The following is a 56,003-nucleotide window of genomic DNA, read 5'->3' as shown; positions in this document are numbered from 1 at the left end:
TTTGCCGTGGTTTTGCGTCCTTGGTCGAACTCGTACGGGTTCGGGAGGAGGCCGTGGTTACGGCGGCGGCTTTCCTTCGCCCTGCGCGGCCTGCAGATGGGCGAGGAGTTCGGCCTGGTCGGCCAGCACTCCGGACAGGATCGTGCGGGCCACTCGAAGCAGGTCGGCAACGTGCGGGCTGGCCAGCGAGTAGTAGACGCTCAAGCCCTCCTTGCGGGTCCTGACCAGGTTCGCTCGCCGCAGCACGGCCAGTTGCTGGGAGAGATGGGCGGGCTCGATGCCCACTTCGGGAAGCATCTCCGACACCGCGTGCTCGCGCTCACTCAGCAGCTCCAGGACACGGATACGGGCCGGGTGGCCGAGGGTTTTGAAGAACTCGGCCTTGAGCTGATACAGCGGCGTACTCACCGTGCCGTCACCTCCCCGGTGCAGCAGCACGGCCCCGTCGGCCGGGCCTCGGCGCATCCCATCCACCCATTCGTCAACAACATGCGGCCCATCCTCGCGTGCGCCCCCGGCCGGGCCGAACCCACACTGAGCAGGAGAGCCACAACCCAGCGGTGACGACCTCAGCAATTGCTAAGATTAGCAACTACTGAGGTCGTATGAGAGAGGTTTGCGTGAGGATCACCCCGCTGCGCGGCGCCGGCGTCATCTGGCACAAGTGCCCCGCCTGCCGTCTCGAGTGCCGACCCGCCGCCCTGGCCCCGGGCGGCTCCTGCCCCCGCTGCGGCCACGCCCGGCTGCTGAAGCTGTCCCTGGGTGGCCACCCCGGTCGGCCGGCCGCCCACCGCAACGGCGACTGAACCACGCACGGCGGGTCGGCCAGGGAGGGGCACGATGGGTGACTGGGACATCCAGTGCGGCACCGCAGTCCGCTTCGAATGGGGACCCGCAGGCGCACGTCGTCTCGCCGCCGAGGCCGCATGCCTGGTCGCCGTCGACGTACTCTCGTTCACCACCGCGGTGAGCGTCGCCGTGGAGAAGGGAATTCGTGTCCTGCCCTTCTGGTGGCCGGACGGGCCGGCGACCGAGGTGGAACGGACCGGCGCCGCGCAGGCCGCCGCCGCGTACGCCCGCCAGTCCGGCGCCAGGCTGGCCGCCCACCGCCACACCGTCACCCCCGAGACGCCGTGGTCCCTGTCCCCCGCCCATCTGCGCGCCGCCCCCTTCGTGGCCCGCCTGGTGCTGCCGTCGCCGAACGGCGCGTCCATCGCGGCCGCAGCACCACGCGGCGTGCGGGTGATAGCCGCCTGTCTGCGCAATGTCACCGCGGTCAGCAGCTGGCTCGTCACCCGCGGCTACGGCACCCCCGAGCATCCGATCGCCGTGATCGCCGCGGGCGAGCGGTGGCCGGACGGGAGCCTGCGTCCCGCCCTGGAAGACCTGCTGGGCGCCGGGGCCCTCATCTCCGAGCTCTGCTCCCAGGGTGCGGGCCCGCTCTCCGCGGAGGCCGCCGCCGCGAAGGCAGGCTACGAGGGCACCGCCGACCTTGCCCACGCGGTCGGCACCGGCGCGTCCGGTCGCCGGCTGGCCGCCATGGGATTCGTCGAGGACGTGGCCATCGCCACCGAGGAAGATATCTGCACCGTCGTGCCCGTACGGGACGGCGACGGCGCATTCGCCCGGGGCTGAGCCGGAGAGGTCACTCGCCTGCCTGTTTTCCGGCCGGCCATCCGGTGGTGCGCCACTCGTGTCGCCCCTCCACTTGTTCCGCGCGCTCCGGGCCGTGAACCGCCAGCGCGGCGGCCAGGTCGGTGTGGACCGGGATCGGCGGGCCGTCCCCGGTGGGGACGAGCGACCCGTCGGCTGGAATCGCGGCCAGCTCCAGGTTGCGGCCCGCGTCCTTGAGGCGCCGGGCGGCCTCGGTGATCGCCAGCTGTCCCTCGGCCGACCAGCTGCGCAGCTCGGTCAGGTCGACGACGACCGGGCCGGTGCCGCGCGCCAGCGCCCAGCCGACCGCGCCGGTGAAGCGCCGGACGGCGTCGGGGCCCAGGTATCCGGCGACGGACAGGATGCCGAAGTTGTCCTCGACGGTGTAGCGCCAGTCGATGGTCATGGTGGTGAACTTCCTTGCGCGGGTGGGCAGTCGAGGTCTGCTGTCCGGGGTCAGAGGGGGAGGGTGATCCAGATGCTCTTGCCGCCGCCGTCGGCATCCGCGCGGACCACCGCGGTGCCGCCCAGGGCGAGCGTGAGCTCCATGACGGTCGCCAGACCGCCGGTGCCCGTTCCGGTCCCGGTGCCCGTTCCGGTGACCGATCCGTACAACGGGGGCTGGTACGGGTGGCGGTCGTGGACGGCCAGGGCCAGGCAGTCCTGGCCCGCCGCGTAGATCACCGTCAACTGCGGGGAAACCAGGGCGGCGTGCCGCACGCTGTTGGTGACCAGCTCGGCGAGGATCAGCAGGGCCGGGTCCACCGTGGGGTGACGCAGCCCGATCCCCCACTCGACCAGCGCCTGCTCAGCGGTCTCGCGGGCCATGCGTACGGCGGACGGTTCGGCGGGCAGGGTGAGCACGTGCCGGTAAGGCAGTGCTTCCAGCTGTGTCGACATCACTCACGCCTCCCCGCGGGCGAGACGGAAGCCCGTGACCGTCTTGGGGTGCAGGCGCAGCAGGGTGTCATGCGGGCCGTGTGCCCAGCCGGACAGACTGCGCCGGTAGTGGGCGGCCTCATCGGGGTCCGTGACCACTTCGGCCGCTCCGGAGACGGTGACCGTCCAGCCGGTGCCGGACACGGCGCGGACGTCGTCCACCTGGTACGTCGCCGCCGTCGACACCGCCGCGGCGGGGACCGGGGCACGGACGACCAGGCGGCCGTACTCCCATACGTGCCGAGCCGGCCGGATCACGGTCAGGTCCCGCTGCGCATACACCAGCCGCCCCAGACTGCTGCCTTCCAGCAGCCACAGGGCCTCCGCACCGGAGACCTCGACCATACGTAGGTTTGCGGGAAGAGTGCTCATCGCAGGGCTTCCTCGCTGGGGGTTCGGGGGTTCGGCACGGGAAGGACGGGCAGGACGCCGGAGCACTCCAGGTGGTCACGGGCGGCCCGGATCGCGTCGGGGGTGGAGGCGTACTCGCGGCCCTCGGCGCTCAGCGACTCCAGCGCCCCGACGGAGTCGAGGACCTGGCGCTGCCCGGGTCGTATGCCCGACACCAGGACGACGATGCCGCGGCGGTGCAGCTTCTCCACCGCGTCCTTGAGGACCAGGGCGCCGGTGGCGTCCATGGTGGAGATCCGGGACATGCGCAGGATGACGACGCGGACGTCGGCGACCTCGGTCAGCTCCAGCAGAAAGCGGTGGGCGGCGGCGAAGAACAGCGGGCCGTCGATGCGGTACGCCACGATGTGCTCGGCCAGGAGCGCGTGCTCCTCGGCACTGTGGTCGCCCCGGTCGAGCGGCACCTGATCGAAGCGCGCCTGCTTGGCCACCGCACGCAGGGCGAGGGCGCCGGCCACGACGAGGCCGATGATCACGGCATACACGAGGTCCAGGGCCAGCGTCGCCACGGCGGTCAGGACAAGGATGAGAGCGTCGGAGCGGGTCGCCTTCGCCATGGCCCTCAGTGAGCCGACCTCGACCATGCGGATCGCGGTGGCCAGCAGGACACCGGCGAGCGCGGCCAGCGGGATCCGGGAGACGAGAGGCGCCGCCGCGAAGACGATCACGGCGAGAACGGCTGCGTGGGTGAGGGAGGCGAGGCGGGAGCCCGCGCCCGTGCGGACGTTGACCGCGGTGCGCGCGATGGCGCCGGTCGCGGGCACGCCCCCGAACAGCGGGGCGGCGATGTTGGCCAGTCCTTGCCCGAACAGCTCCCGGTCCGGGTCGTGCTTCTGCCCCACCGTCATGCCGTCCGCGACCGAGGCGGACAACAGGGACTCCAGGGCGGCGAGCGCCGCGACCGCCACGGCGGGAGCGAACAGGGTCCCCACCGAGCCGAGGTCGAGGAAGGACAAGGACGGCACCGGCAGTCCCGCCGGAAGGTCACCGATCGGCTTCGCCGCGTCCAGGTGGGCCAGCTGTGCCACGATCGTCGCCGCGATCACGGCGACGATCGAGAACGGCACGGTCGGCCGCCACCGGGCACCGAGCAGCATGACCGCGGCCACCGCGACGGCGAAGCCGACCGCGGTCCAGTTCGGAGCCTTCGCGAACTCCTCCACCGCCCGCCAGGTCACCACCAGCACCCGGTCGCCCTCCGGCTTGGGCACACCCAGCGCGTTCGGGATCTGCTGCAGGCCTATCACGCAGGCGATCCCGAGGGTGAAGCCTTCGACCACCGGGGCGGGCACGTACTGCATGTACTTCCCGGCCCGCAGCACCGCCAGGCCGACGAGCAGCACGCCCGCCATCAGCCCGACGGTCAGCACTCCGCCCGGCCCGTACTCACCGACGATCGGCACCAGCACGACCGTCATGGCACCGGTCGGGCCGGAGACCTGCAGGTTGGATCCGCCGAACACGGCGGCGAGCGCCCCCGCGACCACGGCGGTCGCCAGGCCCGCCTCGGCGCCCAGCCCGGAGGAGACGCCGAAGCCGAGCGCGAGGGGCAGCGCGACGATCGCCACGGTCAGACCGGCGAGCAGGTCCCGGCGCGGGTCGCGCCGGATCTCCGCGAGGTCGGAGCGGTTCGGCAGCAACACCATGATCCGGGCCCACGCCCGGCCGAATGCCGAGGTCACTGCGCGACGACCTCGGCTTCCCGCAGCTCGGCCAGCAGCTCGCTCCGGCCCGCCAGCATCTCGGTGAGGATCCGCCGCGCGGCCTTCATGAGATCGGCGACATCGCCGCCGGCCAGCTCGTAGACGACCGTCGAGCCCTCGCGCGTCGAGGTGACGATGCCCGAGCGGCGCAGCACGGCCAGCTGCTGCGACAGGCCCGAAGCCTCGACCTCGATCGCGGCCAGCAGGTCCCGTACCGGCATCGGTCCGTCCTGCAGCAGCTCCAGTACTCGTATCCGCACGGGATGCCCCAGCATCCGGAAGAACTCGGCCTTGGCCTGGTACAGCGGAACGGACACGACTCCTCGGCTTCCCTACGAGACCCCACTGCGGGGGCAGACGCGAAACGCTGCGCCCGCGGCTACCTGCGGACACAGCAAAGACAGCATCTAACTAATTGCGAACTTTTGCAATTCCGCATCCTGTGACGCCCCGGGTGAACCTTCCAGGGACCCCCGCTCGGGAGGGTCAGGCCTTCTTGACCACGCTCGACTTGAGCTGCATCGCTCCGAAACCGTCGACCTTGCAGTCGATGTCGTGGCCGTCGACCCCGTCGACCAGCCGGATGTTGCGCACCTTGGTCCCGGCCTTGATCCCGGACGGGCTGCCCTTGACCTTGAGCGCCTTCACCACCACCACGGTGTCGCCGTCCTGGAGCACATTGCCGACGGCGTCCTTGACGACGCGCTCCCCGGCGAGGTCGCCCTCGGCACCGGCCTCGGCGGGAACCCATTCGTGGCCGCACTCGGGGCACACCACCAGGGCGTTCATCTCGTAGGTGTACTCGCACGAGCACTTCGGACAGGGGGGAAGATTCTCGATCATCCCTCCAGCGTATCCGCCCTGGTACCTCGGTCATTCCACTCGGCCGGGGCACGGACCGAGCGCCTACGCTCGGTGCCCGTCATTTCACCACGCGCCGATTGGTCATGGGCACGGCGGCTGATACGAGAGGTTCCCCAGGTGGTTCCTCCACCGCTGCCGGTCAAGGGCGTTGCCGGTCGTGGCACAGATGTGGCGCACGGCCTCGTCGACATCCAGGTCCCACAGGCGTGCCGTGCCGTCGTCGGCGCCCGTTGCCAAAGTGCGGCTTGCGGGGCCGAGGACCGCTGACCGCACGGCGCCGGAGTGGCCGACCAGCGCATCACCCGTGGCGGAGGGGTGCGCAAGGTCGGTGACGTCCCACAGCCTGATCAGGCCGTCCGTGGTGCCGGTGGCGAGTGTGCGTGCGTCGGGGCCGAAGGCGAGCGCGGAGACGGAGCCGGAGGCGTCGATCGACGAGCTGAGCGGCCTTGGACGCGCCGCATCCGAAACGGTCCACAGGCGCAGGGTTCCGTCCCTGGAGGCCACCGCAAGCGTGTGTCCGTGCGGGGCGAAGGCGACCGACTCGCCGGTGAGGGTCCGCGCTGCACGGACCGGACGGGAGGGGTCGTGAGCGTCCCAGAGCCTGACACTCCGCGTGGACCCCGCGAGGGCAAGTGTGTGTCCGTCGGGGCTCAGCGCGAGGGACGGGGGTGTGTCGAAGACGTCTTCCTCGGGCGATTCAGCGGTTCCGAGGAGGCGAGGACGGCCGGGACTGCCCACGTCCCACAACCGGACCCGGCCGCCGCCGTCGTGGGCCTGTCCATCACCCCAGCCCCGTGCGGCACTTCCACTGGACGCTTTGCTTCCGGCGTCGACGATGGGCTCCGCCACGACCTGGGGCTGCTCGTACTCGGCCATCGTGCGGCCGTCGGCGCTGAAGGACAGGGCGGCGATCATGTGCTCGCGCCTGACCGACGTACGGCCCAGCCGGCGGGGACGCGCAGGATCGCTGACGTCCCACAGTCGCGTACCACCGTCCGGCTCCGCCACCGCGAGAAGGCGACCACGGGGCGCGAATACGGCGGCGGTGCCGGGAAGGGCGCCCAGGCGCTTGGGGTTTCCGGTGTCCGCCGTGTCCCACAACCTCACCTGCTCCGGACCGCAGGTGGTGACCAGGCTCCGGCCGTCGGGGCTCATCCCGCTCACCGAAACATCGGAGCAGTCCGTCAGCACGGGCGGCAGGCTCCATACCCGGATGACCCGGTCGTCGGTGACCAGGCTGCGGCTCTCGCGGCCGAAGACGAGGGCAATACCGCCATAGGACGTCTGTCCCAACGGTTCGCCCAGTTGCGTCGGTTCGTCGTCGTTCGCGGTGTTCCACAGTTGGACTCCATTGTCCCCGGCCACGGCGAGCATGCGGCCGTCGGGGCTGAAGGCCACCGCGGCGATTTCGGATCCGTCCGCATTCTCGAGCGGCGGGGAGAGACGTTCCGGGCGTTGGGGGTCCGCGATGTCCCAGAGCCGGACCTGCGTATCGCCGTCGTCCGCGGCCAGGGTCCGCCCGTCCGGGCCGAAGACCACGTCTTGTGTTCCGCCGGAACCGAGGTGCAGGACGCCCAGTGTCCGCAGGTGCGTCGGATCGGCTGTGTTCAACAACCGTGTGATACCGCTCTGACTGCTCGCCGCGGCCAGGAGGTGTCCGTGCGGGCTGAAGGCGGGGAGGTCACCGGGCAGGGAGTGGCCCAGTCGTGCCGGGTGCCTGCGGTCACGCATGTCCCACAGGTAGACCCTCTGTCCGCCCGCCGCGAGCAGGCGTCCGTCGGGGCTCAGCGCAATGGTGTTGCCGATCATGTCGCCGGGCAGGCCGAAAGTGGTGAGGTCGGCCGGGTGGCTCGGGTCGGAGGTGTCCCACAGCCGAATCCTCCCGTCGGTGTCGTCTTCGGCGGCCAGCAGGCTTCCGTCCGCGCTGAGTGCCACCACCGATCCGCGCAGGGCACGGCCCACGCGCCGGGGGTGGGTGACGTCACGGATGTCCCACAGCCGGATGACGCGGTCGGGCCCGGCGAGAGCCAGCAGCCGGCGTGACGCGTCGGCGGCCACCCGGCCGTTGCCGATGTTGTTCGCATCGTCCGAGCTGCGGCTCTGGTCGGGAGTCTCGGAGAACAGCGCCGAATTGGCGGCGCTGAGCAGACTCGTGTACGTGCGTTCCGACCGGCGCATCCGGTACGACGCAATGTCGAGCTGGGCCGCCAGCGAGGCGTTCTGCACCTGTGCCGGCAGATGGATGCCGCGGAGCTGGTCCGCCTCCGCGGCGATCTGCCGGGACATGGCAACCGTGCGCTGGGCGCGGGCTGTGGCACGCTGCTGGAAGGCGACGGTCGCGGCAGTTGCGGCCACGAGGACCAGGGCCGTCAGACCGGCGACCAGAGAACGCAAGCGGCGCGTGGTGCGCGCAGCCGCCCGCTGTTCGCCTGCCCGGGCCTCCAGGCTCGCGGTCAGGAACGCGCCCTCCAGCCCGGTCAGGTCGTCCCGAACGGTGAACGTCTCCTCGGCGGCGGCCAGGCGGGTGCCGCGGTAGAGCGCGCCGGGGTCACGGTCCAGCGCGTCCCAGGCCTGCGTCGCCTCGGTGAGCCGACGGTGCGCGCGCAGCCGTTCGCGGTCGCTGTCGATCCAGCCGCGCAGCCGGGGCCAGGCGGTGATGAGTGCCTCGTGCGCCAGGTCGACGGTGTCGTGGTCCAGGGTGATCAGCCGGGCGCGGGCCAGCCGCTCCAGGACGGTCGCCACGTCGCCGGGGCCGTTCGCGCCGAGCTCGGCGCGGGTGACGGGGCGGCGCGTGTCCTGTGTGCCGTCGCCCGGGGTGACGAGCCGTAGGAGGATGCGGCGGGCCAACCCGGCCTGGCCGGGCGTCAGTCGGGAGAAGACGCTCTCGGCGGTGCGGGCGACCGCACCGTGCAGGCCACCGGCCGCGTCGTACGCCTCCTCGGTCAGTGCCCGGCCCTTGCGGCGGTGCCAGGTCTCCAGCAGAGCGTGCGACATCAGCGGCAGGGCGCCGGGTTCGCCCTCGACCTCGTCGAGGATTCGGGCGGTCAGGGAACGCTCCACGATCAGCCCGCCGACCTGGGCGGGTCTGACCACTGCCGCACGCAGCTCATCGCGGCTCATGGGCCCGACCAGCAGGCTGCCGTCCTGCAGGGCGGCGGTCAGCCCGGGGTGTTCGGCGCAGCGGCCGAGGAAGTCGGCGCGCACGGCGATGACGACACGCAGCCGAGCCGCGGGATCGGTGGCCGTCAGCAGCCGGTCGATGAACTGATCACGCTCCGCAGGATCTGAGCAAAGGGTATAAATCTCTTCAAACTGATCGACGATCAGCCACGTGTCACCGTCACTGTCCTTGGGTGTCAGGCGCGCGGCATGGGTGCGCAGCGGGTGTTCGCCGGGGGTGAGGACGCGCAGCGCGGCGGGCTGCGGACCGGTCGGGCCCGGAGTGCGGAGGCGGGGGATGAGGCCGGCGCGCAGGAGCGAGGACTTACCGCTGCCCGACGGGCCGAACACCGCGGTGAATCGGCGGGACGACGCGAGTTCGAGCAGCCGGCCGGTGGGCTCGTCCCGGCCGAAGAACAACTCGGCGTCGGCGGGTTCGAAGCGGGCCAAGCCCCGGTAGGGCGGCTCGGCATCCTCGTCCTCGGTGCGCGGCTCGGCCGCCGCTTCCTCGGCCGCCTCACGCCACCGCGCCTCCCACTCCCCCGGATCCCCGCCGCAGGCACGGACGTAGGCCAGCATCACCGGCAGTGTCGGCAGCCGCTCCCCCGCAGCCGCCTGCGACAAGGTGCTCGCGCCTTGCCCCGCGCCCTTCGCCATCGTCCGGTAGGTGGGGCTGCCGGCTTCCGCCCGCAACTTGCGTAACTCGGCAGCAAACCGGGCCACCGGCCCGTGGCTCGGATCGAGCGGACTTTCCGGACGCCCCGCCACCGGCAGCGCCCCCTCCCGTTCTCGGCCGCTTCCCCCGTGGACGCGACGCAAGGCCGGACAAGGTACGTAGCCGAGGGGAGGAGGGCAACCCGAGGGTGCTCAGTTTGGCCAAAAAGCCTCTCAACGCCGCCTGTGCGGGCCCAGATTGAGCAGCACCGTGCCGAGATGGGCGGAGGTGAGGGCCGGTCCGGGCAGAGGGGGCGTGGCCGGGCGGGCGCGAAGGCCGTCGAGGAGCAGGGTGAGCGGGCGGACCCAGGCGTCCGGTGCGACCGTGGTGAGCGCGGGAACGGCCCGGCCCAGTGCCGCAAGGGCGAAGAGCAGGTCCTCGGTGGTGAGGTCCCGTCGGATGGTGCCCTGTTCCTGACCGCTGCGGAGCAGCCCGTCGAGGGTTGTGCGGTTGTGGGCGTGGATCGCCTCCAGGGAAGTGACGCCTTCCAGGTTCGTGGTCATGAGGTCGTTGGTGCCGCGGTCTGCCGCCAAGCCCGCGAACACGGTTCGTAGGTACTCCGTCAGTCCCGTCCATGCGTCTTCGGCGGTTCGTGCTCGCTCCCCCGCCGCTGTGGTCTCGGTGAGCGCATCCCGGAAGACCTCATCGACGAGCGCGGCACGGGTCGGGAAGTGGCGATAGAGGGTCGCGTTGCCCACACCCGCCCGCCGGGCGATTTCATCGAGCGGGGCATCCAGGCCCTGTTCGGCGAAGACCTCGCGGGCCTTGTCCGTCAGCAGCTTCCGGTTGCGCAGCGCATCACGGCGTCCTGCCGGCGGACGGTCACCCATCATGTCTCCCTCGTCTCACCCCGCGTACCGGGGAGTGCTCCCCGGTACGGATGCTATCGTCAACCGAGCAACCGGGGACCACTCCCCGTTTTGCCTCCCATGGACGGGACGCTCGCGGCCGTTCACGGGAATGCCGTTCACGGGGAAGGGGGAAACGTGTCCGACACCGCACTCGTGCTCGGCGGCGGCGGACCGGTGGGCGGGGCCTGGCTGACCGGAGTGCTCGCAGGGCTCACCGAGGCTGGGATCGATCTCCGCAGCGCCGACGTCGTGATCGGTACCTCCGCCGGTGCCGTCTTCGGATCTCGACTCCTGGCCGGCGTCCCGGCTGCGGATCTGTACGAGCGCCAACTGTCCGGAGCGGACGCGGTCCAACTGCCGGTGACAGCGCGCCAGACGGCGCGCTTCCTCTGGGCGGCGCTCGGCTCCCGCGATCCCCAGCGGTCGATCGAACGCCTCGCCCGCGCAGCGCTGCGCGCCCGGACCGGCCCGGAGTCGGAGGTCTTCGATACGGTCGGCGCGCTCCTGGGCGACGTACGCGACTGGCCCGAGCGCAAGCTGCGGATCACTGCAATCGACGTGCAGACCGGACAACTTGAGGTCTTCGACTCGCACTCCGGAGTGACACTCCTCGAAGCGGTCGCGGCGAGCTGCGCCGTGCCCGTCGTATGGCCACCCGTTGCCGTAGCCGGCCGACGCTGGATGGATGGCGGCAGTCGTTCGACCGCCAACCTCCAGCTGGCACGCGGGTACCGCCGGGTGTTGGCGGTCGTGCCGATCCCCCAGGCGGTCGGGCCGCATCCGAGCGCCTCGCAGCAGGCCGCGGAACTGTCCGACGACGGGGCGCATGTCATCCTGCTGACCCCGGACCACACAGCGCGCCGTGTCATGGGCCGCAACATGACGGATGACAGGCGTCGGCCGGCCGCCGCCCGCGCGGGCCATACCCAGGCCAGTGCCCTGACCCCCTCGGTGGCGGACATCTGGCAGGGGTGACGTGGGGTCACCGTGTGAATCCGTCCACAGCGGTTGCAGGAGGCGGCGGCGCGAAGGCCCCGGAGCCTTGTCGGTGTGAGGTGGCGGTGTCGGTCATGGCCGTGTGGACCCGGCATGGGTGGCCGTGAGGTGGTCGTCGTGGGCCGTGGAGGACTCGTCGTACCCGGGATTCGGGCGGTGGAGTTCGACGAAGGGGCGGCCGGCGACCGTCCACCGGCCGGTGAGAGTCCAGCCGGAAGCGTCGGCGGCATCCAGCAGGGCTGTCGTGCCGACGCGGGCCCAGGCGAACGGCCGCCCGTGGCGCCCGTGAGCGTCCTCGACGCGGACAGTGAGGCGCTCGTCGACGTCATCGCCGGACGCCTCGACCAGCAGACGGCCACCGGGGCGGACCAGGCCCCGCATGCGGACGAGCAGGGCGACCGGGTCGCCGCCGATCCCCACGTTGCCGTCCATCAGCAGGACGGTGCCCCAGCGGCCCTCTCTCGGCAGGCGGTCGAAGACGGATCGCCGCAGGGCAACTCCGCCGTGACGCCGGGTCCTGGCGATGGCGGCCGGGCTGATGTCCACGCCCAGTGCCGGTACGCCGCGCGCCGCCAGGGCGGCCACCAGGCGTCCCGGTCCGCAGCCGACGTCCAGGACGGGGCCGGTGCAGCGGCGCAGCACGCCGGTGTCTGCAGTGTCGGGGGCGGCGCACCACCGCTCCACGTCCAGCGGGAGCAGTTCTGCCGCCCCGGGCGTGCGGGGCGTCATGCGGCGCAGGTACAGCGGACCGCGGCCGGTGCGCAGGGCATGGGCGTAAGGGTCGTCCGTCCAGGGCTCACCGGGCTCCGCGGGCGCGAGCCGAGCGGCGGGCTGTGCCGGCGCAACGAGGCGTGCCGGCAACGGAATCACGACCTGGGCGAGTGCGGTCAGGGTCGCGGCGTAACGCGAGCCGGGTCGGCAGAGGCCGGCCACTGGGGCGGCGTCGGCTCCGGTGTCGACGTCCCGGAGCAGCGGCAGCGCCTCGGCCTCGTCGAGGCGGGGCAGTACGACGACCACACTAAAGGAGGATGTCTCGATCACCCCACTCACCCTACGAACGCAAAGCAGACATAAGGGGTTTGGTGTTCTTACCGATCGCTGACGTCGCCATTCCTTACGGATCGCTGACGTCGCCACCGGGACCGGGCCTGGGCGAACACCCGCACGGCGACCAAGAGGGTCGTCACTGCGGCCACAACCACCAGCGCGATGAGCCAGTTGCGCGGATAGTCCAAGGGGAGCACCGAGGCGTTGGCCCGCGGCCCCGGGCGCAGCAGCACGGGCAGCGCCACCACCGTCAACGCGCCCGCGGCCAGCAGCGCCCCGCGGACCGGCCCGCGAGCGCCGCCACGGACCAGCACAAGCCCGGCCAGCAGCACCAACGGCGCGATCAATGCGTCGTGCAGAAGGATCGCTCCGCCCAGCCAGACCAGTACGTCCGTCAAGTCACGGACGTCGAGCAGCAGGGACGCGCCGATGCCCATGAACGCCACGCCGAGCGCACCCGCGAGGTAACGCGTCACCTTCATGCCGGCACCTCCAGCCGGCCCACCCACTTGGTCTGCAGCACGCCCGGACGGTTGGGGGCGATGAGCCGCGCCGGGTAGCCGTGGTCGGGGTCGAGTTCTTCTCCGTTCAGGCGCAGGGCGAGCAGGGTCAGCGGGTCGCGGGCGTGCTCGTGCCCCATCTCCGACACCCGGTAGCCGCCGCGCAGTTGCAACGACACCACCCTCACCCGCGCATGCGGCGGCGCGCCCGCCCGCTCCAGCAGGTCCACGATCCGCACGCCCGTCCAGTGCGCCGACTTGCTCCAGCCCTCCACGCAGGCCATCGGCAACTCCACCACGTGCTGGGGCAGAGCACGCAGTTCGTCGAGCGTCAGGGTGTACGGCCGCGGCCCGGCCACCACCAGGCGGTACTCCTCGTCGGCGATCCGGCCGACTCCGGCCGCCGCAGCGGTCCGGTTGACGGGCAGGGCCTGCGGGCCGTGGTCCGGATGGCGGGGCGCGAGCAGGATGAAGTCCTTCAGTGGAGTGAAGGACTGGCCCACCGTGGTCAGCGTGACGGCCCCGACGGCCGCGCCCACCGCGGCCAGCAGCGACCGCCGGTCGGGACCGTCCTGCGCGGGCAGGGCGAGAGTCCCGGGCGACCGTCGGCTCCAGTGCGCCCGGATCTCGGGTGCCTTGACCGCGATGTGCAGGACCAGCGCCCCGACCACCAGCCACGCCACCGCGTAGTGCACCGGCACGAACGAGAACGGCCACGGGTACCACTGGGCCGTGTTCAGCAGCCCGGTGGCCAGTTCGAAGACGGCCCCGGCGACCAGCACCGCGACCGACAGCCGCTCGAGCGCGTGCCGGACCGACCGCAGCGGCGGCCATTCGAACAAGCGCGGATACACGGTCCACAACTTGGCCAGCAGCAGCGGAATCGCCGCGATACCGGAGGCGACATGCAGCCCCTGGGTGACCCGATAGCCCCATGCGGGACGGCTCGGGACGTCGATGGCCGGCCAGCTCGGCGGATGTTGCATGAAGTGGCTGATCAGACCGGTGACGAAGCACACGGCGAACGCCGCACCCAGCCAGCGACCGATCGAGGTCGCCGTGCGGGCATCGTGCAGCCTGCCCTTGAACACCGGTGGAGAGACATGCAGTTTCATGCCCTCCATCCCACTCGCCACGAGGCCGTTTCGGAGCATGTGAGCCCTTACGGAACAGGGACGTCTCCGACCTCCGGTGGTCGCTGTCGGCCCGGGCAGAGGCCGGAGGGCATCGGCGGCCCGTGGGCCTCGTCAGGACGGGAGGGCGCCGAGCTGGCGGAGCTGCGCGAGGACGTCGACGATGCCCCGGATCTCGGTGATCCGCCCGTCGGTGAAGCGGAAGATGAAGATCTCGTTGTAGGTGACGGTCTTTCCGGTGGGCGGCAGGCCCTGGTACTCACCGCGGTGGGTCCCGGTCACCGTGTTCCTGGAGACGACCTTGTCGCCCTCCGTGATCGTCTCCTCGACGGCGACGTGGATGTCGGGGAACGCACGCAGGAGTACCTCCCACACCCGCTTCAGGGCCTCCGCTCCCGTCGCGCCCATCGGTACCGGCGCGTGGAAGAGCACGTCCGGCGCGACGAACTCGTCGATGGCCTTCGCGACCGTTTCCGGGTCGCCGCTGTTCATGGCGGAGTGGAAGCGGTGGAGCGTCGCTGTGTTGAGTGGTGCCCCGGCTGCCGACATGCGGCCTCTCCTCTGCTCTGTGCTGGACGGTGTCTCAGCAGTAGGACGAGGCAGCCGCCGGGAATGTGACACGAAGCGCGGACGAGGACCTGGAGCCGCTGAAATGTGAGATCAGGACCTCATGGAACAACCTAGGAGCCTGTGATTGCAGCCCCGGCATCATGCTGTGACTGCCAACCGTGGATCAGTAGGTCGAACACCGTCTCCACGGCCGCGCGCGGATCGTGTCGGCCCTTGGCCAAGGTCGGGATTTCCAGGACGAACCGCGCGAGTGCCGAGCATGCGAGATCGTCGGCTTCTCGCCCGAGCTCCTCCGCGATGGCGGCGCTGAGCGTGCCCGCGTGCCGCATCCACATACGCTCCGCGTACTCACGGAGCGCGGGCGTCTGATCCACCAGTGCGGTCAGCCTGGCCAGACGCGGATCCGAGGCGATGGGCACCCAGGACTTCAGCACGTGCGCGCGGAGTGCCTCGACCACGTCTTGGCCCGCGCGCCGTTCGCGGACGGCGGCGGCCAACTGCGCATCGACGTCCTCCTCGCGGTCGAAGACCAGCGCTTCCTTGCTCGGGAAGTGCGCGAAGAGGGTCGTAGTCGATACATCGGCCCTATCGGCGATGTCGCGGACGCCCACGCGTTCGAACCCGTGCTCCAGGAAGAGCTCCAGTGCGGCATCGGCAATGGCTTGCCTCGTCGCGGCCTTCTTGCGCTCGCGACGGCCAACGGTCGGGGAGTCGGACATGGCGTCACTGTACCTCACCACTGGAACGAAGCAGAAACTGTAACGGTTGCACTTATGGACTCGCTTCTGCTTTGGTGGAGCCCCACCGACGAATGGAATCCACCGTGAACTCTCCGACCCCCGCAAGCGCACGGATCAGCATCATCGGCGCCGGCCCGGGAGGCCTCACGTGCGCACGCATCCTGCAGCGGCACGGCATTGCGGTGACGGTGTACGACCGCGATCCCGACGCGCACTCCCGCAACCAGGGAGGCTCACTCGACCTGCACGAGGACGACGGCCAGCTGGCACTCCGTGAAGCGGGCCTCCTGGACGAGTTCTTCGCGCTCGCCAGGCTCGAAAGCCAAGAAATGCGCCGCATGGACCCGGCAGGACGTCTCCTTGCCCACCACCTGCCGGACGAGGGCGAAACCGCCGGCCCCGAGATCGACCGTGGACAGCTTCGCGACCTCCTGCTGCGGTCACTCGCTGCGGGGACGGTTCAGTGGGGACGCACTCTCGCATCAGTGAGCGGACCGGCCGACGGGCCGCGAACGCTGACGTTCACCGACGGGACATACCTTGAGACGGATCTCGTGATCGGTGCGGACGGCGCCAACTCCCGCGTCCGCGCTGCCGTGTCGCCTGCGACACCGCGCTACACCGGGGTCAGCTTCCTCGAAGCATGGTTCGACGACATGGAGACCACGCACCCCGAACTTTCCGAACTGGTCGGAAAGGGCAACGCCCACATCGCCGACGGCGCACGCGGCCTTTTCGCACAGCGCAACAGCGGCGGCCACATGCGTGTCTACATCATGCGGCGCGTCCCTGCGGGCTGGACCATGACGAGCGGGCTTCACCCCGAGGACACCGAGGGCATCCGCGCGCGACTGCTGAGCGAGTTCGCGGACTGGTCTCCGCGGATACTCCGGATGATCACCGACAACGACGGCGCGTACGTCGATCGTCCGCTCTTCGCCCTGCCGGTGCCGCACACTTGGGAGCACTCGCCCAGCGTCGCGCTGCTGGGAGACGCCGCCCACCTCATGCCACCGCTCGGCGTCGGCGTCAACCTCGCCATGCTCGACGCCTGCGAACTCGCGCTCGCACTCGCCCACTCCCCCACCATCGACGAAGCTGTGCATCGCTACGAGGAGTCAATGTTCCCGCGCTCGACGGAATTTGCCCAGATGCTCGAAGGCGGCGCTGATTCTCTTCTGTCCGTGCCTGACGCCGATGAACTCGAACGGTTCGGTCAGGCCCAGCGCTGACAAGCCTCCCTCCGCAGGGTGAGACGGTTGCACGGATCTCCTTCCCAGGCCGGCTCGGACGTCCAGTCCTGGGAACGACGTTGCGGGAGCGGCACGTCGGGAGGATGGGCGCATGACCAGCACGCAGTTCCGCTCCGCCGCTTCGTCCCCGCCTCGCTGGGCGGTGCGGTCCGCCCACGTCACCGCACTGCTCGCAGAGCCATCGTCGGGTGCCTCTACCTCCCCTCGGTCGCCTGGGGACCACTGTTGGGCGTCATCACCCTCTCGTACTACCGCCGTTGTCGCACAGCCCAGCCGACCCGGTGGAGCGACGAGCGGGAGCTAGTCTTCGCACAGTGAGTAACTCACGAGGAGCGAAGACATGGTCGGTCGTCCGAGCACGCGTTGACGTCTGAGGCCGTGAGCGGCCTGTCATCGCGTGCTGCCCTTGATGCGCGGCACAGCGAGCCTTCCTTTCCCGCTGCCTGACATGGCCGGTGCACCTCTCGTGCGCCGGTTGGCGGGACTTGTCTCCGGTCATGCGAGGGGTCCCTGTGCCGCCTTCTTCCTCCGACGTATCCGATTCCGGTCGACCTGTTCCGTCAAGCCTGTGGCGGGACGTGGACTTCCGCAGGCTCTGGGTGGGCCAGACGGCCTCCCAACTGGGCGAACATACAAGTCTGGTGGTTCTGCCGCTGTTCGCCGTCGTGACGCTCAACGCCGGTGCCGGCCAGTTGGGCGTCCTGCGTGCGGTGGGGCAGGCGCCGATCCTGCTGCTGTCGCTCTTCGCCGGCGTGTGGGTGGACAGATGGCGGACGCGCACGCTGATGGTGCTGACGGACGCCGGTCGGGCCCTGGCTCTGGGCGCCGCCGCCGTGGCCGGCCTCCTCGGTGCGCTCGGCCTGCCGACGCTGCTTGCGGTTGCCTTCGTCGTCGGGGCTCTGTCCGTGTTCTTCGACGTGGCATACCAGGCGTGTTTGGTACGGCTGGTGCAACGCGATCAGTTGGTGCGGGGCAACAGCGCGCTCGAGGGCAGTCGGTCCGCGGCGCAGATCGGTGGTCCCGCCCTCGGCGGTGCGTTGGTGTCCGCGCTGTCGGCGCCGATCGCTGTCGCCTCCAGCGCGGTGTTCTTCGCGCTGTCGTTCCTGTCGATCCGGCGGATCGGTCGCCGCGAATCCATCCCGGAACGCTCGGAACGTCCTCCTCGCGTGTGGCGGCGGATCCATGAGGGCCTCCGCTTTGTCGCCGGCGACACCTCCCTGCGGGCTGTGTGCCTCGCATCAGCCGCCTTCCAGTTCTTCTTCGCGGCCGTGATGACCGTCTATCTGCTGTTCCTGCCGCGGGACCTGCATCTGTCGGGCACCGCCGTCGGGCTGGCGCTCGCGGCGACGGGGCCGGGCGCGCTCCTGGGCTCGCTGCTGGCCGCCCGCCTACCGAGCCGCTTCGGACATGGCGCTGTGCTCGTGTCCGCGGCTGCTCTCGGCGACGGCGTGTTCCTGTTCGTGCCCGCACTGCACGGCTCCTCCGTAGTGACGGTTCCCGCGCTCCTTGCGGTCAACTTCGTCTTCGGGACCTTCAGTCAGCTGGTGAATGTCACGGTCATGGCCGTCCGGCAGACCGTCACTCCGGACGGCATGCAAGGCCGAGCGGCCGCGACGATCAACTTTGTCGGCATGGGGCTGACCCCGCTCGGCTCACTGCTCGGCGGCTTTCTCGCGGAAGTATGGGGGACGCGCACCAGCCTCCTGGTGACAGCCGCAGGCATGTTGCTGTCACCGGCACTGATGGCCCTGTCCCCACTCACCCGCCTGGGGCGGAAGCTTCCCGGCCCGCCCGAGACTCCCCACCCTGGAGAGGACGTTGCCGCTGCGCGGCTCCGCGACACCCGCGTCTCCACGTCTCGCGGGCGGTGATCAGCCCTGTGATTGACTACCACCGTGTTGCCCGAAACCGTTTTCACCACCCAGGATCTTCCGGCGAGCGACCGCTTCGAGGCTTGGACGGAGCAACTGGGCCGCACCCACGCGCCGATGCAGCTGAGCAGCGAGCGCACCGCGGACTACCGGGGACACCAGCGCGTGATCGGGCTGGGCGACGTGACGCTGTGGCCCGCGACCTTCGACCACCTGGTCTTCCGCCGGACGCCCAGGCTCGTGCGCCGGTCCGACCCGGAGGTGTTCCACCTGTCCCTGCTGCGGCACGGCGACGGCGCGGCAAGCTGGGGCCGGCAGCAGGTGGCGTACCGGATCGACGACTTCCACGTGAACTACTCGTCCCGGTCCTACGAGATATCCACCGGACCCGACCCGGTCACCATCGTCGGGGTCGAGATCCCGCGCGCCGCCCTGGATCTCCCGGCCGACCGGGCGGACCAGGTCGTCGGACGCCGGATATCCGGCCGGGAGGGCATGGGTGCGTTGCTGGCGGGGATGCTCGTACAACTGACCTCGGACACCTCGCCCTACCGGGCAGCCGACGCGGAGCGGCTGGGCATGGTCGTCACCGATCTCGTCACTGCCGTTTTCGCTCATGCCCTCGACGCGGAGCCGGAATTGCCGCCCGAGACTCACGCCCGCACCCTGACCCTGCGCATCAAGTCCTTCATCCGGCGGCATCTGGGCGATCCGGAGCTGACCCCCGCGAACATTGCCGCGGCCCACCACATCTCGCGCAGCTACCTCTATCGGCTCTTCCAGGACGAGGGCCTGACTGTGGCCTCGTACATACGCGACCAGCGGCTGGCCAACGCCCGCCGGGACCTTGCCGACCCCGATCTGCGCACGCTCCCCGTCCACGCCGTGGCCGCCCGTTGGGGCTACTCCCGCCCCGGCGACTTCACCCGGGCCTTCCGTGCCGCACATGGCATGGCACCCAGTGAGCTGCGGCACCAGGCGCTGAACCGAACAGCCGTGGACGGTGTGCACACGGCCGTGGACGCTGTGCGAACGACAACCCTCGACGCACTCGCACATCATTGATCCCGGCCGCTCAACAGGCTCACGTGCCCGATGGCGTGCCAGGGCCACGGGGGTGCCCTGCCACGCCCAGAGCACAACGGCGCCTCGGCCCGTCGGCGTCGGTCCGCCCGTGGACCGACGCCGACGGACAGAGGACGCACCGCGCGAGGCAGGCGCCGAAGCCACCACCAGCGGGCCCCAGGTCCGGGATCACGCCGACTCAGCGATCGCTCTCAGAGGTCCGGCTCGCCATGGCTCACGAAGAAGTGTCCGGAGGCGTGGCTCACGGAGTGTCCCAGCTGCACATCTGTCAGCATGCGCAGAATGAACTCGCCGGCCCCGCGATCGAATCGCTGATCGTCGCCGTCGTGTGACTGCGTGACCACGGTCCACGCGTCGGGATCGGTCGCGCCCGTCCTCCACATGAGGAGTTCGTATTCGGACCAGCCAAAAGGCAGGAGTCCGCCGCGCGCCGGGTCGAATCCGTCGCTCTTCCACGGATTTCGGCCGGCGCCGGAATCGCGGGGCACGGCAAGCTCGAAGTACTCGTCGAAGCTGCCCGCGCCGAACAGATCGACGATTTCCTTGTAGTCCCTGGGCAGCCGGGTGCCAAGGTCGGCCTCGATGGTGGGCCAGTCGATGCGGGGCCGGGGTATCGGTTCCCAGCCCGTGACGATGCGCAGTTTCTCGGCCCAGGACGCGCTCTTTGGGAAACCTGCGGATGCCGGGTCCTCGCGGTGGGCGATCACAGCGACCGTACGGGGCCCTTGCGGGGAAGCCACCATGCCGCACCCGACCCAGCGGTTCCGGTAGCCCCAGCCCCGCATCTCGAACAACTCGCCTGCCCCAAAAGGCTCGACCAGCGGCAGGCCGGTACGTTCGGTCAGCGACGGATCGACGAACGCGCCCGCTGCCAGATTCCGGTGCTGCCCTGCCCACGAACCGATCTCCGCAACAAGTTCATGCAGGTCCGTGCCCTGCGGGGCCTCCATGACGACGGGTTGGTCCCGATCAGGGGGATTCCCCTCGATTCCACGCCAGACGCTGTCGACGAATGCGCTGATTCCCATGGCGCCCAGTCAAGCCCATGCCACTGACATCCCCCCGCGGTGGGAAGCAGGCATCATGGCGGGCACGCGTCTCAACAGCGCTGCGAGGATGAGCAAGGAGACTTCATGCCAGAGATCAGCGGGTTCGCCCCGGGTCTACGAACTCGGTTGGCCGACGCCGTGCGGCAACACCCCGTGGTCTCGATCGCCCTCGCGCTGAAGCTGACGACCGCCGTGGCCCTGGGCGTGGTGTGGCAAACCAAGATCCGCCGCTCTGGTGACCTCGACGACTACCGAGACCTTCTCGTGGACGATCCCGGTGCACCGGACAGAGCCTCGGTCAAGGTGACCTCGCTCGGCACCACCATGATGCTCGTCGACGACGGCACCACCCAGATTCTCATCGACGCGTTCATCACCCCGGCCGCGCTTCTCGACGCCGCGCTCGGGCGACCGGTCAGCACGGACCGCGACGCAGTGGACGCCGCGCTCGACAAGGTGGGGGCGGATCGCGTGCGCGCCATCTTCATCTCTCACTCCCACCATGACCACGCGCTGGACGTCGCCTACATCGCAACCCGTACGGGAGCCACTGTCTACGGCTCACCGTCCACGCTGAACATCGCCAGGGGCGGCAACGTCCCCGAGGACCGCTTGGCACTCCTGGACCCGGAGAATCCAGTCGAGGTGGGCAACTTCACGGTACGCACCATCGTCTCCAAACACTCCCCCAACCCGATGGGCGGTGAGGGTACGACCATTGCCAAGCCTCTGCTGCAGCCTGCGCCCATCAGCGCATACAAGGAGGGCGGAACCTACGACTTCCTCGTGGCGACACCAGGGACGAGCATCCTGTTCAAAGGTTCGGCGAACTGGATCCCCGGCGCGCTCACCGGAGTTCACGCCGATGCACTGTTCCTCGGCATCGGCGGTCTCGGACGCGCCGGACAACGCTTCAGCGAGGGCTTCCTCGACGCAACCATCGGCGCCGTTCAACCCGCCCTTGTCATCCCCACCCACTGGAACGACTTCTTCTGCCCGGCACGCAAGGGCCTTCCGCTGCACCGCAAACTGATCGACAACACCCCCGCCGCATTCGACACCGTGCTCACCCGCGCCAAAGCTGACGGCATCGACGTCCGCCTGCTGGACGCGTTCGGCAGCATCACGGTCCGCTAGCACCGCGATCTCGGAGCATGCGCTGGCTCCTCGCGAGCGGCAACGCGACCTGCGAAGGCTGAAATCGGTCCGGATGACGCCACGACAGGTCACGGTGATGCCAGTGGTGACCATGGCCGGGCTCGGTCTGGTCGACGGGATCCTGGGGCTGCCGCTCGGAGTCGTGACTCACCGCGTGGTGATCCCGATGACCGAACACAGGGCTGGGGCCGACGGGAGTGGCTATCGCCGCGCTGGGGGCGGTGACACCGGCGCGTGCGGCGGTTCGGCAGACCATCGCCCGGGTCCTGCGCCCCGGACGAGGGCGTCCGCCAGGTCCTCAGCGGCCGGGCGAGCGGCCAAGTCCGCGACCAAGGGATGTCGCGGAACGACCCTGCACCGCGGCGGGCAGACGACCGTCGGCCTGCTGAGGCGGCAAGGCCAGGCTGACTGCCCAGTTCGTCAGCGCGTCAAAATCATCCGCGACGCCTCCGGTCAGGGCGCCGACGAGTACACCCACGAGTACTCCCGCGAGCGTCACTGTCTGAGCGACCATGGTCGGGACCGTTACTCCGATGCAACCCTCCCTCTCTCCCCCGTTAACATGTTCGAACTCACGATGATCGCCCTTGCCCGCTGTTCACCGGAAAACCATGCCATCCGGCATGACAAGACCCCTAGTTGCCAACTTCTAACAAACCGGCCAAAAAGTTGATATCGATAGCATCCCGGGTGTTTTCGCAAATAAAGAGCAGAGTTCCGTTCGCCGCGTGGCGTCAGCCACGGGTGATTCTGTGGGCCGGCGCGGGTGCGGTGGCCCTCGGATTCCTCATCGCTCTGGAGATCGCCGCACGTCGCTACGGCCTACCGGGGCCTATGACCAATCAGGTGCGAGAGGTGATGTTCCCGCCCAAGTCAGGGTTCCTGTTGTACGCCAGTTTGGCGTTGATGATGGTGGTTCTCCCCCGGCGGCAGCGGTTCATCGCGGCGGGTGTCGCGATCGGCATCGATGTCGTCTTCTTGTTGGTGCGGTGGGCGGTCGGTGCCAAGGTGACCGAGGGCCATCCCTTCGGCAACGGTGCGTTGTGGGTGATTCTGGGATATGCGGTCATCGCCATCACTCTCCGGGCCGGCCAGGAACGTGTCCTGCTACTGAAGGGCGTCGGGCTGGCGTTGCTGCTGGTGGCCGGCCGTAAGACCGGCGATACCTGGCTGCTCATCACGTCGAAGACCCGCCCGGCGGTGCTCGACCAGTACGTGGCCATCGCCGATCACGCGCTGGGCAATCCGTCGTGGCTGGTGGGCCGGTTCGTCAGGGCCACCGGTCCGATCGGCGCCCATGTTCTCGACTACGTCTACGTCCAGCTTGCCGTGGCCGCGGTCATCGTCGCGCTGTACCAGCTGCGGAACGTGGCGGCCGAGCGCCGGTTCCCGCGCCATCATCTGGTGCGCACCTTTCTGGCGATCGGCCTCCTCGGGCCGGGCATCTACATGATCTTCCCGGTGGTCGGACCGGTCTTCGCCTACGGCGCCGACGGCGGGCACTGGGCGTTGGCCAACCTGTGGCCGGACACGCCGCCGCCGGTCAATACCCCGCATTCGATGCCATTCGACGAGATCACCCCCCGCAACTGCATGCCGAGCCTGCACACCGCGTGGGCTACCACCATCTTCATTCATTCCCGCCAGGCCCCACGGATTCTGCGATTCGCAGGCACGTTCTGGCTGATTGCCACGCTCGGCGCAACGCTGGGCTTCGGCTACCACTACGGCGCGGATCTCGTTGCCGGCGTGGTGTTCACGGTCACGATCGAGTCAGCGCTGCGCGTGCAGGCGCGTGGCTGGGACCGGTCGGGAATCCAGCTGGTCGCCTACGGCGCGACGGTCTTCGCCGCGCTCTTGCTGTCGTATCGCTATCTGCCGATGGAGATGGCCAAGCATCCGTTGGTGTTCGGCCCGCTTCTCATTCTGGCGATGACTTCGGTGGTCTACGGCTACGTACGGACCACCAAACTGTGGGAACCGAAGGCCGTAACAGCACGCCAAACGGAACTGCAACCCGAACTCGGGGCTGTTCCGTAACTGCTCTCCGCCGCTTGTGCCGGCGAACCCTCGGCTGTGTGCCCCGCCAGTTCGAGCGGGGCACACAGCCGAGGGGTGGCCGATCTGGCCTCCGAACACGCAGGTAAGAAGGGTGGGGCAGGCCTCCGGGGGGCGTCGTTCCGGAGGCCTGCGCGAGTCCGTCTCCTACGAAGCACAAAGACGCCCAGCTGATCAGCGGGCCGGCACTGGAGCCTTCGCGCCTACGGCGGTGCGTTTCACGAGGCGTCGCTGCCCGCGAGCATGCGGAGTTCGAACGCCGAACGGGTAGCCGGGTGGGGTTTGTCCCTGCCCAGTACAGAGCCGAGCCATCCGAGAAGGACGGCCAGAGGGATGGAGACGATGCTCGGATACTTCAGCGGGAACACGGCGAAGTCCATGTGGGGGAACAACGCCGACGGAGTTCCGGACACGGCTGGGGAGAACACCGCCAGGGACACCGAGCAGATCAGGCCGCCGTAGACACTCCACACCGCTCCGGTGGTGGTGAAGCCCCGCCAGTACAGGCCGTACAGCAGCGCGGGGAGGATGGCCGAAGCAGCGACGGCGAAGGCCAGCCCGGCGGCGAAGGACACGTTGAGGCGCGTGGCCCACAGCGAAAGGGCCGTCGCCGCGCAGCCGATCAGCACCACCGAGACCCGGGCGACCCGCACTTCCTGGGAGGCGGTGGCTCTGCCCTTCCTGATGACCACGCCGTAGATGTCGTGCGCCACCGAGGTGGCGGCTGCGAGGGCGACGCCCGCCACGACGGCCAGGATGGTCGCGAACGCCACGCAGGACATCACCGTCAGCAGCAGTGACCCACCGAGGGAGCCGCCCAGCAGCAAAGTGGCCGTATTCCCGGAGGAGTTGCCGCTCGTGATCGCTTCGGGGCCCAGTACGGCTGCCGCGCCGAACCCCAGTACTCCGGCGATCAGACAGAAGACGCACGTCAGAACTGCCGTCCATTGGACGGAGCGTCGGGCGGCGCGTGCGTCGGGCACCACGCACAGGCGCAGCAGGAGATGGGGGAGGCCGGCAGCCCCGAGCACCGCGCCCAGTTGGAGGCTCAGCGAGTCCAGCTTTTCGGTGTCCCCGCCCAGGGACCGTGCTCCGGGCGCCAGGTAGTGCTCGCCGACGCCGCTGCGATGGGCCGCTGCCTCGAGCAGGTCGCTGGGGTTCCAGCCGAACTTCGCCAGTACGAGCAGCGCCAGGTATGCGCTGGCGACCATCAGGAAGGCGGCTTTGAAGCACTGCACCAGCGTCGCCCCCTGCATGCCGCTGAGAGCCACGTAGATGATCATCAGGATGCCGAGGAACAGCATCATGAAGTGCTGGGCGACTGCTCCGGTGATGCCGAGCAGAGGTGCGGCAAGGGCGCCGGCGCCCACCAGTTGCGCGGTCAGATAGAACAGGGAGATCACGAGGGTGGCGATCCCCAGGGCCAAGTGGACCGGGCGGGGCCGGAGATGGTGCGCCAGCACATCGCCGACCGTGTAGCGGCCCGTGTTGTGATACGGCTCTGCGATCAGCAGGAGAATGACGGCCCAGGCCACGATGGGGCCGAGCAGATAGGGGATGCCGTCGAACCCGGCGAGGGCGATCAGGCCGGGAGTGCCCAACAGCGTCGCGGCGGAGATGAAGTCGCCGAACAATGCGATGCCGTTGCGGGCGGAGGACAGGCGGCCGCCGCTGACGAAGAAGCGGCCGGGCGTGTCCGATTGCGAGGCGTCGAGCAGGGAGATGAGCACGACGGCGACGACGAACACCGCGAAGACGGTGATGACGAGTCCGGTGTGGGTCGTCTGGGCGAGCACGGAGGCGGTGTTCAACGCTCCTCCCCTCGGTACCCGAGCCCGGCGCGGGCTCGTTCCACGAGCGGATCCACGGTGGTGCGTGCGTATCGTGCGTACCACCGGCAGACCGCGAGCGTGGTGCCACACTGCAGCAGCGCCAGCCCCAGCCCGACGTTCACATGACCGACGATTCTGAGCGCCATGACGTCTGCCGCCGTGCTCGCCAGGAGGGCGTTGAGCAGGTAGAGGCCGACAACGGCGGTGGCGACGGGGGCGATCCGGGAGCGGCGCGCGGCGCGCAGTCCCGCGAGAGAGGCCATCGCCTCGGGCGTGGTGCCTTCTTCGGGTGTTCCCCCCATGGCGGACGGCGGTCGTCTGCGTGGCTCGTGCAGCCCGTGGGGCGGCTCATGGATTCCGGACACGACATCAACTCCTCGCTGAGAGCGGTGGCGCGTGGTGGTGTCCGCACCGGGGTCCTGCACCCCACAACCGAACGCCGTTCGGTTGTGGGAGCTTAGAGCGGGTCACACCGCCGTACAAGGCATCGGCGCATAACGTCCGCGGAAAGTCGATGACGGGCAGGGCGGGGCCGCAAGCCGTGCGGCTCAAGGGCCCTCGATTGACCCTTGAGGTGTTGCGACGCGCGCGTGCAGGCGGTCGAGGCCGTCGAGGAACATCTCCAGGGCCAGTTCGAAACTGTCCCGGTCGATGGTGTCGGCATTCTCACGCAGCCGGTGCGCGTCCGCCAGGTGTGCATAGTGTTCGACGTAGACCTGCGCCTCGTCCTCGAACCCCCGGGCGAACGAGGTCATCGCCGATCCGATCACCAGATACTTGGTCGAGGCCCCGATCATCGTGGCGTACCGCGGCGGCCACCCGGCCCCCACCAGGCCGCCGTGCACGGCATCGGCGCGTCGCAGCGACGCCTCACGGCGGGCCGGTCCGTACGCCAGGAACGGCACGATGTGGGGATGGGCGGCGAGGGCGGCGCGGTAGGACCGGGCCCAGGACGCCACGGCGTGCCGCCAGTCGCCGGTGTCGAAGGCGGAGACGTCCACGCTCTCCATGATGGTGTTGGCGACATCCTGAAGGACGTCGTCCTTGGTCTTGACGTGCTCGTACAGCGAGGAGACCTGGACGCCGAGCTCCCCGGCGAGCTTGCGCATCGACAACTCGGCGAGCCCGTCACGGTCCACGATGGCCAGTGCGGCGGCGCAGATCCGTGCCCGGCTGAGGATCGGCCTGGTCGGTCGGGCCACCGCTGCACCCCCGTATCGCTCCACGCTCCGCTCCGCGTAGCGCCGTGACTGTCGTGTTCACGGTACCCGCACTCCGATAACCGAACACCGCTCGGGGTGCGGAATCAGGTCATGCGGAGGCCGCGATGCCGAGTTCGGCGAGCAGAGCGGGCAGGCGTCCCTGCAGCCCATGGTGATGACCACGCCGAGGACCGCACGGCCTCCGCGGTGAGGACCTTCGGCGTCTGGGCGGAGATGTCGATGCCGACCTCCTTCATCGCCTCCACGACCGCCGGGTTGACGGAGTCGGCGGGCGCGGAGCCCGCCGAGCGGACCTCGACCCGGTCACCGGCGAGGTGGGTGAGGAAAGCGGCGCCCATCTGGGAGCGGCCGGCGTTGTGGACGCAGACGAACAGCACCGACGGGCGCGGGGCGGAAGTGTTCATGGCGGGGTCCTTCTCGAAGGGCGGGGTGTGGTCAGGAGGAGGCGAGTTCGGGTTCGCGGTGCGCGGCGGCCTCGCGGCGTGCCGGGGCGGGGTTCGGGCCGTGGACGGCGGCCACCATGCCCAGCCCGAGTGCGGTGCCCAGCAGTTGGGCGGCGATGAACGGGGCGACGGAGGTGAAGGCCCGTCCGACGGTCACCGCCGGGTTGGCGAACGACGTGGAGGAGGTGAACCAGTAGGCGGCCCCGATGTAGCGTATGGCCGTCCGACCGGTCGTGGGCGGAGAACTTCACCAGCGGCCTGGCGAACATCGCGTCGGCCAGGACGGCACCGCCGATCGCGCCGCAGATCTGGGCGGGCACGTACGCGGCGACATCGCGAAGGGTGAGGCCGTCCGTATCGTGGCGGCCGGTGAACCAGGCGGCGAGGGTGACGGCGGGGTTGAAATGCGCGCCGGAGACCGGCCCGAGCAGGGCGATCAGCACGCCCAGGCCGAAGACGGTGGCGAGGGAGTTGGCGAGCAATTGCACGCCGACGTCGCGCGACAGTTCGGTGGACTGGATGCCCGAGCCGACCACCACCGCCACCAGCAGCCCGGTCCCGATCGCCTCGGCCGCGGCGCGGCGGACGAGGGGCGCGCTCACGCGGTGGCTCCGGCGCTCCGGGACGTGGTGAGGAACGCGGCGAGTCGGTCCAGGACGCCGGGCAGCACCCAGTAGTGGACCCAGGTGCCGCGGCGCTCGCAGTCGATGAGCCCGGCCTGACGCAGCAGCTTGAGGTGGTGGGAGATCGTCGGCTGGGAGAGGTCGAAGGCGGGGGTCAGCTCGCAGACGCAGACCAGACCTTGGCCAGCTCGGTCGCCCGGTCCTCGTCGAGCGGCGCGGTGGACAGGCCCGGGCAGCAGGCGGCGTCCTGGCCGATCACTTCAAGGTCTTGTTTCGACATGCCTCTATGTTGACGTTTTTCGATTCAAGGCGCAAGATTGCATCAATGAACATCAATACAGGCCGTTCCGGGGCCGTGCTGAGCCCCGTCACCTGGGAGTGAGTCATGAGCGAGCAGTCCACCGACCTGCGTGAAACCGTCCGCCGGCGGTACGCGGCGGCGGCCGCGCAGGTCACCGAGGGCCGCGCCGGCTGTTGCGGGCCGCAGCCGGTCGAAACCGCCGAGAACTTCGGCTCGACCTGGTACGCCGCGGACGAGCGCGACGCCCTGCCCGCCGAGGCCGTGGCCGCCTCGCTCGGCTGCGGCAACCCCACCGCCGTCGCGGAACTGCGCGCAGGCGAACGTGTCCTCGACCTCGGTTCCGGCGGCGGCATCGACGTCCTGCTGTCCGCCCGCCGCGTCGGCCCCACCGGCAAGGCCTACGGACTCGACATGACCGACGAGATGCTCGCCCTGGCCCTCGCCAACGCGGAGAAGGCGGGCGCCACGAACGTGGAGTTCCTCAAGGGCACCATCGAGGCCGTCCCGCTGCCTGCGAACACGATCGACGTGGTGATCTCCAACTGCGTCATCAACCTGTCCACCGACAAGCGCGCCGTCTTCGCCGAGACGTTCCGCGTCCTCAGGCCCGGCGGCCGACTCGGCGTATCCGACGTCGTCGCCGACGACACCCTCAGCCCCGCACAGCGCGCCGAGCGCGGCGACTACGCCGGCTGTATCGCCGGCGCGCTGTCCTTCGCCGAGTACCGGGCGGGCCTGCAGGCCGCCGGCTTCACCGACATCACCATCACCCCGACCCACCCGGTCGCCGACGGCATGCACTCCGCCATCGTCCGCGCGGTCAAGCCCGTCGGCACCGAGAAAGCCGCCGCCCAGGCCGTATGAGGCGAGGCACACCACGGGGGTCGGCGCCTGCGACACCCAAACGAGATACTGACTGGTCGGTATGTCCCAGGTGTCCGGGGGCGCCCCGATCCGCCCCCGGACCCTCCCTCGCTCAATCGGTGAGCGGGCCGAACTCCTTGCGGGTGTCCACGGGCTTGCCGAAGAGCTGCCACCGTTCGCCCTTGAACCGCATCAACTGCAGCGTCTCGATGGGGAAGGCGTCGTCCGGCCCGGTGGACAGGGTGACCCCGGGCAGCAGCATGCCCACCTTCACGTCCTTGAGGTTGCGTACCGCGTCCCGCAGCCCCTCGCGGGTCGGGCACTTCATCGCGTCCAGGGCCTTGTGCAGGCTCGACGCGACGGCCCAGCCGTAGGCGTTGAACTGGTTGGCCGGGTCGGTGTCCGGTGCGTACTTGTGCATCGCGTCCTGATACGTCTTCACCTCCGGGTCCTGCGCCCACCGCGGGTCGGCCGGGTCCTTGAAGTACGTGGCGGACACCACCCCTTGGACGTTCTTGAAGCCGACCGGCTTGAGCACGGCGGCGGACGAGGCCACGTTGTTCACGATGTGCAGCGGATTCCACCGGGTGTTCTTGGCATCGGCGGCAAGGGCCTGGCTGCCGAACTTGGGCGTGGTGACATCCAGCAGCACATCCGCCTTGGAGCGGGCGAGACTCGTCATCTGCGCAGAGACGGACGGGTCGGTGACCTCGTAACTCTCCTCCGCGACCACCTTGACGCCGCTGCCGGCGACGGCCTTCTTGAACCCGCCGAGCAGGTCCTTGCCGAAGTCGTCGTTCTGGTAGAGGACCGCGACCTTCGCCTTCGGCTTCTCGTCCTTGAGGTACTTGGCGTACATGCGTGCCTCGGCGACGTAGTTGGGCTGCCAGCCGATGGTCCAGGGGTGTTTGGTGTCCGTGCCCCAGACGGAGGCGCCGGTTGCGACAAAGGGCTGCGGCACCTTCTGCTGGTTGAGGTAGTCCCACACGGCCGCCGTGGAGGGAGTGCCCAGGGTCTGGAAGACGGCGAAGACTTTCTCCCGCTCGACCAGCCGGCGGGCCTCCTCCACCGCCTTGGGCGGCTGGTAGCCGTCGTCTCGGACGACGAACTCCACCTTGCGCCCGCCGACGCCGCCGTGGTCGTTGACGTACTGGAAGTAGGCACCGACGCCCTTGCTGATGGTGCCGTAGGCGGAGGCGGGCCCGGACAGCGGGTAGATCCCGCCCAGCTTGATGGTCTTGCCGGTGATGCCCGTGGTCTGCTGGCCCTTGCACGCGCCGCCGGCGACGGTGCCCTGGTCGTCATGACCTCGCTGGGTGCTGCAGGCGGTCGCGGTGAGCAGCGCGGCGGTCGCTGCCGCGGCCGCCCGCAGAGCGGTGATGTTGCGCATGTGATTCATTCCTTTTCCGTGCGGGGCGGTGCGCCCACGGGTTCGGCCTCGACAGATGCGGGATCCGCAGGAGTGGGGGGCGCGGAGGGTTCGGACGTGGACTCGGGTGCGGACTCCGCCACCGGCAATCGGTCGGACGGGGCTGCGCGGGCGCGGCGACGGGCGATGGCACCCCCGGCCCGGCTCGCCAGGCCGGCCAGCCCGGTCGGAGCCACGAACATCACCGCGATGATCAGCAGGCCGAACACCACACCGGGTGCCGCCTCACTGAGGTCCTGGGCCACGCTCGGTACGTACATCACGAACGCCGCACCGAGCAGCGGCCCGTACAGCGAAGCGAGCCCACCGACCACCAGGCCGGCCAGCAGCGTGATGGACAGGACGAAGCTGAAGGAGTCCGGCGAGACGAAGCCGATCACCCAGGTGTACAGGCACCCCGCGACGCCCGCGAACATCGCGCTCCATGCGAAGGCGAAGGTCTTGTGCAGCGACAGCCGCACGCCCATGATTTCGGCCGCGCTCTCGTTGTCCCGCACCGCGAGCAGTGCGCGTCCGACCCGGGAGCGCAGCAGGTTGCGGGCCAGGAGCAGCGCCACCGCGGCGACGGCGAGGACGACGAAGTACGTCCACTGGTCCTCGGCCAGCCCGCTCCAGGCCGGTGGCTGCGGCTTTTCCACCGTCAGTCCCATGGAGCCGCCGGTCACGGCCTCCAGCCGCTTGAGCAGCGGTGGCAGGAACACTGCCAAGGAGAGGGTGACCAGCGCCAGGTACAGGCCGCGCAGCCGCAGTGCGGGCACCCCGAAGCCGAGTCCCAGCAGGAAGCATGCCGTGGCCGCGACCGGCAGGGTGGCCAGGTGGCCGGTGTCGAACCGGTCGAGCATGATCGCCGCGGTGTAGGCGCCGGCCGCGAAGAACGCGCCGTGGCCGAGCGAGATCTGTCCGCCGAATCCGACGAGCAGGTTCAGTCCGGCCAGCGCCACGGCGTACACCAGCACCATGCTCAACTGGAAGACCTGGAAGGGGGCGAAGTAGAAGGGCACGGCCAGGGCGACGGCCGCCGCGAGCAGCGCGGTGAGCGCGAGGCGCGCGAGCCGGGTGCGGTCGAGGACCGCGGTCATCGTTCTCATGCCCGCTCCACCGCCGCACGTCCGAACAGGCCCTGGGGCCGCACCAGCAGCACCGCGAGGATGATCACCAGGGGTACGCCGACCTTCAGATCGGCGCCGATGACGTCCACGTAGGCGCCCGCCAGCGTCTCGGCCACTCCCACGAACAGGCCGCCGACGACCGCTCCCACCGGGCTGTCGAAGCCCCCGAGGGTGGCCGCGGCGAACGCGTAGATGAGCACCCCGCCCATCATGTTCGGCTCCAGGAACAGCACCGGAGCGACCAGTACGCCCGACACCGCGCCGACCGTCGCGGCCAGCCCCCAGCCGAGCATCAGCACCCGGCTCACGCGGATGCCCGACAGCCGGGCGGATACGGGGTTGCCGGCGACCGCCCGCATCACCAGGCCGATCGAGGTGTGCTGGAAGAGCAGATACAGCAGGCCCATCACCGCGGCCACCACGCCGATGATCCCGAGGGTGGACCAGTCCATGCTCACCCCTGCCAGGTCGATCCCGCCGTCGGGGAACGGCTGCGGGAAGTCCTTGACGGTGAACGACCAGATCAGACCGGCCGCCGCGTTGACGAAGATGAACAGGCCCACGGTGACGATGACCACCGTCAGTTCGGGGGCACCCTGCACGGGGCGGATGACGATCCGCTCCACCAGCATGCCGCCGGCGAAGGACACGGCCAGGGTGACCGGCAGCGCCAGCCAGAACGGCATTCCGGACGCCATCAGTTGCCAGGCCACGTACGTGGAGAGCATCGCGAGTTCGCCCTGCGCGAAGTTGACGATCCCTGTGAACCGGTGGATCAGTACCAGGGCCAGTGCCAGGCTGGCGTACACCGCCCCGGAGCCGATCCCTTCCACCACTTGCTGGAGCAGATCCGTCAACGCGCTCACCCGCCCTTCCCGGAGCGGGCCGGAACGCCGAGATACACCTCGGCGACCTGCCCGTCCTCGCGGATCTGCGCGGCCGGTCCCGACAGCACCAGGCGGCCGGCCTCCAGCACGTGGGCCTGATGCGCGATGTCCAGCGCGAGCTGGGCGTTCTGCTCGACGACGACCACGGTGGTGCGCTCCTCCTCGTTGATGGTGCGGACGATCTCGAACAGCTCACGCGTGACCAGGGGCGCGAGCCCCAGCGACGGTTCGTCCAGCAGGAGCAGCGCGGGCCGCAGCATCAGTGCCCTGCCGATGGCGAGCATCTGCTGCTCGCCGCCGCTGAGACTGCCCGCGGCCTGCCGGGACCGCTGGCGCAGCTTGGGGAAGTGGTCGTAGATCCGTTCCAGGTCCGCCGCCACGGCCGCACGCTCGCCGCGGCCGCGCCACCGGCCCCGGGTGCGCAGGTGCGCACCGATGCGCAGGTTTTCCTCGACGGTCAGCTCGTTGAAGGTGCCGCGGCCCTCGGGCACGTGCGCCACACCGAGCCGGGCGGCCTGCTCCGGGGAACGGCCCAGCAACTCGGCACCGTTCAGGGTCACGGATCCGCGGCCGCGGATCATGCCGCACAGGGCTCGCAGGGTTGTGGTCTTGCCCGCGCCGTTGGGTCCGAGGACGGCGCACACCTCGCCCCGGGCGACGGAGAAGTCCAGGCCGTGGAGCACCCGGGCCTGGCCGTATCCGGCATGCAGGCCGGAGACCTTCAGGAAGTCCCGCTCCGCGCTCGCCCCGGCCTCGGTGCCGTCGATGGGAGGCCCGCTCACGCCGCCACCCCCAGGTACGCCTCGATGACGGCCGGATCGCGCTGGATCTCCTCCGGCGGGCCCTCGGCGATCTTGCGCCCGAAATCGAGGCACACCACCTTGTCGCACAGACCCATCACGAACCCCATGTGGTGCTCGACCACCACGAGCGTGACGTCGAAGTCCCGGCGCACCGCCCGGACCAGATCAGCGAATTGGCCGACCTCGCCGTGGCTGAGACCGTTGACGGGTTCGTCGAGCAGCAGGAGCCGGGGCCGAACCGCGAGGGCTCTTGCGAGTTCGACGCGTTTGAGCGTGCCGAACGGCAGCCCGGAGGCGGGATGGTCGGCGACATCCTCCAGGCCGAGCCGTCGCAGCAGTTCGTCCGCCCGATCACGCAGTTCCGCCTCCTCCCGCCGGACGCGGGGCAGCCGGAGCGCCGCGGCGAGGTGTCCGGTACGCCCCCGGCTGTGGGCGCCGACCATGACGTTCTCCCGGACCGTCAGCCGCGCGAACAGGCCCAGGTTCTGGAAGGTGCGGGCGATGCCGCACCCGGCCACGGCGTGGGGCGCCACGGCGAGCAGGTCCTCCCCGTCGAACGACACCGTCCCCGCGTCGGGGGCGCAGCGCCGGGTGAGGCAGTTGAACAGCGTGGTCTTGCCGGCTCCGTTCGGCCCGATGAGCCCCACGGCGGTGCCCGGCTCGACGGTGAACGCGACACCGTCCAGTGCCGTGATGCCGCCGAAACGCACGGTGATACCGTCGACCGTGAGCATGAGTGACGCCCCTTCCGACGTGCTGGGATGTGGGCGAGCGTCACAGTAGGTGGGGGCCTTCCCGGCGCACATTGGGTGCGAGCACCCAACTTCGGGTCCGCAGACCTGTGCGCGGCGCACAATGCCTCGCACATCTCCCCCGCCGGGCCTGTTGACGGGACACGAGGACGCGACCAGGATCTGCGCATGCCTCGCGGTCTCACCCTGGGCACCCCAGGTCTGTCCGAACCGCTGCTCCAGGAGCGGCGGCGGATCCTGCGCGCCGTCGAGGAGCGGCTGGAGGACGTGGTGGAGACCGCCGTTGCCGTGATGCGTGCCGAGATCCCCTCGTACGCGCTCCAGAGCGAGCCGTTCTTCGACGACGTACGCGACCAGGTGCTCACGCACTACCGCATCAAGCTGGCGGCGCTGGCCGGTGACCGGGAGATCGCCCCGGAGGACCTGGGCTTCAGCCGCGCGGCGGCCATGCGCAGAGCGCACGCGGGGTTCGCCCTGGAGGACTGGATGAGCGCGTTCCGGATCGGCCGACAGGTCTTCTGGGACGCGATGGTGGCCGACGTGGGCACCTCGGAGGCGGCACACCAGGCCGCGCTGTCCCTGGTCACCCCCATGATGCGGTACGTGGACTATGCCAGCACGCACGCGGCGCAGGCCTATGTGGAGTACCAACAGCACGTGGTCGCGGACGCGGATCGCGAGCGCCGGGACCTGCTGGAGCAGCTCCTGGCGGGCGTGGCACCGACGCGGGGTCCGCTGCTGGCCGCGGCACAGGCGTACGGCATCGGACCGCACTCACCGATGATGGTGGTGGTGGCGGTCTGCGACAGCAATATTTCCAGCGGAGACCTCGCCGCCGCCGAAAGCGGCTACGCCACCAGCGCGGCGATCAGCGTCGCCGGCGTCTGGGCCAGCAGGACACTCGTCGTCGTGCGCCAGGGCGAGGTGGTGGCCGTACCCGTGATGCGCGCCGGCATGGACGAAGAGGACATGTGCAGCCACTTCGAGGGCGTGCAGCAGCGGCTCGGCCGCAAGGGAACCGTGCTGTCCATGGGCATCAGCACGGTCGCCCGGGGCGCGGCCGAACTGCCGCGCGCCTACCAGGAGGCGCGGGCCGCCCTCGACCTGGTGCCGATGGGGGGCGGGGTGGCGGCGCTGCCGCGGCTGTCCCCCTTCGACTACCTGGCGTTGCGCGCCGACGACCTCGCCCGCCAGCTGGTCGATCCCCGGGTGCGTGCGCTGCTGGACGAGGACCGCAGACGCGGCGGGACGCTGGCGGCCACCATACGGGCGTTCGCGGAGGCGGACCTGAACCTGCGGCTGGCCGCCGACCGGCTGCGGGTGCACCACAACACGGCGCACTACCGCTTGCGCCGTATCGAGGAACGCACCGGATGCAATCCACGCCGGATCGCGGACCTCCTGGAACTGCTGGTCGCCCTCGCCATCCGCGACGAGGCCGGGGAAGGTGAGGACTGCCCGTGAGTGGCATCGTTGAGCCTGCGCAGACCGAGGTGGCGGCACGCCATCGGCCCGGCGAGCACGGAACTTCCGGCGTGCCGGAGGAACCCGGCGAGCCGGACCTCCCCCTCCGACGCGCCCTCCTGGACGCGGCGTTGAAGGTGTTCACCGAGCGCGGCTACGCCGATGCCGGCCTCGCCGAGATCGCGGCGCACTCCGGCATCCCCGTGGGCAGCCTCTTCCAGCACTACGGCGGCAAGCGCGGACTGTATCTGGCGCTGTGGGAGGAGTTCCGGGAGGAGCAGGAACGCCGGACCGCGGCAGCGCTGGCCGCGGCGCGCAGCCGTGGGGTGGACGACCCCGTCGCCGTGTTCACCGCGGGCGCGCGGGCCTACCTGGACGGCATCTGGAACAACCGGCCGCTCGGCAGACTCCTCGCCGAGGACGACGGTCCGGCGGGCTTCGACACGCTGCGCCGCCAATGGGACCGGGCCTGGGTACGGCGCAACGCCAGACTGCTGCAGGTGGACGAGCGGCACCGTGCGGGCCGGGTCAGGGTGATCGTGCTGACGACGGTCATCGGAGGAGCGGCGCGCGAGCTGGGCGACTGCGCGGACGAGACAGAGGCCCGGGAGATCGTGGACGAGGTGTGCGGCATCCTCACCCACCTGTCGACTCCGCCCGGCTGAACCGCGACGCCTGGCCCGGTCCTGTGCCGACCGGTGACTGACGCCTGCTCAGCAAGCCTTTGCTTTACGTGACTTGTACATGACCTTTGCTTGGCGGAGTCCGCCGTTCGTCTGTCCTTCACGCAGTCCCTGCTTGAGACTCCTAGGGTTGCCGCGCCGCTCCCCGTACGACCGTCACCCCTGCCCGGAGGACAGTCATGACCGCCGTCAAGGCTCCCAAGCGCACCAGTCGCCCGCTCGCCGCACTCGCCGGGGCCGTCGCCCTCACCGCCACGTCGATCGGTCTGTGGGCCGCGACGACCTCCCCCGCTCAGGCCGCCGCTCTCCCGACCCCGGACCACGTGGTGGTCGTGGTGATGGAGAACCACGCCTACTCGCAGGTCATCGGCAGCTCCAGCGCCCCGTACATCAACAACACCCTCAAGGCGGGTGGCGCCAACCTCACCCAGTCCTACGGCCTCACCCACCCCAGCGAGCCGAACTACTACATGCTCTTCTCGGGCTCCAACCAGGGCCGCACCGACGACAGTTGCGTCCCGGTGGGTTCCATCTCCGCGCCCAACCTCGCCTCCGAGCTGATCGCCGCCGGAAAGACCTGGGCGAGCTACAACGAGTCGCTGCCCAGCCAGGGCTCGACGACCTGCAGCAGCGGCAAGTACGCGCAGAAGCACAACCCGTGGTTCGGCTTCTCCAACGTGCCGACGAGCAGCGCGAAGACCATGACGCAGTTCCCGACCGACTACACGACGCTGCCGAAGGTCTCCTTCGTGATCCCGAACCTGTGCAGTGACATGCACGACTGTTCGGTCTCCACGGGCGACACCTGGATCAAGAACAACCTGGGTGCCTACGCCACTTGGGCCCAGACCCACAACAGCGTCCTCGCCGTCACCTTCGACGAGGACAACAGGCTGTCCGGCAACCGCATCCCCACCGTCCTCTACGGACAGCACGTCGCGCCCGGCAGCTCCAGCTCCACCACCTACAACCACTACAACGTGCTGCGCACCGTCGAGGACCTGGCCGGTCTGACCACGCACGCGGGCAACGCAGCCTCGGCATCCGACATCGCGGGCATCTGGAACTGACGCCCGTGTATCTCGCGGACTCCCGCAGCACCAAGCCCGCCGTCGCCCCGGACACCCGTCCGGGGCGGCGGCCGGCCGCTGTGCCCGGCACCGTGCTGGCCCTGGGCGCGGTCAGCCTGATCACGGACGTCTCCTCGGAGATGGTCACGGCCGTCCTGCCGCTCTACGTGGTGGCGGGCCTCGGCCTGTCACCCCTCGGGTTCGGTCTCCTTGACGGCATCAACAACGGTGTCGGAGCCCTGGTCCGGCTGGCCGGCGGCCACCTCGCCGACCGGGGAGGCCGCCGGCACAAGATCGTGGCGGGCGTCGGCTACGGCCTGTCGGCGCTGTGCAAGCCGCTGCTGCTGCTCGCCCACACCCTCCCCGTGATCAGCGCGGTGCTCGCGGCCGACCGCACCGGAAAAGGGCTGCGCACGGCCCCCCGGGACGCGATGATCTCGCTCGCCACCGAACCCGAGTACCGGGGACGGGCGTTCGGGGTGCACCGCGCCATGGACACCACCGGCGCGCTGCTCGGCCCGCTCGTCGCCTTCGCCGTACTGCGGGCCACCGTCGACGGCTACGACGCGGTCTTCGCGGTCAGCGGCTGCGTCGCCGTGCTCGGGGTCCTGGTGCTGGTGCTGTTCGTGCCCCGCCACATCTCCCCCGCCGGTCCCGCACAGCCGCCCGGGGCAGAGCGGCCGACGCTGCGCGCCGCCATCGGTCTGCTGCGCCGCCCGCAGCTGCGCCGGCTCACCGTGTGCGCGGCTCTGCTCGGCCTGACCACCGTCAGCGACTCCTTCCTCTATCTGCTGCTCCAGCGCGAAGAGGCCCTGCCTGCCGACCTGTTCCCGCTGCTGCCGCTCGGTACCGCCGCTGTCTTCCTGCTGCTCGCCGTCCCGCTGGGCGCACTCGCCGACCGCATCAGCCGCCGCCGGCTCTTCCTGGCCGGCCACGGCGTCCTGCTGCTCGGCTACGGCCTGGTGCTCAGCCCCTGGCGCGGTGTCCCGGCCGTGGTCGCCGTTCTCGTGCTGCACGGCACCTTCTACGCGGCCACCGACGGAGTCCTTGCGGCCGCCACCGCAGGGGCCGTACCGGCGCAACACCAGGGTGCCGGACAGGCGTTGGTCGGCACCGGCCAGGCGCTGGCCCGATTCACCTGCTCGCTCGCCTTCGGCGCGGCCTGGAGCCTGTGGGGCGGGCGCAACGCGCTGGCCGTCACCGCCCTCGCACTGGCCGTCAGCGCCGTCGTGGCCTGGTTCGTCCTCCGTACCGCCGATGAGGTGCCTGCATGAGAAGAACCACCCGCCTCGTGATCCTGCTGGTCGCCGTCGTGGTGCTAGGGAGCGTGGGCACCGGGGCGGTGCTGTACGCCGCCCACCGGTCGGGCATGCGTGACCAGCAGCAGGCGAACGGTCCGACCGTGCGGGCCGGTACCGTCTCGCTCCGGCCGGCCGGCGGCCGTCGGCTGCTGGTACGCAACCTGGCCTGGGGCCCGCACCGTGACGAGATCGCCACCGTGCCGGCCGACGATCCGCAGGGGCCGCGCACCGTGTCGGGCGTCAAGTGCCTGCGTTTCCACGCGGCGGCCGGTACCGGCATCTGTCTGCAAGCCGTGCACGGCACGCTGCAGGACACCTACCGGGCGGTGGTACTCGACTCGCAGCTGCACGAGCTGCACCACTTCCCGGCAGCAGGCATCCCCACCCGGGCCCGGGTCTCACCCTCCGGCCACCTGGTGGCCTGGACGGTCTTCGTCAGCGGAGACTCCTATGCCGGGACCAACTTCTCCACCCGCACCTCCATCGTCGACACCCGCACCTGGGCGATCGACGACAACCTGGAGACGTTCCGCGTCATCAAGGACGGCCGGACCTACCGCGCCGCGGACATCAACGTCTGGGGTGTCACCTTCGCCGACGACAACCGCTTCTACGCCACGCTGGCAACCGGCGGCCGTACCTACCTCGTGCGGGGTGACGTCGCCGCACGCACCCTGACCACCATGCACCGCAACGTCGAATGCCCTTCCCTCTCGCCCAACGGCACCCGGATCGCCTACAAGAAGCGCGTGCCGGGGGCCTCGTCCGACGCTCCCTGGCGGCTGTACGTCCTCGACCTGCGCACCATGAAGGAGACCGCGACCGCCGAGCAGCGCAACATCGACGACCAGGCCCTGTGGCGCGACGACTCCACCCTCGTCTACGCCCTTCCCGGCGACTACGGCTCGGACCTGTGGACCGTCCCCGCCGACGGCACCGGCACGGCCCGCCGACTGATGACCTCCGCCGTCGCCCCCGCCTACCTGGGGTGACAGGCCGCACAGCCTTCCGTGCGTCTCCCCTCACCCTTGACAAACCCCCTCGCACAGCTGCAATGCTGACCGACCAGTCGGTATGAAGGGGCGGACCGTGACCGAGTCGAGCATCTCCACCGCGGCGGGCCTGTTCGACGCGGTCGCGGCGGGCCCGCGCGAGGGTCGCCCGGTGCTGTTGCTGCACGGCTTCCCGCAGACGGGCCTGGCATGGCGGCAGCAGATCGCGACGCTCGCCGCGCAGGGATACCGGGTCGTGGCACCCGACCAGCGTGGATACTCCCCCGGGGCTCGCCCCGAACGGCCCGAGGACTACCGCATCAGCGTCCTGGTCGACGATGTGGTCGCGATCACGGAGGAGTTGGGCTGGGCCTCGTTCGATCTGGTCGGTCATGACTGGGGAGGCGCGGTGGCGTGGTGGACCGCCCAGGCCCACCCCGGCCGCGTACGCACCCTGACGGTTGTCTCGACCCCGCACCCGGGCGCCCTCGCCACCACTCTGCGCACCGACCCGGACCAGCGCGAACGCTCGCGCTACATGATCGACTGGCGCGAAACGCCCGCGACGGAAGAGCTCATGCTCGCCGACAACGCCAAGGCGCTTCGCTCCGTCTACGCCGGAAAGATCCCGCAGGACAGTGTCGAGGCCTACGTGCGGCACCTCTCCCAGCCGGGCGCTCTCACCGCGGCGCTGAACTGGTACCGGGCCGGCCGCCCTGACGGCGCGATCCGCGCCATCGACGTGCCCACGCTGTATGTCTGGAGCACGGAGGACAGCGCGTTCGGCCCGGCGGCCGCACAGGAGACGGGGCAGTGGGTCAACGGGCCGTACCGCTTCGAGACCCTCCAGGGCGTCAGCCACTGGGTCCCCGAGGAGGCGCCCGAGACGCTGAGCCGTCTGCTGCTCGAACATCTGCGCGCGCACGGCGAGTGAGGAACCTCAGCGAACACCCGTCTGCCGAATCCCGGAAGGTGACCCCCTTGAAGACAGCGCGAGCAGCCTGGCGCCGGCTCGAACCCGTGCACGGCATGATCTACTTCGCCCCCGAGGCAAGGCGGCGGTACGCGGAGCTCGGACTGGGCGGACGGGCCGGGTACTTCGCTTCCCGCAGCGCCGCCTTCGGCCGGGCATCCGCCGAGCTCGTCATCGCGACCTTCTACAACTTCAACCCCGATCTGGTACGGAAGGCGGTCCACGGGGTCTGGGACGCGACGACACCACAGCAGGTGCTGGACGCGCGGTACGCGGGCGCGAGTGAGGCCCTGCGGCGGGCCGGGATCCACGAACTCCCCGCTTTCGACGAGGTCTTGGCGCTGACGCGCAGGGCCGCCGAAGCAGCCCGCGAGTACGCTCAGGGCCGCCCGCTGTTCGCCGCGCATGCCGCGCTGCCCTGGCCGGACGAACCGGTACTGCAACTCTGGCACGCCCAGACGCTGCTCCGGGAGTTCCGTGGAGACGGCCATGTCGCGTGCTTGCTGACCGAGGGCGTGGGAGGCCTGGAGGCCTTGATTCTGCACGCCGCCACCGCCGAGGTCCCCGTCGACTTCCTCAAGGCGAGCCGCGCATGGCCCGAGGACGAGTGGGTCGCCACCAAAGAGCGCCTGCGCACGCGAGGTCTCCTCGACGGCGACTCCCTCAGTCCGGAAGGCGCACGCCTGCGCCGGCACATCGAGGACCGCACCGACCACCTGGCCCTCCCCGCCTACGCCGCCCTGGGTGACACCGACTGCGAGCGTCTTGCCGAACTCGCCGGCCCCTTCGGCCGCGCCGTCGTCGAAGCCGGCCTCCTCAAGGTCGGCTGACCTGGTCTTTCACCCGGTCCGTAGCCACACCGTGCCGCCACCGGCCGCTCACACGGAGTGCAAGTCCGCGTCGGCCGGAGTCGGCACACATGCCCGACGGGTTCTGTCGCGCATCTCCCGGGGGCTGAGGCCATAGCGCTGTCGGAAGGCCGTGCTCAGCGCGCTGGCCGAGGAGAACCCCGAGGCGTAGGCCAATTCCGTGATCGTCATGTGCTCACAGTCGGCGCACTGGAGGCGGTCGCGAACCAGGCGCAGACGCTCTTCACGGATCAGTCCACGAGGAGTGGTACCCACACACTGGAGGGCCAGCTGGATCTGGCGCAGGGACCAGCCGAGGGCGCGTGCCATGGACGCACCCGTGAGGCCGGGATCGGCCGCGTGGTCGCGGACGTAGCGCCGGACGAGCGCCTCGACCTCGATGAGATGGCCCGGGACGTCGGGGCGGTCGTCGCCGCAGGCGAGCATGCACAGAAGCTCGACGATGCGGTCGGAGATCGCGTCGAATGCCGTGGCGGTGAGTTGGTCGCGCTCCTCGTGCAGGGTGCGCACCATGCCGAGCACGATGCGGCCCAGCCCTCGGCCCAGATCGATTCCGGTGGCCAGCGGGGCCTTCCGGTTCAGCGGGCTGTCGATCTCCCGGGCCGGGATCGACAGGATGAATCCGTCCAAGGACGCGTCGTGGAGCAGTTCGAAGGGCGCGCCCAGCGTCAGCAGGCTGCCCGTCCCCGGCGTCAGCCGTGTCTCCTGGTCGTCCTGCCGCAGGACCACCTCGCCGGCGAGCGGGAGGACGAACCGGTAGTCGGGGTCGGGTTTCTGGCGGATCAGGCCGGGAGTGCGGACGTACTCGATCTGGTCGCTGCGCCATTTGACGAGCTGGTAGTTGTCACTGCGTTGCCGGACCAGCTCGCCCCGGAAGGTGTCGGGTTGGGTGAACCGGTAGTCCATGCGCGTCTGGTAGACGTCGATGCGCTCGCTCCAGAGGTCGGTCCCCTCGCGCGACGAGACCTCTCCGGTCCTGGTCGTCTCCACGAAGTAGCTTCCCGCGGACAACCCATCTCCTCCGCTGCGACGCGTCACGACGACGTTTGACGAGCGGCGTCGTGTCCTTCGCCGCCATCGGCCGTTACGCGTAGTCAGACTAGGGCAACAGCCGGTCCCCGTAAGGCAATCTCAGCCGTTTGGCATATGCCAAAGGTAAGCCGGTCGCCTGAAACGTCTCATCCGGCCTGTTTGCGCCTGGTGACAACTTCCTTGCGCGCACGCACAAGTACGGGCGCGGAACCGTCGCTACCGTCAAGCGCCCGTCAACTCACGTCCGTCTTTGAGGACTTCATGACCGAACAGATACCGGAAGCGGTGTTCTGGTGCCTGGCCGTATGCCTGTTCGCCGTCACCGTGCTGCTGGTGCGCCAACGCGGGATCACCGCACGGCAGCGCCGTCGCAACGCCGAACTCGCGGACGGCCTGCGGGCGCGGGACGAGGAAGTACGTCACCTCGTGTCCGCCCGGCTGCCGGCCCTGGAGGATGCGGCCCGGCAGCGGTCCCCGGCCGTCGGTCCGCTCGACACCCGGCTCGCCGACACGGAGTTCGCCAAGTGCCTGGACGAGGTGCTGGCACGGTTCGCCGGAGCCGTCGAGGACGCGCAGTCCCGTGCCGACCAGTCCGCGAAGGCCGCCCTGAAGGCGTCCATGCGATCCATCCAGGCCCTGGCCAACGAACAGCAGGTGTCCATCGCGGAGATGCAGGACCGGCACGACCACCCCCACGTGCTGCGCGACCTGCTCGAAATCGACCACACCAACGCCCAGTTCGGCCGCCGGGCCCAGGCCATCGCCGTGCTCTGCGGCTCGTGGCCCGGCCGTCAGCGTGCCACCTCCGCACTCATCGAGGTCGTACGCGGCGCCACCTCCCGCATCCGCGACTACCGGCGCATCCGCATCCACGGCGAGGTCGCCATCGCCGTGGCCAGCCGGACGGTGGAACCGGTGGTACTCGCGGTCGCCGAGCTGCTCGACAACGCCGCACGCCACTCTCAGCCCAATACGACCGTCGAGGTCACCATCCAGGCGGTGCACAACGGCGCCTGCGTGGTGATCGACGACGCAGGCGTCGGCATGGACGGCCAGGCCGCCGGGCATGCCGCCGAACTGCTGAGCGGCGGGCACACCTCTGACGTCACCCGGCTCGGCGACCCGCCCCGGTTCGGCTTCGCGGTCATCGGGGTGCTCGCCAGGCGCTACGGCTTCAACGTCTCCGTGGACACGGTCTCCCCCTACGGCGGCGTACGCGCCGTACTGTTCCTGCCGTCCGCCCTGCTCACACACCTGGACGCCACGCCCGAGCGGCAGCTGTCCGCCGCGCCGGCCGCACCCACCCCTGATGCGGCGCCCGCCCGGAGCACGGACTCCCCCACCGTGTCCGCCCCCGCATCCCCTGCCGCGACCACGGCAGTGCCAACGGCACACGCACTACCGGCTGCCGACCCGGAACCCGACCCCGGCACCACGGAGGCGACCACGTCCGGAGGCCTGCCCAAACGCCGTCGCCGTGCCCTCCGCGAAACCGCCGTACAGCCCGCTCCCCCTCCCGCCGACGAGGTCGGCGGACGCTCCGCCGAGGAGAACGCCCGGCGCATGGGCGCCTTCGCCCGCGGCACCCGCTCCGGCCGGTCCGCCCAGCACACCCCCCAGGAAGACGAAGGGAACAGCCACGAATGACCGGGCCCACCAACAACGAGTTGGGCTGGATGTTGGACGACGTGCTGAAGGTGCCGGAGGCGCTCCACGCGATCCTGCTCTCCGCCGACGGCATGCTCCGCGCCTACTCCAAGGACATCGACCGGGACGATGCCGAGCGGCTGGCCGCGGGCCTGTCCGGAGTCCAGTCGATCAGCCGCAGCACGGCCGAGTTCTGCGGCACCCCGCACACCCCGTGGCGACAGACCCTGATCGAGTTCGCGCACGGCTACGTGTTCCTCGTCGCCGCCGGGGAAGGCGCCTACCTCGCGGTCTCCACCAGCCAGGACGTGGACATGGAGGCGGTGACGTACCGCATGCACAAACTCGTCGACCGGCTCGGCAAGGAGCTGACCAGCCCGGCGCGGCAGGACACCGGCAGCCCGGCATGACTCCCCGGCGCCGGCCCGCAGACAGGCTGGTGCGGTCGTACGTCATCACGGACGGCCGCGCCCAGCCCTCCCGCAACACCCTGGACCTGGTCACGCTGCTGATCGCCACCGACGATCTGCCGCTGACCGGGCTCAACCCGGAAAAGCGCAGGCTCATGGAACTGTGCCGGCCGGGAGCACTGTCCGTCGCCGAGGTGGCCGGCCACCTCGGCCTCCCGGTCGGCGTCACCAAAGTCCTGATCGCCGACCTCATGGACAGCGGTCACATCGTCACCCGCGCGCCCATCCCCGCAGCCCGGCCGACCGACGCCCGAATCCTCCAGGAGGTGCTCGATGGGCTCCGCGCCCGCCTCTGAACACGCCGCCGGCAACCTGTATCTGCGCCCCAGCGTGCAGACCGCGGCCAAGCTGCTGGTCGTGGGCCACTTCGCGGTCGGCAAGACCACCCTCGTCGGCGCGCTCTCCGAGATCCGGCCGCTGCGCACCGAGGAGGTCATGACCGAGGCCGGCGCACTCGTCGACGACCTGGCCGGCATGAAGGACAAGACGACCACCACCGTCGCCCTGGACTTCGGCCGTCTGACCCTCAACGACCGCCTGGTGCTCTACCTCTTCGGCACCCCCGGCCAGCAGCGCTTCACCCAGCTGTGGCAGGACATGACCCGCGGCGCGCTCGGCGCCCTCGTCCTCGCCGACACCCGTCGGCTGAGCCAGTCCTTCGAGGTCATGGGCGTACTGGAGGAGCTCGGACTACCGTACGCGGTCGCCCTCAACCAGTTCGACGACGCACCCTCGTACGACCTCGACGAGATACGCGAGGCCCTCGACCTGCTCCCCGAGACCCCGCTCGTCCGCTGCGACGCCCGCGACCGGATCTCGTCCACACACGCCCTGATCGCCCTCGTGGAATACCTCCTGACCCGCACCGGCAAACTGGAGAACGCGTGACCTCGCCAACACCACCACCGCGCTGCCCCGCCCACGAGCCCCTGTACGGGCCCGAGTTCGCGGCCGACCCCGCGGCCGCCTACCGACGGCTGCGGGCCGCGGGCCCGATCGCGCCGGTCGAACTCGCGCCCGGCGTACACGCATCGCTCGTCGTCGGCTACGAGGCGGCCCTGCACGTCCTGCGCAGCCCCGAGACCTTCTCCAAGGACCCCCGCCGCTGGCAGGACCTGGCGGACGGCACCGTTCCCATGGACAGCCCGGTCGTCCCGATGATGATGTACCGGCCGAACGCCCTGTGGACCGACGGAGCCGAGCACCGCAGACTGCGCGACGCGATCACGGACAGCCTGGCCCAGGTGGATCCCAACACGCTGCGCGGCTACGTCGAGGCCAGTGCCGACACCCTGATCGACCGGATCGCGCCGGCCGGGAAGGCCGACCTGCTCGGCGAGTACGCCCAGGTCCTGCCGCTGCTGGTGTTCAACCGGCTGTTCGGCTGCCCGCCCGAGTACGGGGTGCGGCTGGTCGAGGGGATGTCCGGGATCTTCGACGGCGTGGACGCCGAGAAGGCGAACGAACTGCTCGCCACGACCCTGCTCGACCTCGTGACACTGAAGCGGGCCCGGCCCGGGCAGGACGTCACGTCCTGGCTCATGGCCCATCGCGCCGCACTGACCGACGAGGAGATGGTCCACAGCCTGGTCCTGCTGATGGGCGCGGGCACCGAGCCCCAGCAGAACCTCATCGCCAACAGTCTGCGGCTGCTGCTGTCCGACGACCGGTTCGAAGGCACCCTGTCCGGCGGCAGCCTGCCGGTGGAGGACGCCCTGGACGAGGTGCTGTGGACCGACCCGCCCATGGCCAACTACGCCGTGCACTATCCCGTGCACGATGTCGTCCACGACGGGGTGACACTGCGGGTGGGCCACCCGATCGTGGTCAGCCTGGCCGCCGCCAACACCGACCCGTCCCTGACGTCGGATCAGCGCGCGGGCAACCGCGCCCATCTGGCCTGGAGCGCGGGCCCGCACACCTGCCCGGCCCAGAGTCCGGCCCGGCTGATCGCGGCGGTGGCGGTCGAGAAGCTGCTCGACCGCCTCCCCGATGTCGAACTGGCCGTCCCTGTCGAGGAGTTGACCTGGCGGCCCGGCCCCTTCCACCGGGCGCTGGCCGCGCTTCCCGTCGTCTACCCGGCGGCCCCGTTCCTGCCACCCGCCGAGCCCACCTCGGACGACGATCGGTCCACGCGGCGCAAGAGTTCCTCATCGGACGTACGTCCGCCCACGGCGCCGCCGGCAAGCCGGACGGGCCGCGGCTGGTTGACGCGGCTGCTGTCCTGGTGGCGCGGGGAGTGATCAGGACAGCAGTGCGGGAAGGGCGCGGTGGCCGTTGGAGATGAAGGAGTCGACGGGCTCCAGTTCCCCCTCCTTGGCGAGACGGAGCCCGGGGAAGCGGTCGAAGAGCGCCGGGAGCGCGATCCGGGCCTCCAGCCGCCCCAGCGGGGCTCCCAGGCAGAAGTGCACGCCGTAGCCGAACGCCAGATGCTCCTTGTCGGCGCGGGCGACGTCGAACCTGTCGGCGTCCGCGCCGTACTTCTCGGGGTCACGTCCGGCGGCCGCATACGCGGCGAGGATCGCCTCCCCCTTGCCGATCACCACTCCGGCCGGGCCGCCGAACTCCTCCATGCCGAGGTCCTCCACGGCGTACCGCAGCGGCAGGCTGGCCACCGGCGCCTCCACCCGCAGCGCCTCCTCGATCGCGTCGTCCCAGGAAGCACCGCCCGAGCGGACCTGGGCGAGCTGCTCCGGGTGGGTGAGCAAGAGGTGGATGGCGTTGTCGATGAGATTGACCGTGGTCTCGTGGCCGGCGCTCACCATGAGTACCAGGGTGTCGAGCAGCTCCTGCTCGCTCAGCCGGGTGTCGCCCTCGTCGTCGCGGGCCGCGATGAGGGCCGAGGCCAGGTCGTCGCCGGGCGACCGCCGTTTGAGGGCCACCAGCTCACCGAGCGCCGCGTAGAGCCGGGCGTAGATGTCCGTGACCTCCTCCGGGCTGGCGGAGGTGTGGAAGATGCCGTCCACAACGGCCCGGAGTTCCTCGCCCTGCTCCTCGGGCAGCCCGAACAGCTCGCTGATGACCTGGATCGGCAAGGGGTAGCAGAACCCCTCCCGCAGATCGACCACCGAATTCCGCCGCCCGGCCTCCTCCAGTCCGTCGAGCAGCGTCTTGGTGATCTCCTCGATCCGGGGCTGGAGCGCCGCGGTGCGTCGGGCGGTGAACGCCTTGGCGACCAGAGCGCGCAGCCGTTTGTGCTCACCGCCGTACGCGGTGAACATGTTCTGCACCGCGACCCAGGTGAACAGCGGCCATTCCGGGGAGATTTCACCGTTGATCCACCGTGGCCAGTGGCGGCGCGGGTCCTTCGACACCCGTGGGTCGGTGAGCAGGCGTTTGAGCAGCTCCGGACTGCTGACGGCCCATGCCTCGACACCGTCCGGAAGTTCGACGAGGGTCACTGGTCCCCTCTCGCGGATCCGGGCAGCCTCGGCGTGGATGTCACGGCCGGTCGCGTCGATGACTAAGGGGCGGGGGTCTCCCATCGCGGCCTCCCTGGCACTCGGACTTCTGTACGAGCCGTAAAGCTACTTGGCCGTAGCCTGTCCGCACGAGACCGCCTGCGGCGCGCTGCGTACCGCCACAACTTCCGTGCGCGTGGCTGCAAGTCGGGCGGCGCCGCGGCCCGAATCCCAGGTTTCGCCGAACCCATGACTCACGATCAGGTGGCGTCCGGAGCCCGGCAATCGCCAGGATTCGCGCGCGCCCCCGAGTCCGGCAGGTAGCTCGCGAGGCCGCGCAGGATGATCTCCAGGCCGATGTCGAACCTCTCGTCGGAGGAGTCCGTCACCATCAGTCCGGCCAGGGCGCGCAGATGGGGGAAGTCCGCTGCAGGCAGGGATGCGAAGTAGTTCTGCATCTCGTCGGCCATCTCGCGCCAGTCGGGGCGGGCCATGGAGGGATCGTCACCGCTCTGCTGGGCGGCCCGGTCCTGCCACATGCCCTCCTCCAGGACGAACCCGTCGATGTACGTGGAGATGAGGTCACCCGCCTCCGCGGCGATGCGGTCGGGCAGCCCGGCGGTCCGGAAGACGGCGAGCAACGCCTCGACGTGCGGCAGCAGTTCGGCGGTGAAGGGGACGTGCCCCATGGAGATCCGGGCCATGTCCCGGTGGGACTGCAGGCGCTGCCGTACGGAGCGGGCGAAGTCCCGCAGTTGGTCCTGCCACCGCTCGGGGTCGGGTGCGGGCATCTCGAAGCTGTCGAAGAGCCGTGTGTACATCAGCTCCAGAAGGTCGTCCTTGGAGCTGACGTGGGCGTAGAGGGCGGAGACCGTGACCCCCAGCTCGGCCGCCACCTGGCGCATCGACAGCCCGTCGAGCCCCTGGCGGTCCAGCACGGTGAAGGCGGCCTCGACGACTCGTTCGCGCGACAGCGGGGCGCGCGCGGGGGCGACGCGGGCGCGAACGGGGCGCTCGCGCTCCCAGGGGGACGGCGGAGGGGGTGCGGGGGTGCCGGCGGCCGCGTCGGTCATGAGGACAGTCTAGGTGTCGGGAGAACAGTGTTCTTCCGGAGCGAGCGGCGTTCACCTGACCCCCAGACGCGATATATCTTGCTCGCGTCCAAAGTTACGCTATATCTTAATGAACACCGTTCTCCAGGTGAGCACTGTTCTGTTACGGTGAACAGCGTTCTCTCGATTCGAGCGCCCAGTCGCCCGTCTCCGCGGGCCTTTCACGAGGAGTTCCGATGTCCACCACCGGTGTCGCGTCCGCCGAGACGCCCATCGACTCACCAGCGCCCTACCGATGGCGCTGGGCTGCGCTCTTCGTGATCCTCGCGGCCGAGGTGATGGATCTCCTCGACGCCGTCGTCACGAACATCGCAGGCCCCTCCATGCGGGCCGACCTGGGCGGCGGTGCGTCCACCCTGCAGTGGCTCGCCGCCGCATACACGCTCTCGATGGCCGTCGGGCTCGTCACCGGAGGGCGGCTCGGGGACATCCACGGGCGCCGCCGGATGTTCCTGGTGGGAGCCGCAGGCTTCACCCTGGGGTCGCTGCTGTGCGCGACGTCCGCGTCGCCCGAGATGCTGATCGCCGCACGCGTCGTACAGGGACTGTTCGGCGCCGTGATGCTGCCGCAAGGCCTCGGCATGATCAAGGAGATGTTCCCGCCGAAGGAGTCGCAGAAGGCCTTCGGCATGTTCGGCCCGGTCATGGGACTGTCCGCGGTGTGCGGGCCGATCCTGGCGGGCTGGCTCGTCGATGCCGACTACTTCGGCACGGGCTGGCGGATGATCTTCCTGATCAACCTGCCGCTGGGCGCCGCGGCCATCCTCGGTGCCCTGCGCTACCTGCCGAGGGGCCGGTCCGAGAGCAAGCCGCGCCTCGACATCCCCGGCATGCTCCTGGTCTCGCTGGCCGCGCTGCTCATCATCTTCCCGCTGGTCCAGGGCCGTGAGTACGACTGGCCCATGTGGACGTTCCTGATGATGGCCGCCTCGGTGGTCGTCTTCGTCGCCTTCGCCACGTACGAGTCGCGCCGCAGCAAGGCCGGCCGGGACCCGCTGGTCGTCCCCAGCCTCTTCCGCAAGCGTGGATTCAGCGGCGGCATGACCCTCGGCCTGGTCTTCTTCTCGACCATGCAGGGCTTCATGCTGGTGTTCAACCTCTACACCCAGATCGGCCTCGGCTACTCGCCGCTCAAGGCCGGACTGGTGATGGTGCCCTGGTCGGGCGGCATGATCGTCGGCTTCGGGATCGCTCAGGGCGTCGCCCGGTTCGGACGCGCCGTCCTGCAGGCGGGCACGCTGGTCATGGCCCTCGGCGTGTTCGGCGTGTGGCTGACCCTCGACCTGGTGGGAAGCGGCGTCGGCCCCTGGCAGCTCCTGCCGTCCCTCCTCGTCACCGGCATCGGGATGGGACTGCTCATGGCGCCGTTCTTCGACATCGTGCTCGCCAGTGTCGAGCAGCACGAGACAGGCTCTGCGTCCGGCACGATGACCGCGATACAGCAGCTCGGCGGCGCCTTCGGCGTAGCCGTCCTCGGCACCGTGTTCTTCGGTCTGCTGGGCGGTGGGATCGCCTCCGCCGTCGACCACCACTCGGACGGCCTGCGCGGGCAGCTGGCCGCGGCGCACGTCGCGCCCGCCGCTCAGGAACGCATCGTGGCGGACCTGCGTACCTGCACCTCGGACCGGGCCGTGGCCAAGGATCCTGCCGCGACCCCGGCGTCCTGCACGCGCCTGGAGAAGGACACTGGGCCCGCCATGTCCTCACCTCAGGCCGGTGACCGGATACCCGCCGCGCTGAAGGCCACCGCGTCGTCGTCCTTCCGGACCGGTTTCGGCTCCGTCATGAAGACGCTGCTGTGGATCGTCGACGGCATGCTCGCCCTGACCTTCCTGCTCGCGTTCCTCCTGCCGCGCCACGCACGCCCCGAGGGGTCCGCGGGACACTGAGCCATGGCGGGCCGGCAGGCACGGAATTGTTTGCACGCTTCAGGTGCTGATGGAGCCGGAAGGTACGGGATGCCGGCGGCAGGCAAGCCGAGCAGCCCGGGTGACCGACGAAAGACATCGAAGGGGCCGAAATGGCAGCGCAGACGCAAAGGGCCGTACTGGCGGGCGGATGTTTCTGGGGGATGCAGGACCTCGTCCGCCGGCTCCCGGGCGTGACAGCGACCCGGGTCGGATACGCCGGGGGTGACGTGCCGAACGCGACGTACCGTAACCACGGCACCCACGCGGAGGCCATCGAGATCCTTTTCGACCCCGAGAAGACCGACTACCGCGCGATCTTGGAGTTCTTCTTCCAGATCCACGACCCGAGCACCAAGAACCGCCAGGGCAACGACATCGGTCTCAGCTACCGCTCGGCGATCTACTACGTGGACGACGAGCAGAAGAGGATCGCGGAGGACACCATCGCGGACGTGGACGCCTCCGGGCTGTGGCCGGGCAAGGTCGTCACCGAGGTGGAGCCGGTCGGCCCCTTCTGGGAGGCCGAGCCCGAGCACCAGGACTACCTGGAGCGCTACCCCGACGGGTACACCTGCCACTTCCCGCGCCCGGGATGGCGCCTGCCCACCCGCAAGGAGGGCTGAGCGGCTACACACGCAGTGCGCGGCGCAAGGTGTCGGTGAGCTCGGCGAACTTCTCGTCGGCCTGGGCGGGGTCGGCGCGGGCGGCGTTGGTGACGCAGCCGCGCACGTGGTCGTCGAGGAGGCCGAGCGCGACCTCCTGCAGCGCGCGGCGGGCGGCAGTGATCTGGGTGAGGACGTCGATGCAGTAGCGGTCGTCGGTGACCATGCGGGAGATGCCGCGTATCTGGCCCTCGATCTTGTTCAGGCGGTCCAGGTGGTCGGCCTTGTGGTCGGCGTATCCGGGTGCCTGGGTGTGCTGCTCATGAGCGTCGCGCGGGGTGGCGGCGGGGGTCATCGGGGTTCGTCTCCCTCGCGCGTGCCGCCTGTGGTGGGGGCGGTGTAGCGGTCCGGGTCGGCGTCGAACGTCGCGGCGCAATGGGTGGAGCAGAAGTAGTAGGTGCCGTTTGCGGTTCGGCGGTGCTCGGCGGCGGTCGCCTTGTCCACCTGCATGCCGCACACCGGGTCCGCGACCGCTCTGTCGCTGTCGCCCTGGGAGGTGTGGCGGTGGTGCCCCTCGCCCGCCGTGGTTGCCGTGCTGCTGATCGGTGCTCGGTCGGCGGCCGACTCGACACGGGGCCGGCTGCGGGCGGGCCGGACATCGGGCAGCGGCTGGGGGCTCCAGCGGCGCAGCCGGGATGCGTTGGTGACGACCGACAGCGAGCTGAGCGCCATGGCCGCGGCGGCGACGATCGGGCTGAGCCGGATGCCCCACAGCGGATACAGGGCACCGGCGGCCAGGGGGATGCCGACGGCGTTGTAGACCAGGGCGAAGAACAGGTTCTGCCGGATGTTGCGCATCGTGGCCCGCGACAGCCGGATCGCCGTGACGACTCCGCCGAGCGAGCCGGAGATCAGGGTGATGTCGGCGGCCTCGATGGCCACGTCGGTGCCGGTGCCGATGGCCAGGCCGACGTCGGCGGCGGCCAGCGCGGGGGCGTCGTTGATGCCGTCGCCGACCATGCCGACAGTACGGCCCTCGGCCTGCAGCCGTCGTATCTCGTCGGCCTTGTGCTCGGGCAGCACCTCGGCGAGCACCCGGGTGACGCCGACCTGCGCGGCGATCGCGGCGGCGGTGCGGGCGTTGTCGCCGGTGAGCATGACGACCTCGACGCCGAGACGCTGCAAGGCGGCAATGGCCGCGGCGGAGTCGTCCTTCACGGTGTCGGCGACGGCGACCACACCGGCGGCCTGTCCGTCCACCGCGGCGAGAACGGGTGTCTTGCCCTCGGCGGAGAGGGCAGCCGCCACAGGGGTCAGTGCGGCGGTGTCGATACCGACGTCACCCAGCAACCGGGCGGTGCCGACCAGGACGGCGTGCCCGTCGAGGGTGGCCTGCACGCCCTTGCCGGTGACCGAGTCGAAGCCGGTCGCCGCCGGCGCGTGAAGACCGCGGTCACGGACGCCGGTGACGATGGCCCGCGCGAGCGGGTGCTCGCTGTCGGCCTCGGCCCCCGCGACCAGCCGCAGAAGCTCTGTCTCGTCGAATCCGCCCACGGGGTGGACGTCGGTCAGAACGGGCTTGCCCGCGGTGACGGTGCCGGTCTTGTCCAGCACGACGGTGTCCAGCTTGTGCGCGGTCTCCAGCGCCTCGGCCGACCGGATCAGGATGCCGGCCTGAGCACCCTTGCCCGTACCGACCATCACGGACAGCGGCGTGGCAAGGCCCAGCGCGCACGGGCAGGCGATGATCAGCACGGCGACCGCCGAGACCAGCGCCAGGGTCAGCGCGGGAGACGGTCCCAGAGCGAACCAGACGGCAAAGGTGCCGATCGCGACGGCGATGACCACGGGTACGAAGTACGCCGACACGGCATCCGCAAGCCGCTGGATGGGGGCTTTGGACGCCTGGGCCCGCTGCACCAAGCGGATGATCTGGGCGAGCATCGTGTCCGCACCGACCTTGGCCGCCCGCACCCGCAGGGACCCGGTGCCGTTGACGGTGGCCCCGATGACCGTGTCCCCGGTGTGCTTCGTGACGGGCATCGGCTCACCGCTGACCATCGACTCATCCACGGCGGAGGAGCCGGAGAGCACCTCGGCGTCGACGGGGATCTTCTCCCCCGGCCGGATGACGAGCACGTCTCCGACCAGCACGTCCTCGACGGGGACTTCACTCTCGTTCCCGTCCCGCACGACGCGGGCGGTACGGGCCTGCAGGCCCAGGAGAGCGCGGATGGCCTCACCGGTGCCGGCCTTGGCCCGGGCCTCCAGCAGCCGCCCGAGCAGGATCAGGGTCAGGATGACGCCGACGGTCTCGAAGTACACCTCCCGCACATCCTGGGGCAGCAGACCGGGCGCAAGGGTGACCAGCAGGCTGTAGCCGTAGGCGGCACTCGTACCCAGGGTGATCAGCGAGTTCATGTCGGCGGCCCGGTGGCGCAGGGTCAGCCAGCCCGTCACATGGATCGGCCACCCGGTGTAGAACATCACCGGCGTGATCAGCGCCAGCTGCAACCAGCTGTTCAGCATCCATCCAGGCACCCAGTCCGCGCCGAACAGCTCGTGCGCCATCACCGCGAACAGCACCGGGGCGGTGAGCACCGCGCCGACCACGACTCTGCGGGTGAGGTCCTTGATCTCCGCCTGCCGCTCGGCGGCGTCCGCGGCCTCCGACTCGGCCGCCGTCCGCTCCTCACCCGCCGCCGGCCCGCCGGGGGCAGCAGCAGGAGCTGCGGCCGTACCGCCGTGACCGCCCGCCCCAGGTGGTACGGCGCCTTCCGCGGGCTCGACCAGCAGCGTGCCGTGGATCATGTTCATGCCGCAGGAAAAGCCGAAGGAACCCGGACGGTCCGGGTTCAGCCGCACCGTGGTGTGCGCGTGGGCGGGCAGGCCCGCTCCGACCTGCAGATCGGGGAAGACCACACGGGAGGTGCACTCGCCGGCTTCCTGCCGGTCGAACACCAACTCCACCGGGATACCTTGCCGGACCTTGATCAGGTCAGGGCTGTAGCCACCCCGCACCGTCACGTCCACCCGCTGCACCCCGCCTACCAGCCGGGCGGCACCAGCCCGGCGCGGGCCGAAGAAGTACCAGCCCAGCGCGGCGATCAGCACTGCCGAGGCCAGGACGACGACGACTTCAAGAGCATCCATGGGCAGCTCACCTCCCTGATCGGGTCACTCTCCAGCCTGCGCCTTGGCTACCCCTACCTGGTAGGGGCGCAATGGCCCACCGGTCTTGGACCATCCGGCCCCGGACGGCCACGCCCAGCGGCGGGACGATGCAGGAGAAGGCAAAGGTCGCCGGATGCCGCTTCGTATCCGGCCACAGAACAAGGCCGAAGCAGGTGAATAGCGATGATGTTCTGGTACGACCACAATGTCAGCGGCTGGGGCTGGTTCGCGATGTCGACCGGCATGATCCTCTTCTGGGCGCTGATCATCACCATTGCCGTGCTTCTCTTCCGCGCCCTCAACCGGCCCCAGGAGCACACCCACACCCCGGCCACGCCCTCGGCCGAGGACATCCTCCGAGAGCGGCTGGCCCGCGGGGAGATCGACGAGGACGACTACCGGCGTCGCCTGAACGCACTGCACGCCGGGCCCCTCACCAAACCCTGACCCTGTCCTGCGACAGCGGTCATGCATCGCGGTGGTGGATCACCGCGAATCCCGCTGCGAGAGCGAGGACCGTGTACAGGGCGAGGACGCCGAACCCGGCCGCTGGGCTCAGGCCGTTGGGCTCGGGGTGCAGCAGGTAGAGGGCGTCTCCCGCATTCATCGGCAGGTAGGGGCCGACGGTGTTCTGCCAGGTGTCCGGCAGCATGCCGACCAGGATGTTGGGCACGAACAGCAGGCCGAGCAGGGCGGCGATGGCCCCGGCACTGGAGCGCAGGGCGGCGCCCAGGCCGAGGCCCAGAAGACCGAGCAGGGTGAGGTAGATCCCGCCGCCGAGGGCGGCTCGCAGCACGCCGGGGCTGGTGAGTGACCGGCTCAGATTGCTGCCGGTGCCGGCGGGCAGCGCGGCGTGGAAGACCAGGTACGCGGTCACGCAGGACAGCACGCCGACGACGAGGCCGATGCCGGCGAAGACGACCGCCTTGGCGGCAAGGACGGAGCGACGCCTCGGTACGGCGGAGAGGGTGGCGCGGATCAGCCCGGTTCCGTACTCGCTGGTGACGATGAGGACGCCCAGCGTGCCGAGCGCGATCTGCGACAGGTGCAGGCCGATCAGGCTGAGCCGGACCGGGTCCGCGGTCTGCTGTTGCTCCGCACTGAGGCGGCTGACCAGGAAAACCGCCACGAGCGCGCCGAGGGCGACATTGGACACGACAGCGCCGAGCAGCGTCCAGAGCGTGGAGCGGACGGAGCGCACCTTGCAGAACTCGGAGCGGAGCACGGCGGTGAAACCGGACAACGCGGCACGGCCGGCGGGCCGGGGCAGGGATGAGACGA

53 protein-coding genes and 3 pseudogenes (1 of these 56 running past the window's edge) are annotated in these 56,003 nt (G+C 70.2%); 24 read left to right on the top strand and 32 right to left on the bottom strand.

The window, feature by feature from the left end; translation table 11 throughout:
- Positions 1 to 57 precede the first annotated feature (57 nt).
- Positions 58 to 408 carry an ArsR/SmtB family transcription factor gene (locus ACFY1J_RS30315; RefSeq protein WP_390711244.1) on the bottom strand — a complete coding sequence of 117 codons (351 nt, stop codon included), beginning with the start codon at positions 406 to 408 and terminating at the stop codon, positions 58 to 60.
- Between the two features lie 212 nt (positions 409 to 620).
- Between ACFY1J_RS30315 and ACFY1J_RS30310 the strand changes: the two genes are divergently transcribed.
- Positions 621 to 806, top strand: coding sequence for a hypothetical protein (locus tag ACFY1J_RS30310; RefSeq protein ID WP_390711095.1), 186 nt, complete (start codon positions 621 to 623; stop codon positions 804 to 806).
- A 34-nt stretch (positions 807 to 840) separates the two neighbouring features.
- A complete protein-coding gene (locus ACFY1J_RS30305; RefSeq protein WP_390711096.1) occupies positions 841 to 1,635 on the top strand; it encodes a 2-phosphosulfolactate phosphatase in 795 nt (264 codons plus the stop codon).
- A 10-nt stretch (positions 1,636 to 1,645) separates the two neighbouring features.
- On the opposite strand, the gene ACFY1J_RS30300 is transcribed toward ACFY1J_RS30305, so the two are convergent.
- The 8 genes from ACFY1J_RS30300 to ACFY1J_RS30265 form a co-directional block, all read right to left on the bottom strand.
- Positions 1,646 to 2,059: an STAS domain-containing protein gene (locus tag ACFY1J_RS30300; protein ID WP_390732319.1), complete on the bottom strand. Its 414-nt coding sequence runs from the start codon at positions 2,057 to 2,059 to the stop codon at positions 1,646 to 1,648.
- 50 nt (positions 2,060 to 2,109) lie between these two features.
- On the bottom strand, positions 2,110 to 2,553 hold the full coding sequence (locus ACFY1J_RS30295) for an ATP-binding protein (protein ID WP_390711098.1): 444 nt from the start codon (positions 2,551 to 2,553) through the stop codon (positions 2,110 to 2,112).
- Between the two features lie 3 nt (positions 2,554 to 2,556).
- Positions 2,557 to 2,964: a pyridoxamine 5'-phosphate oxidase family protein gene (locus tag ACFY1J_RS30290; protein ID WP_390711099.1), complete on the bottom strand. Its 408-nt coding sequence runs from the start codon at positions 2,962 to 2,964 to the stop codon at positions 2,557 to 2,559.
- A complete protein-coding gene (locus ACFY1J_RS30285) occupies positions 2,961 to 4,685 on the bottom strand; it encodes a SulP family inorganic anion transporter (protein ID WP_390711100.1) in 1,725 nt (574 codons plus the stop codon). Before ACFY1J_RS30285 ends, ACFY1J_RS30290 begins: the two co-directional genes overlap by 4 nt.
- The gene (locus ACFY1J_RS30280) at positions 4,682 to 5,023 is read right to left on the bottom strand and encodes a metalloregulator ArsR/SmtB family transcription factor (protein ID WP_363296000.1); all 342 of its coding nucleotides are present in this window, start codon (positions 5,021 to 5,023) and stop codon (positions 4,682 to 4,684) included. The genes ACFY1J_RS30285 and ACFY1J_RS30280 overlap by 4 nt, the downstream gene beginning before the upstream one ends.
- Before the next feature lie 169 nt (positions 5,024 to 5,192).
- Positions 5,193 to 5,549: a zinc ribbon domain-containing protein YjdM gene (locus tag ACFY1J_RS30275; RefSeq protein ID WP_390711101.1), complete on the bottom strand. Its 357-nt coding sequence runs from the start codon at positions 5,547 to 5,549 to the stop codon at positions 5,193 to 5,195.
- 102 nt (positions 5,550 to 5,651) lie between these two features.
- Positions 5,652 to 9,353, bottom strand: coding sequence for a hypothetical protein (locus tag ACFY1J_RS30270; protein WP_390732318.1), 3,702 nt, complete (start codon positions 9,351 to 9,353; stop codon positions 5,652 to 5,654).
- Positions 9,354 to 9,617: 264 nt separating this feature from the next.
- On the bottom strand, positions 9,618 to 10,274 hold the full coding sequence (locus ACFY1J_RS30265; RefSeq protein ID WP_390711103.1) for a TetR/AcrR family transcriptional regulator: 657 nt from the start codon (positions 10,272 to 10,274) through the stop codon (positions 9,618 to 9,620).
- Positions 10,275 to 10,430: 156 nt separating this feature from the next.
- On the opposite strand from ACFY1J_RS30265, the gene ACFY1J_RS30260 reads away from it, so the two are divergent.
- Entirely contained in the window at positions 10,431 to 11,270 is an 840-nt protein-coding gene (locus ACFY1J_RS30260) for a patatin-like phospholipase family protein (protein ID WP_390732317.1), read from the top strand.
- Positions 11,271 to 11,363: 93 nt separating this feature from the next.
- On the opposite strand, the gene ACFY1J_RS30255 is transcribed toward ACFY1J_RS30260, so the two are convergent.
- The 5 genes from ACFY1J_RS30255 to ACFY1J_RS30235 form a co-directional block, all read right to left on the bottom strand.
- A complete protein-coding gene (locus tag ACFY1J_RS30255; protein ID WP_390711105.1) occupies positions 11,364 to 12,332 on the bottom strand; it encodes a class I SAM-dependent DNA methyltransferase in 969 nt (322 codons plus the stop codon).
- Between the two features lie 47 nt (positions 12,333 to 12,379).
- Complete coding sequence (locus ACFY1J_RS30250) at positions 12,380 to 12,820, bottom strand: hypothetical protein (protein ID WP_390711106.1); 441 nt, start codon at positions 12,818 to 12,820, stop codon at positions 12,380 to 12,382.
- Complete coding sequence (locus ACFY1J_RS30245; RefSeq protein ID WP_390732351.1) at positions 12,817 to 13,962, bottom strand: molybdopterin-dependent oxidoreductase; 1,146 nt, start codon at positions 13,960 to 13,962, stop codon at positions 12,817 to 12,819. Before ACFY1J_RS30245 ends, ACFY1J_RS30250 begins: the two co-directional genes overlap by 4 nt.
- A gap of 123 nt (positions 13,963 to 14,085) precedes the next feature.
- Positions 14,086 to 14,520, bottom strand: a complete 435-nt coding sequence (locus tag ACFY1J_RS30240) for an ester cyclase (RefSeq protein ID WP_390711107.1) — start codon at positions 14,518 to 14,520, stop codon at positions 14,086 to 14,088.
- Between the two features lie 131 nt (positions 14,521 to 14,651).
- Positions 14,652 to 15,260 (bottom strand): TetR/AcrR family transcriptional regulator, encoded by a 609-nt coding sequence (locus tag ACFY1J_RS30235; protein ID WP_390711108.1) that lies wholly within the window; start codon positions 15,258 to 15,260, stop codon positions 14,652 to 14,654.
- A 104-nt stretch (positions 15,261 to 15,364) separates the two neighbouring features.
- Here ACFY1J_RS30235 and ACFY1J_RS30230 point away from each other — a divergent pair, with 104 nt between their 5' ends.
- The 3 genes from ACFY1J_RS30230 to ACFY1J_RS30220 all read left to right on the top strand — a co-directional run bounded on the left by ACFY1J_RS30230 (position 15,365) and on the right by ACFY1J_RS30220 (position 19,470).
- A complete protein-coding gene (locus tag ACFY1J_RS30230; RefSeq protein WP_390711246.1) occupies positions 15,365 to 16,513 on the top strand; it encodes an FAD-dependent oxidoreductase in 1,149 nt (382 codons plus the stop codon).
- A 518-nt stretch (positions 16,514 to 17,031) separates the two neighbouring features.
- Positions 17,032 to 18,405, top strand: a complete 1,374-nt coding sequence (locus tag ACFY1J_RS30225; RefSeq protein WP_390732316.1) for an MFS transporter — start codon at positions 17,032 to 17,034, stop codon at positions 18,403 to 18,405.
- Positions 18,406 to 18,429: 24 nt separating this feature from the next.
- Entirely contained in the window at positions 18,430 to 19,470 is a 1,041-nt protein-coding gene (locus ACFY1J_RS30220) for a helix-turn-helix domain-containing protein (protein ID WP_390732315.1), read from the top strand.
- Between the two features lie 212 nt (positions 19,471 to 19,682).
- Here ACFY1J_RS30220 and ACFY1J_RS30215 read toward each other — a convergent pair whose 3' ends face one another.
- A complete protein-coding gene (locus ACFY1J_RS30215; RefSeq protein ID WP_390711111.1) occupies positions 19,683 to 20,519 on the bottom strand; it encodes a hypothetical protein in 837 nt (278 codons plus the stop codon).
- A 105-nt stretch (positions 20,520 to 20,624) separates the two neighbouring features.
- Here ACFY1J_RS30215 and ACFY1J_RS30210 point away from each other — a divergent pair, with 105 nt between their 5' ends.
- Both ACFY1J_RS30210 and ACFY1J_RS30205 read left to right on the top strand, forming a co-directional pair.
- Complete coding sequence (locus ACFY1J_RS30210) at positions 20,625 to 21,677, top strand: MBL fold metallo-hydrolase (protein WP_390711112.1); 1,053 nt, start codon at positions 20,625 to 20,627, stop codon at positions 21,675 to 21,677.
- Positions 21,678 to 22,445: 768 nt separating this feature from the next.
- On the top strand, positions 22,446 to 23,738 hold the full coding sequence (locus ACFY1J_RS30205) for a phosphatase PAP2 family protein (RefSeq protein ID WP_390711247.1): 1,293 nt from the start codon (positions 22,446 to 22,448) through the stop codon (positions 23,736 to 23,738).
- Positions 23,739 to 23,974: 236 nt separating this feature from the next.
- Here the strand turns inward: ACFY1J_RS30205 and ACFY1J_RS30200 are convergent, their stop codons facing one another.
- The 6 genes and pseudogenes from ACFY1J_RS30200 to ACFY1J_RS30175 all read right to left on the bottom strand — a co-directional run bounded on the left by ACFY1J_RS30200 (position 23,975) and on the right by ACFY1J_RS30175 (position 28,157).
- Positions 23,975 to 25,567 (bottom strand): cation acetate symporter, encoded by a 1,593-nt coding sequence (locus tag ACFY1J_RS30200; protein ID WP_390711113.1) that lies wholly within the window; start codon positions 25,565 to 25,567, stop codon positions 23,975 to 23,977.
- A complete protein-coding gene (locus tag ACFY1J_RS30195) occupies positions 25,564 to 25,953 on the bottom strand; it encodes a DUF485 domain-containing protein (protein WP_390711114.1) in 390 nt (129 codons plus the stop codon). Before ACFY1J_RS30195 ends, ACFY1J_RS30200 begins: the two co-directional genes overlap by 4 nt.
- A gap of 183 nt (positions 25,954 to 26,136) precedes the next feature.
- On the bottom strand, positions 26,137 to 26,790 hold the full coding sequence (locus ACFY1J_RS30190; RefSeq protein ID WP_390711115.1) for a TetR/AcrR family transcriptional regulator: 654 nt from the start codon (positions 26,788 to 26,790) through the stop codon (positions 26,137 to 26,139).
- 144 nt (positions 26,791 to 26,934) lie between these two features.
- A pseudogene (locus ACFY1J_RS30185) lies at positions 26,935 to 27,215 on the bottom strand (phosphotyrosine protein phosphatase); the annotation flags it as partial.
- A gap of 31 nt (positions 27,216 to 27,246) precedes the next feature.
- A pseudogene (locus ACFY1J_RS30180) lies at positions 27,247 to 27,856 on the bottom strand (aquaporin).
- A pseudogene (locus ACFY1J_RS30175) lies at positions 27,853 to 28,157 on the bottom strand (ArsR/SmtB family transcription factor). The pseudogenes ACFY1J_RS30180 and ACFY1J_RS30175 overlap by 4 nt, the downstream one beginning before the upstream one ends.
- Positions 28,158 to 28,262: 105 nt before the next feature.
- Here ACFY1J_RS30175 and arsM point away from each other — a divergent pair.
- A complete protein-coding gene (gene arsM, locus ACFY1J_RS30170) occupies positions 28,263 to 29,042 on the top strand; it encodes an arsenite methyltransferase (protein WP_390711116.1) in 780 nt (259 codons plus the stop codon).
- Positions 29,043 to 29,154: 112 nt separating this feature from the next.
- On the opposite strand, the gene ACFY1J_RS30165 is transcribed toward arsM, so the two are convergent.
- The 5 genes from ACFY1J_RS30165 to ACFY1J_RS30145 are packed head-to-tail and all read right to left on the bottom strand — an operon-like array spanning position 29,155 to position 34,004.
- On the bottom strand, positions 29,155 to 30,432 hold the full coding sequence (locus ACFY1J_RS30165; protein ID WP_390732314.1) for an ABC transporter substrate-binding protein: 1,278 nt from the start codon (positions 30,430 to 30,432) through the stop codon (positions 29,155 to 29,157).
- 5 nt (positions 30,433 to 30,437) lie between these two features.
- The gene (locus tag ACFY1J_RS30160) at positions 30,438 to 31,559 is read right to left on the bottom strand and encodes a branched-chain amino acid ABC transporter permease (RefSeq protein ID WP_390732313.1); all 1,122 of its coding nucleotides are present in this window, start codon (positions 31,557 to 31,559) and stop codon (positions 30,438 to 30,440) included.
- Positions 31,556 to 32,446, bottom strand: coding sequence for a branched-chain amino acid ABC transporter permease (locus ACFY1J_RS30155; protein WP_363295978.1), 891 nt, complete (start codon positions 32,444 to 32,446; stop codon positions 31,556 to 31,558). Before ACFY1J_RS30155 ends, ACFY1J_RS30160 begins: the two co-directional genes overlap by 4 nt.
- Positions 32,443 to 33,249, bottom strand: a complete 807-nt coding sequence (locus tag ACFY1J_RS30150; protein WP_390711119.1) for an ABC transporter ATP-binding protein — start codon at positions 33,247 to 33,249, stop codon at positions 32,443 to 32,445. Before ACFY1J_RS30150 ends, ACFY1J_RS30155 begins: the two co-directional genes overlap by 4 nt.
- A complete protein-coding gene (locus ACFY1J_RS30145; RefSeq protein ID WP_390711120.1) occupies positions 33,246 to 34,004 on the bottom strand; it encodes an ABC transporter ATP-binding protein in 759 nt (252 codons plus the stop codon). The genes ACFY1J_RS30150 and ACFY1J_RS30145 overlap by 4 nt, the downstream gene beginning before the upstream one ends.
- Before the next feature lie 186 nt (positions 34,005 to 34,190).
- Between ACFY1J_RS30145 and ACFY1J_RS30140 the strand changes: the two genes are divergently transcribed.
- From ACFY1J_RS30140 to ACFY1J_RS30110, 7 genes are all read left to right on the top strand, one after another.
- Positions 34,191 to 35,486 (top strand): PucR family transcriptional regulator, encoded by a 1,296-nt coding sequence (locus tag ACFY1J_RS30140; protein ID WP_390711121.1) that lies wholly within the window; start codon positions 34,191 to 34,193, stop codon positions 35,484 to 35,486.
- Complete coding sequence (locus ACFY1J_RS30135; RefSeq protein ID WP_390711122.1) at positions 35,483 to 36,151, top strand: TetR/AcrR family transcriptional regulator; 669 nt, start codon at positions 35,483 to 35,485, stop codon at positions 36,149 to 36,151. The genes ACFY1J_RS30140 and ACFY1J_RS30135 overlap by 4 nt, the downstream gene beginning before the upstream one ends.
- Positions 36,152 to 36,348: 197 nt before the next feature.
- Complete coding sequence (locus ACFY1J_RS30130; RefSeq protein WP_390711123.1) at positions 36,349 to 37,239, top strand: alkaline phosphatase family protein; 891 nt, start codon at positions 36,349 to 36,351, stop codon at positions 37,237 to 37,239.
- A gap of 5 nt (positions 37,240 to 37,244) precedes the next feature.
- Complete coding sequence (locus tag ACFY1J_RS30125) at positions 37,245 to 38,513, top strand: MFS transporter (RefSeq protein ID WP_390711124.1); 1,269 nt, start codon at positions 37,245 to 37,247, stop codon at positions 38,511 to 38,513.
- The gene (locus tag ACFY1J_RS30120) at positions 38,510 to 39,532 is read left to right on the top strand and encodes a TolB family protein (RefSeq protein ID WP_390732312.1); all 1,023 of its coding nucleotides are present in this window, start codon (positions 38,510 to 38,512) and stop codon (positions 39,530 to 39,532) included. The genes ACFY1J_RS30125 and ACFY1J_RS30120 overlap by 4 nt, the downstream gene beginning before the upstream one ends.
- A gap of 97 nt (positions 39,533 to 39,629) precedes the next feature.
- Positions 39,630 to 40,466 carry an alpha/beta fold hydrolase gene (locus ACFY1J_RS30115; RefSeq protein ID WP_390711126.1) on the top strand — a complete coding sequence of 279 codons (837 nt, stop codon included), beginning with the start codon at positions 39,630 to 39,632 and terminating at the stop codon, positions 40,464 to 40,466.
- Positions 40,467 to 40,513: 47 nt separating this feature from the next.
- Positions 40,514 to 41,335 (top strand): hypothetical protein, encoded by an 822-nt coding sequence (locus tag ACFY1J_RS30110; RefSeq protein ID WP_390732311.1) that lies wholly within the window; start codon positions 40,514 to 40,516, stop codon positions 41,333 to 41,335.
- A gap of 48 nt (positions 41,336 to 41,383) precedes the next feature.
- Here ACFY1J_RS30110 and ACFY1J_RS30105 read toward each other — a convergent pair whose 3' ends face one another.
- Positions 41,384 to 42,385, bottom strand: a complete 1,002-nt coding sequence (locus ACFY1J_RS30105) for an AraC family transcriptional regulator (protein ID WP_390711128.1) — start codon at positions 42,383 to 42,385, stop codon at positions 41,384 to 41,386.
- 282 nt (positions 42,386 to 42,667) lie between these two features.
- Between ACFY1J_RS30105 and ACFY1J_RS30100 the strand changes: the two genes are divergently transcribed.
- The 5 genes from ACFY1J_RS30100 to ACFY1J_RS30080 are packed head-to-tail and all read left to right on the top strand — an operon-like array spanning position 42,668 to position 46,766.
- The gene (locus ACFY1J_RS30100) at positions 42,668 to 44,053 is read left to right on the top strand and encodes an ATP-binding protein (protein WP_390732310.1); all 1,386 of its coding nucleotides are present in this window, start codon (positions 42,668 to 42,670) and stop codon (positions 44,051 to 44,053) included.
- Positions 44,050 to 44,463 carry a roadblock/LC7 domain-containing protein gene (locus tag ACFY1J_RS30095; RefSeq protein WP_390711130.1) on the top strand — a complete coding sequence of 138 codons (414 nt, stop codon included), beginning with the start codon at positions 44,050 to 44,052 and terminating at the stop codon, positions 44,461 to 44,463. Before ACFY1J_RS30100 ends, ACFY1J_RS30095 begins: the two co-directional genes overlap by 4 nt.
- Positions 44,460 to 44,819, top strand: a complete 360-nt coding sequence (locus ACFY1J_RS30090; protein WP_363295965.1) for a DUF742 domain-containing protein — start codon at positions 44,460 to 44,462, stop codon at positions 44,817 to 44,819. The genes ACFY1J_RS30095 and ACFY1J_RS30090 overlap by 4 nt, the downstream gene beginning before the upstream one ends.
- The gene (locus ACFY1J_RS30085) at positions 44,797 to 45,411 is read left to right on the top strand and encodes an ATP/GTP-binding protein (protein ID WP_390711131.1); all 615 of its coding nucleotides are present in this window, start codon (positions 44,797 to 44,799) and stop codon (positions 45,409 to 45,411) included. Before ACFY1J_RS30090 ends, ACFY1J_RS30085 begins: the two co-directional genes overlap by 23 nt.
- Positions 45,408 to 46,766 carry a cytochrome P450 gene (locus ACFY1J_RS30080; RefSeq protein ID WP_390732309.1) on the top strand — a complete coding sequence of 453 codons (1,359 nt, stop codon included), beginning with the start codon at positions 45,408 to 45,410 and terminating at the stop codon, positions 46,764 to 46,766. The genes ACFY1J_RS30085 and ACFY1J_RS30080 overlap by 4 nt, the downstream gene beginning before the upstream one ends.
- Here the strand turns inward: ACFY1J_RS30080 and ACFY1J_RS30075 are convergent, their stop codons facing one another.
- Complete coding sequence (locus tag ACFY1J_RS30075) at positions 46,767 to 48,008, bottom strand: cytochrome P450 (RefSeq protein WP_390711133.1); 1,242 nt, start codon at positions 48,006 to 48,008, stop codon at positions 46,767 to 46,769. It abuts the gene before it with no gap.
- Between the two features lie 176 nt (positions 48,009 to 48,184).
- Positions 48,185 to 48,997, bottom strand: coding sequence for a TetR/AcrR family transcriptional regulator (locus ACFY1J_RS30070; protein ID WP_390711134.1), 813 nt, complete (start codon positions 48,995 to 48,997; stop codon positions 48,185 to 48,187).
- Between the two features lie 215 nt (positions 48,998 to 49,212).
- Here ACFY1J_RS30070 and ACFY1J_RS30065 point away from each other — a divergent pair, with 215 nt between their 5' ends.
- Positions 49,213 to 50,925, top strand: a complete 1,713-nt coding sequence (locus ACFY1J_RS30065) for an MFS transporter (RefSeq protein ID WP_390732308.1) — start codon at positions 49,213 to 49,215, stop codon at positions 50,923 to 50,925.
- Positions 50,926 to 51,056: 131 nt separating this feature from the next.
- Positions 51,057 to 51,569 (top strand): peptide-methionine (S)-S-oxide reductase MsrA, encoded by a 513-nt coding sequence (gene msrA, locus ACFY1J_RS30060; RefSeq protein WP_390732307.1) that lies wholly within the window; start codon positions 51,057 to 51,059, stop codon positions 51,567 to 51,569.
- A gap of 4 nt (positions 51,570 to 51,573) precedes the next feature.
- On the opposite strand, the gene ACFY1J_RS30055 is transcribed toward msrA, so the two are convergent.
- Positions 51,574 to 51,903, bottom strand: a complete 330-nt coding sequence (locus tag ACFY1J_RS30055; RefSeq protein WP_390711137.1) for a metal-sensitive transcriptional regulator — start codon at positions 51,901 to 51,903, stop codon at positions 51,574 to 51,576.
- On the bottom strand, positions 51,900 to 54,701 hold the full coding sequence (locus ACFY1J_RS30050) for a heavy metal translocating P-type ATPase (RefSeq protein WP_390732306.1): 2,802 nt from the start codon (positions 54,699 to 54,701) through the stop codon (positions 51,900 to 51,902). The genes ACFY1J_RS30055 and ACFY1J_RS30050 overlap by 4 nt, the downstream gene beginning before the upstream one ends.
- Positions 54,702 to 54,905: 204 nt before the next feature.
- Here ACFY1J_RS30050 and ACFY1J_RS30045 point away from each other — a divergent pair, with 204 nt between their 5' ends.
- Entirely contained in the window at positions 54,906 to 55,169 is a 264-nt protein-coding gene (locus tag ACFY1J_RS30045) for an SHOCT domain-containing protein (RefSeq protein WP_390711139.1), read from the top strand.
- A 19-nt stretch (positions 55,170 to 55,188) separates the two neighbouring features.
- Here the strand turns inward: ACFY1J_RS30045 and ACFY1J_RS30040 are convergent, their stop codons facing one another.
- Positions 55,189 to 56,003 carry the 3' portion of an ABC transporter permease gene (locus ACFY1J_RS30040; RefSeq protein WP_390711140.1) on the bottom strand. It continues 16 nt past the right edge of the window, so the window shows 815 of its 831 coding nt (coding positions 17–831); its start codon lies off the right edge, out of view; the stop codon is at positions 55,189 to 55,191.

The organism is Streptomyces sp. NPDC001406 (assembly GCF_042895285.1).
Taxonomy (GTDB): Bacteria; Actinomycetota; Actinomycetes; order Streptomycetales; family Streptomycetaceae; genus Streptomyces.
This window is presented reverse-complemented; position numbering and strand designations above follow the sequence as displayed.

What these genes read in the sequence shown, in the direction of transcription:
- ACFY1J_RS30250 (WP_390711106.1), bottom strand. Translation starts at nt 12,820, where the DNA reads ATGAAGGTGACGCGTTACCTCGCGGGTGCGCTCGGCGTGGCGTTCATG.
- ACFY1J_RS30070 (WP_390711134.1), bottom strand. Translation starts at nt 48,997, where the DNA reads ATGACCGACGCGGCCGCCGGCACCCCCGCACCCCCTCCGCCGTCCCCC.
- ACFY1J_RS30140 (WP_390711121.1), top strand. Translation starts at nt 34,191, where the DNA reads ATGCCTCGCGGTCTCACCCTGGGCACCCCAGGTCTGTCCGAACCGCTG.
- ACFY1J_RS30295 (WP_390711098.1), bottom strand. Translation starts at nt 2,553, where the DNA reads ATGTCGACACAGCTGGAAGCACTGCCTTACCGGCACGTGCTCACCCTG.
- ACFY1J_RS30225 (WP_390732316.1), top strand. Translation starts at nt 17,032, where the DNA reads ATGCGAGGGGTCCCTGTGCCGCCTTCTTCCTCCGACGTATCCGATTCC.
- ACFY1J_RS30245 (WP_390732351.1), bottom strand. Translation starts at nt 13,962, where the DNA reads ATGGAGGGCATGAAACTGCATGTCTCTCCACCGGTGTTCAAGGGCAGG.
- ACFY1J_RS30300 (WP_390732319.1), bottom strand. Translation starts at nt 2,059, where the DNA reads ATGACCATCGACTGGCGCTACACCGTCGAGGACAACTTCGGCATCCTG.
- ACFY1J_RS30085 (WP_390711131.1), top strand. Translation starts at nt 44,797, where the DNA reads ATGGGCTCCGCGCCCGCCTCTGAACACGCCGCCGGCAACCTGTATCTG.
- ACFY1J_RS30240 (WP_390711107.1), bottom strand. Translation starts at nt 14,520, where the DNA reads ATGTCGGCAGCCGGGGCACCACTCAACACAGCGACGCTCCACCGCTTC.
- ACFY1J_RS30055 (WP_390711137.1), bottom strand. Translation starts at nt 51,903, where the DNA reads ATGACCCCCGCCGCCACCCCGCGCGACGCTCATGAGCAGCACACCCAG.
- ACFY1J_RS30235 (WP_390711108.1), bottom strand. Translation starts at nt 15,260, where the DNA reads ATGTCCGACTCCCCGACCGTTGGCCGTCGCGAGCGCAAGAAGGCCGCG.
- ACFY1J_RS30160 (WP_390732313.1), bottom strand. Translation starts at nt 31,559, where the DNA reads ATGAGAACGATGACCGCGGTCCTCGACCGCACCCGGCTCGCGCGCCTC.
- ACFY1J_RS30265 (WP_390711103.1), bottom strand. Translation starts at nt 10,274, where the DNA reads ATGGGTGACCGTCCGCCGGCAGGACGCCGTGATGCGCTGCGCAACCGG.
- ACFY1J_RS30290 (WP_390711099.1), bottom strand. Translation starts at nt 2,964, where the DNA reads ATGAGCACTCTTCCCGCAAACCTACGTATGGTCGAGGTCTCCGGTGCG.
- ACFY1J_RS30145 (WP_390711120.1), bottom strand. Translation starts at nt 34,004, where the DNA reads ATGCTCACGGTCGACGGTATCACCGTGCGTTTCGGCGGCATCACGGCA.
- ACFY1J_RS30120 (WP_390732312.1), top strand. Translation starts at nt 38,510, where the DNA reads ATGAGAAGAACCACCCGCCTCGTGATCCTGCTGGTCGCCGTCGTGGTG.
- ACFY1J_RS30215 (WP_390711111.1), bottom strand. Translation starts at nt 20,519, where the DNA reads ATGGGAATCAGCGCATTCGTCGACAGCGTCTGGCGTGGAATCGAGGGG.
- ACFY1J_RS30045 (WP_390711139.1), top strand. Translation starts at nt 54,906, where the DNA reads ATGATGTTCTGGTACGACCACAATGTCAGCGGCTGGGGCTGGTTCGCG.
- ACFY1J_RS30305 (WP_390711096.1), top strand. Translation starts at nt 841, where the DNA reads ATGGGTGACTGGGACATCCAGTGCGGCACCGCAGTCCGCTTCGAATGG.
- ACFY1J_RS30090 (WP_363295965.1), top strand. Translation starts at nt 44,460, where the DNA reads ATGACTCCCCGGCGCCGGCCCGCAGACAGGCTGGTGCGGTCGTACGTC.
- ACFY1J_RS30100 (WP_390732310.1), top strand. Translation starts at nt 42,668, where the DNA reads ATGACCGAACAGATACCGGAAGCGGTGTTCTGGTGCCTGGCCGTATGC.
- ACFY1J_RS30065 (WP_390732308.1), top strand. Translation starts at nt 49,213, where the DNA reads ATGTCCACCACCGGTGTCGCGTCCGCCGAGACGCCCATCGACTCACCA.
- ACFY1J_RS30130 (WP_390711123.1), top strand. Translation starts at nt 36,349, where the DNA reads ATGACCGCCGTCAAGGCTCCCAAGCGCACCAGTCGCCCGCTCGCCGCA.
- ACFY1J_RS30210 (WP_390711112.1), top strand. Translation starts at nt 20,625, where the DNA reads ATGCCAGAGATCAGCGGGTTCGCCCCGGGTCTACGAACTCGGTTGGCC.
- msrA (WP_390732307.1), top strand. Translation starts at nt 51,057, where the DNA reads ATGGCAGCGCAGACGCAAAGGGCCGTACTGGCGGGCGGATGTTTCTGG.
- ACFY1J_RS30075 (WP_390711133.1), bottom strand. Translation starts at nt 48,008, where the DNA reads ATGGGAGACCCCCGCCCCTTAGTCATCGACGCGACCGGCCGTGACATC.
- ACFY1J_RS30165 (WP_390732314.1), bottom strand. Translation starts at nt 30,432, where the DNA reads ATGCGCAACATCACCGCTCTGCGGGCGGCCGCGGCAGCGACCGCCGCG.
- ACFY1J_RS30275 (WP_390711101.1), bottom strand. Translation starts at nt 5,549, where the DNA reads ATGATCGAGAATCTTCCCCCCTGTCCGAAGTGCTCGTGCGAGTACACC.
- ACFY1J_RS30050 (WP_390732306.1), bottom strand. Translation starts at nt 54,701, where the DNA reads ATGGATGCTCTTGAAGTCGTCGTCGTCCTGGCCTCGGCAGTGCTGATC.
- arsM (WP_390711116.1), top strand. Translation starts at nt 28,263, where the DNA reads ATGAGCGAGCAGTCCACCGACCTGCGTGAAACCGTCCGCCGGCGGTAC.
- ACFY1J_RS30095 (WP_390711130.1), top strand. Translation starts at nt 44,050, where the DNA reads ATGACCGGGCCCACCAACAACGAGTTGGGCTGGATGTTGGACGACGTG.